The 55,561-nt window shown below is 29.0% G+C and carries 67 protein-coding genes (2 of these 67 running past the window's edge); 32 read left to right on the top strand and 35 right to left on the bottom strand.

The window, feature by feature from the left end:
- On the top strand, positions 1–823 hold the 3' portion of the coding sequence (amaB, locus tag ACFQ5N_RS03785; RefSeq protein ID WP_386807869.1) for an L-piperidine-6-carboxylate dehydrogenase. 719 nt of this gene lie to the left of the window's left edge; only the last 823 of its 1,542 coding nucleotides appear in the window; the start codon falls outside the window, past its left edge; the stop codon is at positions 821–823.
- 92 nt (positions 824–915) lie between these two features.
- Here amaB and ACFQ5N_RS03780 read toward each other — a convergent pair whose 3' ends face one another.
- The 21 genes from ACFQ5N_RS03780 to ACFQ5N_RS03680 form a co-directional block, all read right to left on the bottom strand.
- On the bottom strand, positions 916–1,647 hold the full coding sequence (locus ACFQ5N_RS03780; protein ID WP_386807868.1) for a metallophosphoesterase: 732 nt from the start codon (positions 1,645–1,647) through the stop codon (positions 916–918).
- A gap of 39 nt (positions 1,648–1,686) precedes the next feature.
- Positions 1,687–2,826: an ATP-binding protein gene (locus ACFQ5N_RS03775; RefSeq protein WP_386807867.1), complete on the bottom strand. Its 1,140-nt coding sequence runs from the start codon at positions 2,824–2,826 to the stop codon at positions 1,687–1,689.
- A 7-nt stretch (positions 2,827–2,833) separates the two neighbouring features.
- Positions 2,834–3,589 (bottom strand): SDR family NAD(P)-dependent oxidoreductase, encoded by a 756-nt coding sequence (locus tag ACFQ5N_RS03770; protein ID WP_386807865.1) that lies wholly within the window; start codon positions 3,587–3,589, stop codon positions 2,834–2,836.
- A 104-nt stretch (positions 3,590–3,693) separates the two neighbouring features.
- Positions 3,694–4,614, bottom strand: coding sequence for a hypothetical protein (locus tag ACFQ5N_RS03765; protein ID WP_386807864.1), 921 nt, complete (start codon positions 4,612–4,614; stop codon positions 3,694–3,696).
- A gap of 101 nt (positions 4,615–4,715) precedes the next feature.
- On the bottom strand, positions 4,716–5,186 hold the full coding sequence (locus ACFQ5N_RS03760) for a hypothetical protein (protein ID WP_386807863.1): 471 nt from the start codon (positions 5,184–5,186) through the stop codon (positions 4,716–4,718).
- Positions 5,187–5,285: 99 nt separating this feature from the next.
- Positions 5,286–6,146, bottom strand: coding sequence for an ATP synthase F1 subunit gamma (gene atpG, locus ACFQ5N_RS03755; protein WP_386807861.1), 861 nt, complete (start codon positions 6,144–6,146; stop codon positions 5,286–5,288).
- 72 nt (positions 6,147–6,218) lie between these two features.
- Positions 6,219–7,796: a F0F1 ATP synthase subunit alpha gene (atpA, locus tag ACFQ5N_RS03750; protein ID WP_386807860.1), complete on the bottom strand. Its 1,578-nt coding sequence runs from the start codon at positions 7,794–7,796 to the stop codon at positions 6,219–6,221.
- Between the two features lie 44 nt (positions 7,797–7,840).
- Positions 7,841–8,383: an ATP synthase F1 subunit delta gene (atpH, locus tag ACFQ5N_RS03745; RefSeq protein ID WP_386807859.1), complete on the bottom strand. Its 543-nt coding sequence runs from the start codon at positions 8,381–8,383 to the stop codon at positions 7,841–7,843.
- A 9-nt stretch (positions 8,384–8,392) separates the two neighbouring features.
- A complete protein-coding gene (locus ACFQ5N_RS03740; RefSeq protein WP_386807858.1) occupies positions 8,393–8,893 on the bottom strand; it encodes a F0F1 ATP synthase subunit B in 501 nt (166 codons plus the stop codon).
- Between the two features lie 87 nt (positions 8,894–8,980).
- Positions 8,981–9,172 (bottom strand): ATP synthase F0 subunit C, encoded by a 192-nt coding sequence (gene atpE, locus ACFQ5N_RS03735; RefSeq protein ID WP_100613727.1) that lies wholly within the window; start codon positions 9,170–9,172, stop codon positions 8,981–8,983.
- A 34-nt stretch (positions 9,173–9,206) separates the two neighbouring features.
- On the bottom strand, positions 9,207–10,292 hold the full coding sequence (gene atpB, locus ACFQ5N_RS03730; RefSeq protein ID WP_386807857.1) for a F0F1 ATP synthase subunit A: 1,086 nt from the start codon (positions 10,290–10,292) through the stop codon (positions 9,207–9,209).
- 123 nt (positions 10,293–10,415) lie between these two features.
- Positions 10,416–10,808 carry a hypothetical protein gene (locus ACFQ5N_RS03725; RefSeq protein ID WP_386807856.1) on the bottom strand — a complete coding sequence of 131 codons (393 nt, stop codon included), beginning with the start codon at positions 10,806–10,808 and terminating at the stop codon, positions 10,416–10,418.
- Complete coding sequence (locus tag ACFQ5N_RS03720) at positions 10,780–11,019, bottom strand: AtpZ/AtpI family protein (protein ID WP_386807855.1); 240 nt, start codon at positions 11,017–11,019, stop codon at positions 10,780–10,782. Before ACFQ5N_RS03720 ends, ACFQ5N_RS03725 begins: the two co-directional genes overlap by 29 nt.
- A complete protein-coding gene (locus tag ACFQ5N_RS03715) occupies positions 10,985–11,386 on the bottom strand; it encodes a bactofilin family protein (RefSeq protein ID WP_386807853.1) in 402 nt (133 codons plus the stop codon). Before ACFQ5N_RS03715 ends, ACFQ5N_RS03720 begins: the two co-directional genes overlap by 35 nt.
- Before the next feature lie 22 nt (positions 11,387–11,408).
- Positions 11,409–13,592, bottom strand: a complete 2,184-nt coding sequence (gene porW, locus ACFQ5N_RS03710; protein WP_386807851.1) for a type IX secretion system periplasmic lipoprotein PorW/SprE — start codon at positions 13,590–13,592, stop codon at positions 11,409–11,411.
- Between the two features lie 94 nt (positions 13,593–13,686).
- Positions 13,687–14,382 (bottom strand): ABC transporter ATP-binding protein, encoded by a 696-nt coding sequence (locus ACFQ5N_RS03705; protein WP_386807849.1) that lies wholly within the window; start codon positions 14,380–14,382, stop codon positions 13,687–13,689.
- A 41-nt stretch (positions 14,383–14,423) separates the two neighbouring features.
- Entirely contained in the window at positions 14,424–15,902 is a 1,479-nt protein-coding gene (locus ACFQ5N_RS03700) for a DUF5687 family protein (protein ID WP_386807847.1), read from the bottom strand.
- A 53-nt stretch (positions 15,903–15,955) separates the two neighbouring features.
- Positions 15,956–16,648, bottom strand: coding sequence for a hypothetical protein (locus tag ACFQ5N_RS03695; protein ID WP_386807845.1), 693 nt, complete (start codon positions 16,646–16,648; stop codon positions 15,956–15,958).
- Positions 16,645–17,376, bottom strand: coding sequence for a hypothetical protein (locus tag ACFQ5N_RS03690; protein WP_386807843.1), 732 nt, complete (start codon positions 17,374–17,376; stop codon positions 16,645–16,647). The genes ACFQ5N_RS03695 and ACFQ5N_RS03690 overlap by 4 nt, the downstream gene beginning before the upstream one ends.
- 1 nt (position 17,377) lies before the next feature.
- Positions 17,378–18,055, bottom strand: coding sequence for a hypothetical protein (locus ACFQ5N_RS03685; RefSeq protein ID WP_386807841.1), 678 nt, complete (start codon positions 18,053–18,055; stop codon positions 17,378–17,380).
- Between the two features lie 24 nt (positions 18,056–18,079).
- The gene (locus tag ACFQ5N_RS03680) at positions 18,080–18,412 is read right to left on the bottom strand and encodes a PadR family transcriptional regulator (RefSeq protein ID WP_386807839.1); all 333 of its coding nucleotides are present in this window, start codon (positions 18,410–18,412) and stop codon (positions 18,080–18,082) included.
- A 135-nt stretch (positions 18,413–18,547) separates the two neighbouring features.
- Between ACFQ5N_RS03680 and ACFQ5N_RS03675 the strand changes: the two genes are divergently transcribed.
- The 7 genes from ACFQ5N_RS03675 (at position 18,548) to ACFQ5N_RS03645 (ending at position 25,048) form a co-directional block, all read left to right on the top strand.
- Entirely contained in the window at positions 18,548–19,597 is a 1,050-nt protein-coding gene (locus ACFQ5N_RS03675; RefSeq protein ID WP_386807838.1) for a 2Fe-2S iron-sulfur cluster-binding protein, read from the top strand.
- Positions 19,598–19,622: 25 nt separating this feature from the next.
- On the top strand, positions 19,623–20,306 hold the full coding sequence (locus ACFQ5N_RS03670; RefSeq protein ID WP_386807836.1) for a LysE family translocator: 684 nt from the start codon (positions 19,623–19,625) through the stop codon (positions 20,304–20,306).
- A 15-nt stretch (positions 20,307–20,321) separates the two neighbouring features.
- Positions 20,322–20,900 carry a PepSY domain-containing protein gene (locus ACFQ5N_RS03665; protein ID WP_386807834.1) on the top strand — a complete coding sequence of 193 codons (579 nt, stop codon included), beginning with the start codon at positions 20,322–20,324 and terminating at the stop codon, positions 20,898–20,900.
- Positions 20,897–21,673, top strand: coding sequence for an NAD(P)-binding domain-containing protein (locus ACFQ5N_RS03660; RefSeq protein WP_386807833.1), 777 nt, complete (start codon positions 20,897–20,899; stop codon positions 21,671–21,673). The genes ACFQ5N_RS03665 and ACFQ5N_RS03660 overlap by 4 nt, the downstream gene beginning before the upstream one ends.
- 71 nt (positions 21,674–21,744) lie before the next feature.
- Entirely contained in the window at positions 21,745–22,128 is a 384-nt protein-coding gene (locus tag ACFQ5N_RS03655; protein WP_386807832.1) for a hypothetical protein, read from the top strand.
- A gap of 94 nt (positions 22,129–22,222) precedes the next feature.
- Complete coding sequence (locus tag ACFQ5N_RS03650; protein WP_386807831.1) at positions 22,223–22,792, top strand: heme-binding beta-barrel domain-containing protein; 570 nt, start codon at positions 22,223–22,225, stop codon at positions 22,790–22,792.
- A 114-nt stretch (positions 22,793–22,906) separates the two neighbouring features.
- Positions 22,907–25,048, top strand: coding sequence for a prolyl oligopeptidase family serine peptidase (locus ACFQ5N_RS03645; protein WP_386807829.1), 2,142 nt, complete (start codon positions 22,907–22,909; stop codon positions 25,046–25,048).
- Positions 25,049–25,196: 148 nt separating this feature from the next.
- On the opposite strand, the gene ACFQ5N_RS03640 is transcribed toward ACFQ5N_RS03645, so the two are convergent.
- Complete coding sequence (locus ACFQ5N_RS03640; protein ID WP_386807828.1) at positions 25,197–25,652, bottom strand: 3-oxoacyl-ACP synthase; 456 nt, start codon at positions 25,650–25,652, stop codon at positions 25,197–25,199.
- A gap of 51 nt (positions 25,653–25,703) precedes the next feature.
- Here ACFQ5N_RS03640 and ACFQ5N_RS03635 point away from each other — a divergent pair, with 51 nt between their 5' ends.
- Positions 25,704–26,645: a TIGR01212 family radical SAM protein gene (locus tag ACFQ5N_RS03635; RefSeq protein WP_386807826.1), complete on the top strand. Its 942-nt coding sequence runs from the start codon at positions 25,704–25,706 to the stop codon at positions 26,643–26,645.
- On the opposite strand, the gene ACFQ5N_RS03630 is transcribed toward ACFQ5N_RS03635, so the two are convergent.
- Positions 26,646–27,191, bottom strand: a complete 546-nt coding sequence (locus tag ACFQ5N_RS03630) for an acyl-CoA thioesterase (protein WP_386807824.1) — start codon at positions 27,189–27,191, stop codon at positions 26,646–26,648.
- Entirely contained in the window at positions 27,181–27,549 is a 369-nt protein-coding gene (locus ACFQ5N_RS03625; RefSeq protein ID WP_386807822.1) for a 6-phosphogluconate dehydrogenase, read from the bottom strand. Before ACFQ5N_RS03625 ends, ACFQ5N_RS03630 begins: the two co-directional genes overlap by 11 nt.
- 230 nt (positions 27,550–27,779) lie before the next feature.
- On the opposite strand from ACFQ5N_RS03625, the gene ACFQ5N_RS03620 reads away from it, so the two are divergent.
- The gene (locus ACFQ5N_RS03620) at positions 27,780–28,703 is read left to right on the top strand and encodes an SPFH domain-containing protein (protein ID WP_386807821.1); all 924 of its coding nucleotides are present in this window, start codon (positions 27,780–27,782) and stop codon (positions 28,701–28,703) included.
- Between the two features lies 1 nt (position 28,704).
- On the top strand, positions 28,705–29,022 hold the full coding sequence (locus ACFQ5N_RS03615; RefSeq protein ID WP_386809020.1) for a heavy metal-binding domain-containing protein: 318 nt from the start codon (positions 28,705–28,707) through the stop codon (positions 29,020–29,022).
- A 74-nt stretch (positions 29,023–29,096) separates the two neighbouring features.
- Here the strand turns inward: ACFQ5N_RS03615 and tatA are convergent, their stop codons facing one another.
- From tatA to rnr, 3 genes are all read right to left on the bottom strand, one after another.
- Positions 29,097–29,294, bottom strand: a complete 198-nt coding sequence (gene tatA / locus ACFQ5N_RS03610; RefSeq protein WP_386807820.1) for a twin-arginine translocase TatA/TatE family subunit — start codon at positions 29,292–29,294, stop codon at positions 29,097–29,099.
- A gap of 89 nt (positions 29,295–29,383) precedes the next feature.
- The gene (locus ACFQ5N_RS03605; RefSeq protein WP_386807819.1) at positions 29,384–30,052 is read right to left on the bottom strand and encodes a head GIN domain-containing protein; all 669 of its coding nucleotides are present in this window, start codon (positions 30,050–30,052) and stop codon (positions 29,384–29,386) included.
- 64 nt (positions 30,053–30,116) lie between these two features.
- Complete coding sequence (gene rnr / locus ACFQ5N_RS03600; RefSeq protein ID WP_386807818.1) at positions 30,117–32,321, bottom strand: ribonuclease R; 2,205 nt, start codon at positions 32,319–32,321, stop codon at positions 30,117–30,119.
- 111 nt (positions 32,322–32,432) lie between these two features.
- On the opposite strand from rnr, the gene ACFQ5N_RS03595 reads away from it, so the two are divergent.
- The 4 genes from ACFQ5N_RS03595 (at position 32,433) to ACFQ5N_RS03580 (ending at position 35,518) form a co-directional block, all read left to right on the top strand.
- On the top strand, positions 32,433–33,353 hold the full coding sequence (locus tag ACFQ5N_RS03595; protein WP_386807816.1) for a diacylglycerol/lipid kinase family protein: 921 nt from the start codon (positions 32,433–32,435) through the stop codon (positions 33,351–33,353).
- A 75-nt stretch (positions 33,354–33,428) separates the two neighbouring features.
- A complete protein-coding gene (locus tag ACFQ5N_RS03590) occupies positions 33,429–33,587 on the top strand; it encodes a hypothetical protein (RefSeq protein ID WP_386807815.1) in 159 nt (52 codons plus the stop codon).
- Between the two features lie 566 nt (positions 33,588–34,153).
- Complete coding sequence (locus ACFQ5N_RS03585) at positions 34,154–34,594, top strand: RpiB/LacA/LacB family sugar-phosphate isomerase (protein ID WP_386807814.1); 441 nt, start codon at positions 34,154–34,156, stop codon at positions 34,592–34,594.
- Between the two features lie 15 nt (positions 34,595–34,609).
- Positions 34,610–35,518, top strand: coding sequence for a cation diffusion facilitator family transporter (locus tag ACFQ5N_RS03580; protein WP_386807813.1), 909 nt, complete (start codon positions 34,610–34,612; stop codon positions 35,516–35,518).
- A 54-nt stretch (positions 35,519–35,572) separates the two neighbouring features.
- On the opposite strand, the gene ACFQ5N_RS03575 is transcribed toward ACFQ5N_RS03580, so the two are convergent.
- Positions 35,573–35,959 (bottom strand): TM2 domain-containing protein, encoded by a 387-nt coding sequence (locus tag ACFQ5N_RS03575; RefSeq protein WP_386807812.1) that lies wholly within the window; start codon positions 35,957–35,959, stop codon positions 35,573–35,575.
- 42 nt (positions 35,960–36,001) lie between these two features.
- On the opposite strand from ACFQ5N_RS03575, the gene ACFQ5N_RS03570 reads away from it, so the two are divergent.
- From ACFQ5N_RS03570 to ACFQ5N_RS03540, 7 genes are all read left to right on the top strand, one after another.
- The gene (locus tag ACFQ5N_RS03570; RefSeq protein ID WP_386807810.1) at positions 36,002–36,886 is read left to right on the top strand and encodes a hypothetical protein; all 885 of its coding nucleotides are present in this window, start codon (positions 36,002–36,004) and stop codon (positions 36,884–36,886) included.
- A 1-nt stretch (position 36,887) separates the two neighbouring features.
- Positions 36,888–37,331, top strand: a complete 444-nt coding sequence (locus ACFQ5N_RS03565; RefSeq protein ID WP_386807808.1) for a GNAT family N-acetyltransferase — start codon at positions 36,888–36,890, stop codon at positions 37,329–37,331.
- A 3-nt stretch (positions 37,332–37,334) separates the two neighbouring features.
- Entirely contained in the window at positions 37,335–37,916 is a 582-nt protein-coding gene (locus tag ACFQ5N_RS03560) for an NUDIX domain-containing protein (protein WP_386807807.1), read from the top strand.
- Positions 37,916–38,344 carry a DUF1801 domain-containing protein gene (locus tag ACFQ5N_RS03555; protein WP_386807805.1) on the top strand — a complete coding sequence of 143 codons (429 nt, stop codon included), beginning with the start codon at positions 37,916–37,918 and terminating at the stop codon, positions 38,342–38,344. Before ACFQ5N_RS03560 ends, ACFQ5N_RS03555 begins: the two co-directional genes overlap by 1 nt.
- A gap of 127 nt (positions 38,345–38,471) precedes the next feature.
- Positions 38,472–39,032, top strand: a complete 561-nt coding sequence (locus ACFQ5N_RS03550; protein WP_386807803.1) for a TetR/AcrR family transcriptional regulator — start codon at positions 38,472–38,474, stop codon at positions 39,030–39,032.
- 63 nt (positions 39,033–39,095) lie between these two features.
- Positions 39,096–39,869, top strand: coding sequence for a peroxiredoxin-like family protein (locus ACFQ5N_RS03545; RefSeq protein ID WP_386807801.1), 774 nt, complete (start codon positions 39,096–39,098; stop codon positions 39,867–39,869).
- A 177-nt stretch (positions 39,870–40,046) separates the two neighbouring features.
- Entirely contained in the window at positions 40,047–40,763 is a 717-nt protein-coding gene (locus ACFQ5N_RS03540; RefSeq protein ID WP_386807799.1) for a 3-ketoacyl-ACP reductase, read from the top strand.
- Between the two features lie 81 nt (positions 40,764–40,844).
- Here ACFQ5N_RS03540 and ACFQ5N_RS03535 read toward each other — a convergent pair whose 3' ends face one another.
- Genes ACFQ5N_RS03535 through ACFQ5N_RS03525 form a run of 3 tightly spaced genes read right to left on the bottom strand, consistent with a single transcriptional unit; the run spans position 40,845 to position 42,063 of the window.
- Positions 40,845–41,240, bottom strand: coding sequence for an ACT domain-containing protein (locus ACFQ5N_RS03535; protein ID WP_386807798.1), 396 nt, complete (start codon positions 41,238–41,240; stop codon positions 40,845–40,847).
- Between the two features lie 9 nt (positions 41,241–41,249).
- Positions 41,250–41,591, bottom strand: coding sequence for a cupin (locus tag ACFQ5N_RS03530; RefSeq protein ID WP_386807796.1), 342 nt, complete (start codon positions 41,589–41,591; stop codon positions 41,250–41,252).
- Between the two features lie 10 nt (positions 41,592–41,601).
- Positions 41,602–42,063 (bottom strand): DinB family protein, encoded by a 462-nt coding sequence (locus tag ACFQ5N_RS03525; protein ID WP_386807794.1) that lies wholly within the window; start codon positions 42,061–42,063, stop codon positions 41,602–41,604.
- Between the two features lie 150 nt (positions 42,064–42,213).
- On the opposite strand from ACFQ5N_RS03525, the gene recA reads away from it, so the two are divergent.
- From recA to ACFQ5N_RS03490, 7 genes are all read left to right on the top strand, one after another.
- On the top strand, positions 42,214–43,224 hold the full coding sequence (recA, locus tag ACFQ5N_RS03520) for a recombinase RecA (protein WP_386807793.1): 1,011 nt from the start codon (positions 42,214–42,216) through the stop codon (positions 43,222–43,224).
- A 3-nt stretch (positions 43,225–43,227) separates the two neighbouring features.
- Positions 43,228–43,647, top strand: a complete 420-nt coding sequence (locus ACFQ5N_RS03515; RefSeq protein WP_386807791.1) for a hypothetical protein — start codon at positions 43,228–43,230, stop codon at positions 43,645–43,647.
- Between the two features lie 62 nt (positions 43,648–43,709).
- Positions 43,710–44,648, top strand: coding sequence for an ABC transporter ATP-binding protein (locus ACFQ5N_RS03510; protein WP_386807789.1), 939 nt, complete (start codon positions 43,710–43,712; stop codon positions 44,646–44,648).
- Between the two features lie 66 nt (positions 44,649–44,714).
- Positions 44,715–45,278: a TetR/AcrR family transcriptional regulator gene (locus ACFQ5N_RS03505; protein ID WP_386807787.1), complete on the top strand. Its 564-nt coding sequence runs from the start codon at positions 44,715–44,717 to the stop codon at positions 45,276–45,278.
- Between the two features lie 57 nt (positions 45,279–45,335).
- Positions 45,336–46,127, top strand: a complete 792-nt coding sequence (locus tag ACFQ5N_RS03500; protein WP_386807785.1) for an SDR family NAD(P)-dependent oxidoreductase — start codon at positions 45,336–45,338, stop codon at positions 46,125–46,127.
- Entirely contained in the window at positions 46,120–47,250 is a 1,131-nt protein-coding gene (locus tag ACFQ5N_RS03495) for an MBL fold metallo-hydrolase (protein ID WP_386807784.1), read from the top strand. The genes ACFQ5N_RS03500 and ACFQ5N_RS03495 overlap by 8 nt, the downstream gene beginning before the upstream one ends.
- Positions 47,251–47,259: 9 nt before the next feature.
- Positions 47,260–47,466 carry a hypothetical protein gene (locus ACFQ5N_RS03490; RefSeq protein WP_386807782.1) on the top strand — a complete coding sequence of 69 codons (207 nt, stop codon included), beginning with the start codon at positions 47,260–47,262 and terminating at the stop codon, positions 47,464–47,466.
- A gap of 41 nt (positions 47,467–47,507) precedes the next feature.
- Here the strand turns inward: ACFQ5N_RS03490 and ACFQ5N_RS03485 are convergent, their stop codons facing one another.
- Positions 47,508–48,440 (bottom strand): sensor histidine kinase, encoded by a 933-nt coding sequence (locus ACFQ5N_RS03485; protein ID WP_386807780.1) that lies wholly within the window; start codon positions 48,438–48,440, stop codon positions 47,508–47,510.
- Between the two features lie 623 nt (positions 48,441–49,063).
- Complete coding sequence (gene dinB, locus ACFQ5N_RS03480; RefSeq protein WP_386807778.1) at positions 49,064–50,158, bottom strand: DNA polymerase IV; 1,095 nt, start codon at positions 50,156–50,158, stop codon at positions 49,064–49,066.
- Between the two features lie 150 nt (positions 50,159–50,308).
- Here dinB and ACFQ5N_RS03475 point away from each other — a divergent pair, with 150 nt between their 5' ends.
- Positions 50,309–50,710, top strand: a complete 402-nt coding sequence (locus tag ACFQ5N_RS03475) for a hypothetical protein (RefSeq protein WP_386807776.1) — start codon at positions 50,309–50,311, stop codon at positions 50,708–50,710.
- 172 nt (positions 50,711–50,882) lie between these two features.
- Here the strand turns inward: ACFQ5N_RS03475 and gdhA are convergent, their stop codons facing one another.
- The gene (gdhA, locus tag ACFQ5N_RS03470) at positions 50,883–52,226 is read right to left on the bottom strand and encodes an NADP-specific glutamate dehydrogenase (RefSeq protein ID WP_386807774.1); all 1,344 of its coding nucleotides are present in this window, start codon (positions 52,224–52,226) and stop codon (positions 50,883–50,885) included.
- 249 nt (positions 52,227–52,475) lie between these two features.
- On the opposite strand from gdhA, the gene pheS reads away from it, so the two are divergent.
- Together pheS and ACFQ5N_RS03460 are read left to right on the top strand one after the other, a co-directional pair.
- Positions 52,476–53,495 (top strand): phenylalanine--tRNA ligase subunit alpha, encoded by a 1,020-nt coding sequence (pheS, locus tag ACFQ5N_RS03465; protein ID WP_386807773.1) that lies wholly within the window; start codon positions 52,476–52,478, stop codon positions 53,493–53,495.
- Between the two features lie 47 nt (positions 53,496–53,542).
- Positions 53,543–53,944 carry a hypothetical protein gene (locus tag ACFQ5N_RS03460; RefSeq protein WP_386807772.1) on the top strand — a complete coding sequence of 134 codons (402 nt, stop codon included), beginning with the start codon at positions 53,543–53,545 and terminating at the stop codon, positions 53,942–53,944.
- A 16-nt stretch (positions 53,945–53,960) separates the two neighbouring features.
- On the opposite strand, the gene ACFQ5N_RS03455 is transcribed toward ACFQ5N_RS03460, so the two are convergent.
- Positions 53,961–55,561 carry the final stretch of a PAS domain-containing hybrid sensor histidine kinase/response regulator gene (locus ACFQ5N_RS03455; RefSeq protein WP_386807771.1) on the bottom strand. It continues 2,488 nt past the right edge of the window, so the window shows 1,601 of its 4,089 coding nt (coding positions 2,489–4,089); its start codon lies off the right edge, out of view; it ends in the stop codon at positions 53,961–53,963.

Below are 55,561 nucleotides of genomic sequence, written 5' to 3'. Positions count from 1 at the left end.
AGCAACTGGTTCAACTAGAATGGGAAAAATTGTAGGGAAAACAGTTGGTGAACGTTTAGGAAAATCGTTACTAGAATTAGGAGGAAACAATGCTATAATTGTAACACCTGATGCCGATTTAAAAATGACTATAATTGGTGCTGTTTTTGGTGCTGTTGGTACCGCAGGGCAGCGTTGTACTTCAACACGTAGATTAATAATTCACGAATCTATGTACCATAAAGTTAAAGACGCTTTGGTTAGAGCTTATAAACAATTACGCATTGGAAACCCGTTAGACGAAACCAATCACGTTGGACCATTAATTGATACCGATGCTGTTAAAATGTATGAGAATGCTTTAGAAAAAGCAGTTAAAGAAGGTGGAAACAAAATTGTTGAAGGCGGCGTTTTAAATGGTGAAGGTTATGAAAGCGGTTGCTATGTAAAACCAGCCATTGTGGAGGCTGAAAATCATTATGAAATTGTACAACACGAAACATTTGCGCCTATTTTATATTTATTAAAATATGCTGGAAATGTTGAAAATGCCATTGAAATACAGAATAATGTTGCGCAAGGTTTATCTTCAGCAATTATGACTAATAATTTACGTGAAGCCGAAGCATTTTTATCGCACGCAGGTTCAGATTGTGGAATTGCCAATGTAAACATTGGAACTTCAGGTGCTGAAATTGGTGGCGCTTTTGGTGGTGAAAAAGAAACCGGTGGCGGTAGAGAATCTGGTTCTGATGCTTGGAAAGTTTATATGCGTAGACAAACCAACACTATTAATTACACAACCGAATTACCTTTAGCACAAGGTATAAAATTTGATTTGTAAATATCCTTTGTCATTCTGAATGTAGTGCTAACTGGATGAAAAATCTACTCTTTTTTAGTTAGATTCTTCACTTTCGTTCAGAATGACAATTGCTAATTTCTTCCTTTTTCATTAGCATATAATTTATAAGCAGGTTCACTTTGCCAATATTCTTTGGTGTCTACATCTAATATGGTTAAAGGACCTTTAAAAGCTGCTGCCGTATCAATATTCCAAACATTTGCACGTTGTTGTGGTGTAGTTTCATTAATTCTAGATAAAACAGTATGACCAATATAAATTTCGGCATAATGCTTTAATCTTTTAGGATAATAAATACTCTCTAATGTTAAGTTTTTATCCATTGCTAAAACCATTTCCCACAATGTTCTATCCCAATAAAAACTTTTTGAAAACGCCTCTTTTTCTACTCCGTGTTCATTGGTAAAACCCGCGTGTAAAAACAGTCTGTTTTCAGTGTCTAAATAATAATTTTCTAATTCGCTTAAAAACTGAATATGAACATCAATTTCTCCTTCAGTCAGTTTCTTATAGGAATCTATAGTTGCTTGACCTCCGTGCAATAACCATTGCGGATTGTGTTTTTCTTTCTGAAGCCAATCTAAAAATAGCTCGTCATGATTTCCTTTTATAAATACACAATTATGTGTAGTTTTTAGTGTAATTAAATAATTTACTAAGTTGGCAGCATCACTCCAACCATCAACATAATCACCTAAAAAAATAAGGGTATCGTTTTCAGTTACATTTGCTCTCTCCATTGCTTGTTCAAGTGCTTTTAAAGCTCCGTGCAAATCTCCAATAACTAACGTTCTACTTTTCATATTAAAAAATTTAGCCGTAAAAATAACAATTTATATTTACTAATTGTATTTTACTTTTCTTAGTACTCGAACGGCTTCTTTGTATTTTACGTAGGTTGAAATATTAGGTAAATTTTTTAAATAAGGTTTTGCTTCTATTAATTTTTGGTGCGCATTAGGAATATTATTTAACACACAAAGCATATAAATAGTAGGTAATTCTTTTAAATCAATTTCCTCTAATTGTGTAAGTGGCGACTCATTTTTTAACTTTTCTAATATTACATTACAATTGTTAAAAACGTGATGTAAAATATATAAATCAAATTTTGGTGGTTGAAATAAATATTCTGTAACAATATCGTGCTTTCCATTATCTTTAAAATGAATAACAGTTTTCTCTAACGGGTAATAATCAAATTCTTCTTTTATACCTAAATACACATACTCTGTAATTCTGAAAGAAGTAGTATTAAACTCAATTTTAACTTCATCTAAAGCTGAATAAAACAAACGTACTTGCTCTGTAATTAATTCAATATCAACACGTGAATAAAATATTTTTTCTCCTACTTGTTTCTTTTTTCCTGCCCAACACAGTACAAACTGCTCATTAAAAACCTTATACGTTGGGTGGTATTTATTTTTATGACGCTCCATAAAATCAAACACGCCATCTAAGGTTAATTTAATATTATTACTTGCGCTTTTTTCTATAGACTCAACAATAGATTTATTGGTGCTTTTTAGTTCAAATTCCCCAAAAGTTGACATTGAGTTACTGCCTCTTCTATAAAAAATACAACCCATTTCATATTTCCAAATTCCTTTTTTTAAAGACGTTACTTTATTATTTGGACCAATGGTTACTAAGCCAACAACTTTATGCCTTGGTAAACTAGGAAAGGCAATATTTTGGTATTGAATTTTTGGCGGGTTTTTTAAATATGAATTAACTAAATTTTGAATTTTACTATCGTCATAAAAATCAACACCTTTAATAATATTTAGCTGGTCTTCAACCCCAATTACAATATAAGAATTGTTTTCAGGGTTTGAATTTGAAAGCGCGCAAATATGTTTTAAAAACTTTGCTTTTCCTTCTTTGGTATTTAGCGTTATTTTTTGCTTTTTATCATAAAAACTATTTTCGTCAATATGAGCTAATAAATTTTTTACAAGAAGACGCCTGTTTATCATTTGAAAATTATTCTTTATTTAAAATAGTAGCACTTGCTTGTGCTGTAGGATACACTACTAAATCTTCAATATTTACATGCCCTGGTCTAGTTACTACAAAATGAATAATTTCAGCAATATCTTTGGCTTGTAAAGCATTATAGCCTGCATATACATTTTTAGCTTTTTTTGTATCGCCTTTAAACCTAACTTCAGAAAACTCTGTTTCAACTGCACCTGGATGAATTGCAGAAACCCTAATATTATGTTTGTTTAAGTCTATACGCATTCCTTTATTTAAGGCGTTTACAGCGTGTTTAGAAGCGCAATACACATTTCCGTTAGGATATACTTCTTTTCCTGCTATAGAGCCTATATTTACTATAAAACCATCGTTTCTTGCAACCATTTGAGGAATAATAGCTTTTGACACATACAACAATCCTTTTACGTTAATATCAAGCATAGCATCCCAATCATCTATACTTCCATCTTGAATGGTACTAAGGCCATGTGCATTCCCAGCATTGTTAATTAAAATATCAATTTTTTGATATTTTGTTGGTAGTGATTCAATTGCCTTAAATACTTCCTCTTTGTTACGAACATCAAATTGCAAGGTGGTAACATTGGTGAATTTTTCTAATGTTTCTTTCAATTCATTTAAGCGTTCAATTCGTCTTCCACAAAGAATTAGATTGAAATTATTTTTTGCAAACATTTCGGCGGTTGCTTTTCCTATTCCTGAAGTTGCTCCAGTTATAAATGCTGTTTTATGATTCATTTTCATTTTATTTTTGAAATATAAAGATACAAAAAAACCACTCCGACCAAGGAGTGGTTTTTGTTAGTTGGCAAAAAGCCAACTAATAATCAACTAACCAAACTTTATTTTCTATTTTGTCTATCTTTTGTTTTTCTAACTACTTTTGTTCTTTTTCTACCATCAATACTAACATCTTCAGTTTTATTTGTTTTACCATCAGATTTTAAATACTGAAGAAAATTGTTTCCTGCGAACTCATATGTTGTTCCTGATGCATTGTGATACAAACTAATTTGTTCATCATTTATAACGCTTAGTTCAAACTCTTCAGTACCATTTAAATCATAAGCTAATGTTAATATTTTTAGGTTATCATACCCAGTAACATCGTACACTTCATAGTCTCCTTCAAAATCCCAAATCAGGTTTGCAATATCTGTGCCAACTTCATCTTGAGAAGAATAAAAAGTTGTTATATTTTCAGGTGTAAAAGCTAAAAAATTCTCATAATCAAACTCATTTACCTCACCTCCAATAACTGCCGTTTTTTCCCAAGCTTCATATTCTTGTAAAAAATATTCTATATTGTCATAAAATACCTTGTCAAAATCAAAGCTACTTTTTTGATAACCTTCTAAATAATATGCAACATTATTAAAAGTATCTACAATTTTTATACTATTTGAGGACAGTTCAACCACATCTAAATCGTAATAACCATCAATAGTATGGTTAATTTCTAAATAACCGTTATAAGTATCATAACGTCCAACTTGAATTCCGTAACCATCACCCGTAAATCCTATTCCAACAATATTGTTATTGGCATATAATTTTCCATTTAAAAATGAAATTGTAAATGCATTTGATAAAAAAGGAATGTCACCTGTACCTTCGGTTCTATTATAATCTACATACCATATGTCATAATTTGTAACAACATCTTCAAGTGTTGGTGGGTAATAAATGTCATTATTTACACTACAAGATATGGTAGCGCTTGTAATAAATAGAATTGCTATAAGTAATTTTATGGTTTTCATACGCGTTTGGTTTTAGTTACAGTAAGTAAATTTCAAATTCTATGCCAAAAATAAATTATCGAAAAAGTAATATTTAAATAACTTATTTTCAGTTAATTAATTTAATTTAAACTTACTTTTATAACGTTTGAAATTTTATGAAAATAATTTTTCCCTTTATAAAGGTAACTTACAACTGCTTCATTCTCTTTTAAATCAAAAGGAATTTTTGTTGAAGTATGAGGAACTTGATTTCCAAATTCATTTTTTGAATTTATATCTAACTGCAAATCTAGTTTAGAGTTTGGCACAACTATAGTGGCTGAATAGGTTTCAGGTTCTTTATTAAATATTAACGGTGTAATTGTATTTCTAAAGAATACGGTGTCTAAAACTACAGCTGAATTATTGGTTTTTATTGTTATTAAAAAACCATTTTCACTTGGCTTACTACCTTTCCAATTTGAATACGTTGCCTTTAAAACTTTAAAAGGTGGATTATTCTCCGAAATTTTTGCTGTTGAACTGCAACTAAAAAATAATAATAAACCAATTACTGCAATTCCAATATGTGCTGTTTTTAATGTTTTCATAAATATATATTAACAAAGTACGTACCAAATTACAAAAAAAGAGCCTATCAATGTTTTGATAGGCTCTTTTTAATATAAAAATTTTGTCTTGAAGTTAGCTTAATTGTTTAAAGCCTCAGCTCCACCAACAATTTCTAAAATTTCATTGGTAATTGCAGCTTGACGTGCTTTGTTGTACGTTAACAATAAATCGTTACGTAAATCTGTAGCATTATCAGTTGCTTTGTGCATTGCTGTCATACGTGCACCGTGTTCCGAAGCAAAAGAATCTCTAATTGCTTTGTACAATTGTGTTTTTAATGATTTTGGAATCAATTCTAACACAATTTCTGATTTAGATGGCTCAAAAATATAATCAGCATTTACATTAGTTTCACCTTCAACAGGTTCAATTGGTAAAAACTGCTCAACTTTTACAATTTGAGTTGCTGCATTTTTAAATTGATTGTAAACCAATTCAACTTTATCATAAGTTCCTTCAGCAAATAAAGTCATTAACTTATCAGCAATTACGGCTACATTATCAAAGGTTAAATCATCATAAACATCATTATTGTTTTCAACAATTGTTTGTGTTTTTGATAAAATATCGTTTCCTTTTTTACCTATGGTAAGTAAGTCAACTTGTTTACCTTTATAAGTTCCTTCAATACTTTTAATAGTTTCTTTAATTATAGATGAATTAAAACCACCGCACAAACCTCTATTTGAAGTAATTGCTACTAATAATACTTTTGAAACTTCTCTTTGTTCAGAATAAACTCCACCAACATCACCGTCTAAAGTAGCACTTAAACTTTGTAAAAGTTCTGTTAACTTATTGGCATACGGACGCATTTGTGTAATTGCATCTTGTGCTTTTTTCAACTTTGCTGCCGATACCATTTTCATGGCACTGGTAATTTGCATTGTTGAACCAATGGATGTAATTCTGTTACGTATTTCTTTTAAGTTTGCCATTTATTTATGGTATTGAGTATTAAAAATCAAGTATTGAAATTATAGGTTTCAATACTTGATATTAAAATATTTTTAAGCGTATTTAGCTGAAACTTCTTTAGCTGCACTTGTTAAGGTATCAATAACCTCATCAGTTAATTTACCAGCTTTTAACGTATCTAAAGTATCTTTATGCTTTGCGTTTAAGTAATCAATATAGTCGCGTTCAAATTCTTTTACTTTTTCAACAGGAACACTACTTAATAAGTTTTTAGAACCTGCATAAATAATAGCAACTTGATCTTCAACTTTAAAAGGATCACTTTGATTTTGTTTTAAAATCTCAACGTTACGTTTTCCTTTTTCAATTACATTTAAGGTAGCTGCATCTAAATCAGATCCAAACTTCGCGAAAGCTTCTAACTCACGGAATTGTGCTTGATCTAATTTTAAAGTACCTGCTACTTTTTTCATTGATTTAATTTGTGCATTACCACCAACACGAGATACAGAAATACCTACGTTAATTGCTGGACGAACTCCTGAGTTGAATAAATCACCATCTAAGAATATTTGTCCGTCAGTAATTGAAATTACGTTTGTTGGGATATATGCAGAAACATCACCCGCTTGTGTTTCAATAATTGGCAATGCCGTTAAAGAACCACCACCTTTTACCATTCCTTTTAAAGAATCTGGTACATCATTCATTTGCGCAGCAATCGCATCATTATTAATCACTTTTGCAGCACGTTCTAATAAACGAGAGTGTAAGTAAAATACATCTCCAGGATACGCCTCACGTCCTGGTGGACGACGTAAAATTAAAGAGATCTCACGGTATGCAACTGCTTGTTTAGATAAATCATCATACACAATTAAAGCTGGACGACCAGTATCTCTAAAATACTCACCAATTGCAGCACCTCCCATTGGAGCATATACTTGCATAGATGCAGGATCAGATGCATTGGCAGCAACAATAGTTGTATAAGCCATAGCTCCTTTTTCTTCTAATAAGTTTGCAATTCCAGCAACCGTAGATGCTTTTTGACCAATTGCAACATATATACAATATACTGGTTCCCCAGCATCGTAAAATTCTTTTTGATTGATAATAGTATCAATAGCAACTGTAGATTTACCAGTTTGACGGTCACCAATAATAAGTTCACGTTGACCTCTACCTACAGGAATCATAGCATCAACTGCTTTTACACCTGTTTGTAATGGCTCTGTTACTGGCTCACGGAATAAAACTCCTGGAGCTTTACGCTCTAAAGGCATTTCAAAAGTTTCCCCTTGAATAGGACCTTTACCATCAATAGGAAGACCTAGCGTGTTTACAACACGTCCAATAATACCTTCACCAACTTTTAATGAAGCAATTCTTTCAGTACGTTTTACAGTAGTTCCTTCTTTGATGTTTTTGGAAGCTCCTAATAAAACAACACCAACGTTGTCTTCTTCTAAGTTAAGTACCAGACCTTCTAGTCCATCTTCAAACTCAACAAGTTCACCGTATTGTGCATTTGCTAAACCGTAAACACGGGCAATACCATCACCTACTTGCAAAACTGTTCCTACCTCATCCAATGAAGCAGCACCGTCGAATCCTGCTAATTGTTGTTTTAAAATTGCTGATACTTCAGCTGGTTTTATTGATGCCATTTTTTATTTTTTTTAAAACTATTTATTGTTCGTCAAATTTGAAATTAACTTTCGTTTTCAAATTGTCTTTTTAATACTTGTAATTTGTTTGCAACACTTGCATCGTATTGAACATCGCCAATACGTAAAATAAATCCTCCAATAATATCAGGATTTACAATATTTTCAATGGTTGCTTCTTTTCCTGTAATTTCCTTCACTTTAAGTAAAACTTGTTTATTTAAAGCGTCAGTTAAAGGAACTGCTGAAGTTACTTTGGCTACTTCAATTCCTTTTAATGCGTCAAAAAGAAGTGTATATTTTTTTGCTACATCTTCTAAAATAGGCAATCTTTTATTTTCAATTAAAAGATCAATTAACCCAAAAGATAAGCTAGAAATTTTGTTTGAGAAAACTTCTTTTAAAGCTGATTTTTTAATATCTGATTTTAAAATTGGGCTGTTTAGCAACAATTGTAAATCTGTATTTTCTTCAATTGTGTTTGCTACTAACAACATATCATTATTCACTTCAACTTCTTTAGTTTGTTCAAGTGAAAAGCTTAATATGGCTTTTGCATAACGTACTGCTGCTCTAGATCCGCTCATTTCAATAATTTAGCTAATAGTAACTTCTTTTAACATATCTTCAACAAGTTGAACTTGTTTCTTTTGGTCAGTTAATTCTGCTCTCACTACTTTTTCAGCAATGCTAATAGACAATTCAGCTACTTGATTTTTTAAATCGGAAATTGCTGCTTGTTTTTCTGCTTGAATTGTTGCTTGAGCTTGTTCAACTACTTTATTTGCTTGTACTTGCGCTTCTTCTTTTGCTTCAGTAATAATGCTATCTTTCATTTCACGTGCTTCTTTTAAAAGAGTATCACGTTCAGCACGTGCTTCTTTTAAAATACGCTCATTATCAGCATTAAGGTTTTGCATTTCTTTACGTGCATTTTCAGCTTCGTCTAATGCACTTTTAATACCTTCTTCTCTTTCACTTACCGCGTTTAAAATTGGCTTCCACGCAAATTTCTTTAATAAAAGTACTAGTAATATAAATAGTACTGTTTGCCAAACAAACAAACCTAAAGAAAACTGTTCTATTAACTTATCCATTTTTTAAGAGTTGTAGTTATAATTAATGTAATTAAAAATTTAAACAATAGCTACAACCAATCGTTGTAGCTATTTGTTTGTTTTTTCTTAAGCTGCAAATAAAGCAGCAAATCCAATACCTTCAATCAAAGCTGCTGCAATAAGCATAGCTGTTTGAATTTTTCCTGAAGCTTCTGGTTGACGTGCAATAGCGTCCATTGCTGATCCACCAATTCTACCAATACCTAATCCAGCACCGATAACGATTAAACCTGCTCCTACAATAGTTGGAATTTCCATAATGTATATATATTAATTAATTAAACATTCAATTTTAATGATCATCATGTTCTTCTACCGCCATACCAAAGTACAATGCAGATAACATAGTGAAAATATAAGCTTGTAGCGCTGCTACTAATAATTCTAATAACGAAAGGGCAAATGCCAATCCAAATGATAAAGGACTACCAATCCAGTTTTTGAAAATAAACATTAATCCAATAATACTCATTAATACAATATGACCTGCTGTAATGTTTGCATACAAACGAATCATTAATGAAAATGGCTTAATAATAGTTCCTAATAACTCAATAGGTGCTAAAATTATTTTCATTGGCCACGGCACACCTGGCATCCAAAATATGTGTTTCCAGTAATTTCCATTTGCTGTAAACGTTGTTAAAAAATATGTGATTAACGCCAATGACAATGTTACTGCAATATTGTTAGTTACATTTACACCTAGTGGTGTTAAACCTAATAAATTGATAATCCAAACAAAGAAAAATACTGTTAATAAATAACTCATGTATTTTTTATACTTTTTCTCTCCAATATTTGGAATGGCAATATCATCACGAATATATAAAACTAGTGGCTCTAATAAACGGCCAATTCCTGTAGGCATTAAATTATTTTTTTGGTATGATTTAGCCATTCTGCTAAACATAAATAACATTAAAAGTCCTACTAAAAATATAACAGTAATATTTTTTGTGAATGAAAAATCTAATGGTTTTGCATTTGTTGGGTGATGGTGATCGTCTAAAGTTATAGTACCTTCAGCATCTGTTTTGTAAATTTTATTATGAAAAACTTTGTAGTAATTTCCATCAACTTCAGCTACAGTTTCACCGTGATGAAATTTAGATGATGAAAATATTTTTAACCCGCCATCCCATAAAATTACAGGTAATGGAGCTCCAATATACACGTGCTCTCCTGCATCGTTTGTGTATGAAAACAAACTAAAATCGTACGAGTCTAATAAATGGTGGTTAATGTATTCTTTAATTTCAACTTTAATACTTTTTTCTTCTGGTTTATGCTCTTCAGAGGATTCTTGTGAGTGAACCGTTGATGTTACTACAAATAGTAATAAAACAAGTATTTTAATAAATTTATTTTTATACATAAAAGCTGTAATTAGCAGTGTTACCTAAAAAATTTCTTGCAAAGGTACATTTTTAAATTAGAAAATTAAATATATTTTATTTACTTTTTTAAAGGTAATAAAACTCTCTATATTAAAGACTTATCAGTCCTTATTTAATAGTTTAATAAGGTAGTATATTTCTACCAATAAACAAGCTAAATAAGGGATTAAAAATGAAATAGCCTCTAATTTACTTACCGTACCATTTGCTTTAAAAGTTGGTTGAAAAAAAATAAAATACACACCAAACTTTAAAAAACTACCTCCCATAAAAATAAACCCTAAAAGATCTAAATACTTTTTTCTAAAAAAGTATAATAAACCATAAATTACAATGGCCAAAATCACATTTACTATATATGATTGGACAATTAGGTTGCTAAATATGGGAACTTGTAAATATTGTAAAATTGCAATATGAATTCCAAAAATTAATACTAAAAAAACTGTTAATTTAATTAAAAAATTAATTGCCGGATTTATCATATTTATCATTGATTTTTTTTAACTGAGCCAAAATACTCCACATAGCTATTACCAATGAAAGCAATGTTAATATTAACGTAAATGTTTTGTTAGTTTCAAAATGAGCATCTAATTTTTTTCCAAAATAGGCTCCTAAGTAAATAGTAATTCCCATTTGAAAAGCAACACCTGTAAGTGCAATATATTTATGAAGCTGTTTTTTCTTTTGAGGCTTGTCCATTATTCAATTCTTTCACTGAGCCTTTCATTGCGCAACTTGCGTTAAACTCAGCTCCTGGCTCAACAGATAATTTACTAATAACCACATCACCTGAAATATTAGCTGTTGCCTTTAAGGTTAATAAATTTTCAACAAATAATTCGCCCGAAAATTTTCCTTCAATATCTGCATTGGCACATACTACTTTTCCTATGGCTGTTCCTGATTTTCCAATAATAACACGCCCTTTAGTTGTAACAGTACCTTCAACTTTACCATCAATTCTAAAATCTCCTTCTGAAACAATATCACCAACAATTGTTGTGTTGGTTCCAATTATATTTCGTTCTAAAATTTGAGGTGATTTATCTTTTTTTTCTGAAAACATGACTTTTAATTTTTTTGGGGGTTTAAATTTTTGAATTAATTGATTGCAATACTTCTTCAGCTTTTTTTCCTTCTTCTGTATTTGGGTAATTTGTTAACACAAATTCAAGGGCATTTTTAAACGCATCAACACCTTCTTTTTTACCAATAGCATAAGCTTTTAACAATTCAAACTTTGCAACTATTGCTTGCCCTTCATACGCAATTATTGCTTTGTTAGATTTTTCTATTACACTATTAAAATCTTCGTTTTTATATTCATGAAATGCATTTGCGTACATACTTTCTGGGGAATTGCTAGTATCGGCATTTGATATTTCTGTAGGGTTTAAAATAATTTTTGCATACTTTGAATCTGGATAATTTGATGTAATATCATTTTTATACACTGCTGCTTTTTCACTATTTAACGTTGTATACATTTTATATAAATGATATTTTAATGGAATTAAAATGTCATTTTTTGGGTTAAAAGTAAGCAGTTTTTCAAGTTTTGAAATAGCTAAATCTATTTCTTTAAATTGTGACTTGTAAATAATTCCTAAGTTATAATAAGCGTTGTTACGTTCGCGCACAACTACGTCAATCTCATCTTGCGTTGAAGGAAGCTGGGCAATATAAGTAGCAACATCATACTTTTGAGAGGCATCAATTTGTGGAGTTGTTGTTTCTACGGTTGTAATTGTAGTGTTATTTAACTGCATTTTATTACTTAAACGCCAATTATCTTCTAACGGTCTATTTCCCCAAATTTTTAAAAACTCTTGTTGTCCAAATCCGGCAGACTGCGTGTTATAAAAATACCACTTTCCGCTATTACTTGATCCTCCAATATCGTTTGCATTGTAAAAAGATGAACCTGTGTTTCCTTGCAACTCTTGGGCTAACAATTTACGTTCTTCTTCAGCTTGTAACTTTTTAATATAGCTATTAAAATAGTTATTTTGTTCTTCTGGAGACATTGCAACTATTTCTAAAATACTGTCATTTTTTTTAGCAATATCTTCATACGCAATAACCTCATCTAAATTATTTCGTTTTCTTTTTATACTTCTAATACGTTTACTATTTTCATTTGTTGAAATTTGTAAAATACTGTCGTAATAGGCTCCGGCTGTACTAAATTCTGCTTTATCAAAATAAATATTTCCAATAGCTTCGTAACTTAATTCTTTTTGAAACGAGTTATTAGTACTAGTTTCAACAGCATTTTTATAATAATATAAAGCTGTTTCTACATCATCTTGAGCGGTAATTTCTCCTAACCTAAAATACAATTCGTCTAAATATTCACGGTTGTAACGATCTTTTATTAAACGCTCAAGCTCTTCAATCATTACCAAAGCTTCTTCTTTATTTGAAACATTTTTAGCCTGTTCAATTTCAGCGTGAATTTTATATTTATACGGTGATTTTTTTAAGTCTATCACTTTTTGAAAAGCAATATTTGCTGAATCTCGTTCATTTTTATTTTGATACAATTGTCCCAAAACAAACAAATTTCTAGCTGTTTGCTCTTTATTATAATCAGTTACAACAGCTTGATTTAAATGATAAATTACCTGCGGAATACTATCTAAACTTTGGTATGCCATTGCTAAAGTTGTGTGAGCACTTTCCAAATCAATTTTTGAAATAGATTCTTTGGTTAGCAATGTTTTTAAACGGTCAATTGCAATTTCTTCATTTCGCAAACGAACGTGTGTTTTTGAGCGCCAAATCCAAGCTTCATCTATTAAATCTGCCGTTGGATAATTAATAATAATATAGTTAAAGGCTTCTAATGAAGGCACAAATCTTTTTGAATAATAACGTGCTTTTCCTAATAATAAGTAAGCAGCATCAATTTGGCTATTGCGCTCTTGACGTGCAATTAGCATAGAGTGCTTTTGAATTGCTTTTACAGCCTTTTCTTCAGCTCTTTCAAACTCTTGAGGGGAACTATCAGTATCGCCCATCATTCCGGGCATTGCTAATTCATCAACTTTTAAAGGTTCAATAGGTAAAACGTCCCAATAATTATCTTCATAATTAGCATTTAAAGCTTCTAAACCTTGCAAAAATGCCTGCTCACCATTAAATAAAACATTGTATTTTGTTGAAATAGCGTGGTATTGCCTATTTACAAAAGCATCTTTTTTGGTGGAACAACTATAGGCTACAATAAAGGTTAAAAAAACCGCAGCTATTTTATATATATTTTTCAATAGAATCTAATTTACATTCCTTTTAAACTAAACACACACACTATTTATTGTTAAAAGGGATGTAAAAATACAAAATATTGTGTACTTAAATCAGTTACACTGAAAAATAGGCTTCTAACTCTTTTAATGTTGCTTCTGATGTTTCAATATCTTTAACAATCTCACCTTTATCTAACACAACAATTCGCTCGCAAACTTCAGTAACATGACCTAAATCATGGCTTGAAACTAAAATTGTTGCATTGCTATTCTTCGTTAAATTTTTTAATAATTGTTTTAATCTAATTTGTGTTGTTGGGTCTAAGTTTGCAAAAGGCTCATCTAAAATAATTACTTCAGGGTTTCCAATTAAAGCGGCAACAATTCCTGCTTTTTTCTGATTTCCTTTTGATAAATCACGCAAGTATTTTTTCTTTCCTAAAATTTCTTCATTAAAAATTTCTTCAAACTGCTTTAAAAAAGTATCAATATCAGCTTTATTCATACCACGTAATTCGCCAACAAAATAAAAATATTCTTCAGGTGTTAAATAGCCAATTAAAAAGCTTTCATCAATAAAAGCAGCTGTAAATGGTTTCCAAGCTTCGCTTGTATTTACTTGTATTTGGTTGTTTGTTATGTTTCCTGTTGTAGGCTTTATTAAATCTAACAGTAAATTGAAAAAAGTAGTTTTTCCGGCACCATTATTTCCAACTAAACCAAATGCTTGCCCTTTTGGAATTTCTAAAGATGCTATATTTAAAACGGTATTTCCACTATATTTTTTTGAAATATCTGTTGCTTGTATCATTGTTGTTTTTATTTAATTGTGAGTTGTAAAAATGTGTACTGTTAATTGCTTTGGTCAAAAGCACTAATCATTTTATGTTTTGAAGTTGTATATTTTTTGGTAATTACTTTCATTATTTTTTGATGCAAAACAATTCCTATAACGCCTAAAATAATTAAGGTGGCAATACCTGCTTCAAATCCAATAAATTTATATGGAAGATAAAATATTAAAATAGGTACTAAAAGTAGCGGAAAACCAATAATCCATTGCACTGCGCCTGTACCTTGGTAATTAAATGCAGCGCGTTGTGTTAAGTCTATTTTTTTTCTATTAAAAGAACCACCGTATAATAAAACATACGAGTTTACGCCAATATTGTATACCATTGCTGCAAAATGAATGACTAAAATTTTCCATCCAAAATACACGTACGGAATGCTTAAAACAAACATAATAATTGCGCTCATCATCATTAATGTATATTTTGAATTTAAGTATTCTTTGTACTTTATATTTTGACTCATTAACAATTTGTAATAACCGCTATCCCAAGCCGGAATAAACTGACCAAAATTGATCATAAAAATTCCTGTTACAAAAATTCCAACAAATATGAACATAGGCATCATATTTTGGTAAGTTGGGTTTGGGTAAAAAATAAGTCCGTAAAACAATCCAATAGCTACCATAAATACTGAAGAACGAGGTCTTTTATTTCGCCAAAGTAATTTTAAATCTAATTGTAAAAAAGGTGCAATATCTCCAAATCTACGTGTCCAAGCTAAATCTGTAGTTGTAGCGGTTTCAGCTTCTACTTTTAAAGATGCATCAATGTATAATTTTTGTTTTAGCATAGCATAATTTATACTATACAATGCGGCTAAAATTAACAAAGGTACTAGTAGTAAAAACGGTGTTTCAATAATGCTATTAATTGCACTTGAAAGTAAACTTGACAAGGAAACAATTTCAAAATGATTGATTGCAAATAAACTTGCAGCAATAATTATAATTGGTAAAAATGACAATTCAGTATCAGCAGATTTTGCTTCAATAATAAAATTTAAAAAATTAATAATTAACGTAAACGTATACATTAAAAGCATCCAAACAATTGCGGTTGTTACGCTATAATCTTCTAAAATTAAAATAATTCCAAATGGTATAACAGCAAAAAGTGGTAAAAAATTAAAAAATGAAGTAATGGTTTTTCCCAAAACATAGTTTATAATTTTACTTCGTTTTAAAGGTAAAATTAGAAATGGTTTAACATTCATTACAGGTAATTTCTGTAAAAAAAAGCGTAGCATTAAATCTCCTAAAAACCAATAAAATAAAAATCCGTTTAAAATAATTAGCGGGTCAGATTCTGGAAATTGTTTCTTTAAAATTGGATATAACCCAATTCCTAAACCTAAAAAAATTAAAATAAAATAGAGCGCTACAAACCCTAATAAAATGTTTATGGCAATACTTTTTTGCCAATACGATGAACGAAAGAATTGTTTCCATTCAAAATTAAAAAAATGTTGAATCATTTGGGAAGTTGTTTTTATATGCTTTACAATTTTATAAAATGTTACAGGTAAAATTAAACCAATTTATATTCTGGGTACTGATTTTCTAAAATTTCTTCGGCTTTTTGAGGTAAAACAAACGTAATTATATAAATTAATAGTAAATAACTGGTGAAAAATAACGACATAAGTGCAATTTGATAAGAGGCCGTTAATTGAACTTTTAAGTTTAAAGGCACCGAAAATATTACGTATGCAAAGGATGCAATATTTCCTGAATTTAAAATATATTCTTCTAACAACCATTTTTTATTGGTTTGTTTAAAACGTTGTTTTTTTAATTGTTGCAATTGAAATAATCTAACTATTAAAACTGCGCAAATACTAAAACCTATAGACACATAAACCCAAGTATGATTTGGTACAAGTATAAAACTGAAATAAATTACCATAAAAATTACGGCTGTAGAAATTACCTGAGGAATTTTAAAAAACTCTTTAAAAAATCCCCAAACCAATTTCCAATATTTTTTATTTAAGGCTTTGGTTCTGGCTTCAACCACATCCATAAAACCAAAAACACCAAATTTTTTGAATGAAATAGTTCTGGTATCTTCAAAAGTTAAATGAGGTTGCTCTTGCCAAATTTGTTCAATGTCATTGGCTAAATGATCAACCAATTCAGTTTGTACATCGTAATATTCAACAAAATGCGCACGTGTAAATGTATAAAGTTGCTGTATTTGGTATGAATTTAGTTTTTTCATAACTGTTGCAGTTTATCATATAAATTAGAGTAATGGTTGTACGCTTTTTTATAAACTTGTGCACCGCAATAATTTGTAATAAAATATAACATTATCATGCTTACAACAAACCAAAGATATTGTTCTTGTGTAAAAAAAGATGAAGCATCTTTAGGTCTAAAAAGACTTAAGCAATTAAGAAATAACACCGCCAAAAGCATATAGTTTAACGCGTTTTGAAGATTTATTGATTTTTCTCTTTTATTTTGAAACCACAACTTAATTGGAAAATAATAAATACTCATTGAATAACTTACTATACTGGTAATAGCAATTATTTTTAAAATATTATTTTTAAAAACTATAAAAGTGAAATATAACATAGCAAATACTACAATTGAAAGCAGTATTGTTTTAGTAGTTGTAAAAAAGTTTTTAATTTCTTTAAAAAGTAAGCGATTGTATTTTTTATGAATTTCCTTTCTTTTAGAATCTATTAGTTTCTCATAGCCAATACCATTTTCCATAACTCCGTATGCTATTCCAGAATTCCAAAAACGTTTTAAAGAATTTCCAAAACTAATATGAACTTCTTCCAAAGCCTTGTCAAAAGAAATTCCTTTTTCCATTAAAGCTTCTACATTGGTTACAATATGATCTAATAATTCTATACGAATATCCCAATATTTTACTTTGTGATGTTTTAAATAATCATCTATATACGTTATTTGTTCTTTGGTAAGTTTCATATTAAATAGCAATTTCAGGATAATTAGTTTTTACATATTTTTTATTCATAAAAAACACATACTCTGCGCACCAATAAAATAATATGATTAAAACAAAAATTCCTATTTGTACATAATTATAAGTTGAATTGTAAAAACTTTCTTCAGTTCTAAAAGAAGTAATGTTTGAAAAAATAATCATTATTCCATTAAAGAGCTGTAAAAAAATATTTGTTCTATTTAAAATTAAAAAAGGTGTTTTGTTATTCTTTTTATATGAAGTTATTCTAAGTAACAATTGCACAACTAATGTTAAAAGAATAGCAGTTAAAAAAATAAAAAAGTTTTCTTTATTCTCAAATATATTCATCAACAATACCAATCCGTAAAAAATACTTGCTGAAATAAATATTTTGGGAAGTGTAAAAAACAATTTTAAATGTTTAAACACTTGTTTGTAAAATTGTTTTTCAACTGCTTTTGTTTTTGTGTTTAATAGTTTTTTAAATCCTTGGTCGCTAAAACTTTTATGCTCATCTATAATTGCTTGTTTAAAATCTACAATTGGGTTTTCCTCCAATTTACCTTCTAAACTTGTTGCAAAATGATCTACCAATTCCATTTTAACATCGTACCATTTAATATCACAAGCAGTTATGTAATCATCAATTTCTTGTATTTGTTCTTTGGTAAGTTTCATTTTTACAGCAATTTAAAAAATGTTTTAAGCTAATTTAGGATTTACAATAGTTTGCATAGTTTTTATAAATTCTTCCAATTCAGCCAATCTATTTACAGTTTCTTTAGTACCTGTTTCTGTGAGTTTGTAATATTTTCGCAAACGGTTATCAACTTTTGCAACCTCTACATCTAACAAACCTTCAGCTTCTAATTTATGCAATGCTGGGTACAAGGCGCCTTCGGTAATATTTAATTCACCCTTAGTTATTTCTTTTACTTTTTGGGTAATTTCATAACCATACATTTTGTCTTTTTCTTCCAATAATTTTAAAATTATGGTTTGTAAAGAGCCTTTAAATAATTTCTGATTTCCCATGAATAGTTTTGTTCTTCTGCTTAAATTCAATGTAAATATATACATAATTTTCTTATGTATAACTATCTTAGGTATATTTTTTAACAAAAAGTTGTGGTTAGATTAATTACTTTTGTAGCCTTAAAACTATTACTAATGGCAAAATTTCACACACTAACTATCAAAGAAATTAAAAAAGAAACGCAAAATGCCGTTTCAATTGTATTTGATATTCCAACAAGTTTAAAACCTGAATTTGAATTTTCAGCCGGACAATATATTACTATTAAAAAAGAACTTTCTGGTGAAGAATTACGTAGAGCGTATTCAATTTGTTCTGCACCAAATAGCAACGAATTACGCATTGCTATAAAAGCTGTTGATAACGGAACTTTCTCTGTTTTTGCAACAACTATTTTAAAAGAAGGCGATACTTTAGAAGTTTCTAAACCTGAAGGTAAATTTGTATTAGAAACTGCTGAAACCAATAAAAACAATTATTTAGGAATTGCAGCCGGAAGTGGAATTACACCTGTAATGGCAATGATTAAAGCTACTTTAACAAACGAACCAAATAGTACATTTACATTACTTTACGGAAATAAATCAACAGCCAACACTATTTTTAAAGCTGAAATTGATGCCTTATTAAATACGTATCCAAACCAATTTAATGTGCAATATGTTGTAAGCCGCGAAGAACAAGAAAATGCATTATTTGGAAGAATTGATAAAAGCAATATCAATTTTGTTATCAAAAATAAATTCAAGCAAATTGTATTTGATAAAGCTTTTATTTGTGGCCCAGAAGCAATGATTGATACCGCAAAAGAAACCCTTGCTGAAAACGGTATAACTAATATTTATTTTGAATTATTTTCTGCTCCAATTGCAACCGAAAACGAATCAAATGAAGTATTTGAAGGAACTTGTGAAATTAAAGTAATTGTTGATGATGAAGAAGCTACTTTTGAAATGGATTCACAAACCAATATTTTAACAGCTGCTTTAAAAGAAGGTTTAGATGCTCCTTATTCTTGCCAAGGCGGAATTTGTAGCAGTTGTTTAGCAAAAGTTACTGAAGGAAAAGCTGTAATGGAAAAAAATGCCATTTTATCTGAAGATGAAATTAATGAAGGTTTAATTTTAACCTGTCAGGCACATCCGGTTACAAAAAAACTAACAGTTGATTTTGACGAGGTTTAAAAAGTAACAATTTTTAGCACTATTTATGACGTTTAGCGAACTTAAAGATGCAGTACTTATTGGATTTTTTCTAGCATTTATGATTGGTCCTGTATTTTTTATGCTCTTACAAACCAGTATTATAAAAGGTGCAAGAGCCGCAATTGCATTTGATTTAGGCGTACTTTTAGGTGATATTGCCTTTATTTTAATTGCTTACTACGGAAGTAAAAGTTTGTTAGAACAAATTAAAGATGATCCTCGTTTATTTTTTATTGGAGGTATTATTTTATTGGTGTACGGCATAATTACCTACATAGACAAAAGTCAGAAACGAGTGGTACAGGATGAAACTTTAGTTTTACCTGAAAAAACAAATTATGTAAAGTTATTACTAAAAGGTTTTTTACTAAACTTTATAAATATTGGTGTTTTAGCTTTTTGGTTAGGAATGATTGTAGTTGTAGGTTCAAATTTACAAATGGATCCGCATAAAATATTCAATTATTTTACCGTTATTTTAATAAGCTATTTTATTACAGACCTTGGAAAAATTTTACTTGCAAAACAATTAAAAAAGAAATTAACACCCAGCGTTATTTACAAAGTAAAACGTGGAATGGGTATTTTATTAATGGTTTTTGGAATTGCTTTAATGCTCAAAGGATTTTTACCTAAAGAACAACTAAATATAAATTCAGTAATTGAACATTCTGAGAAACAACCCTAAATTTTTGCATTCTTAATGACTTACCATCCCTCAAAAAAACGCCAAGCAAAAATTATAAGATTGTTCCGTAAAGTTCATAGAAAAACTGGCGCACTATTATTTGTTTTTTTCTTTTTTATTTCAGTTTCAGGCTTATTATTAGGTTGGAAAAATAATAGCAATGGTACAATTATACCCAAAACACAAAATGGTACTTCAACAAACTTAAAAGAATGGTTGCCTATAAATCAATTACATCAAAAAGCATTGGTAATTTTACACGATTCTATTTCAACTAATTTAGACAATACTATTGACCGAATTGACATTCGAAAAAATAAAGGAATTGTAAAGTTTGTTTTTGAAAATCATTATTGGGAAATTCAATTAGATGGTGCTACGGGTAACCTATTAAGTATAGGAAAACGAAACTCTGATTTGATTGAAAATATTCACGATGGCTCAATTTTAGATAAATGGTTTAACACTTCTAAAAAACCATTTAAATTAATATACACAACCATTATGGGCGGCTCATTATTGCTCTTCACAATTTCGGGGTTTTGGTTATGGTTTGGTCCAAAAATAATGAAACGTACCCGTAAAAAATTATGAACACTACAATAAGTATTTTTGGCTGTGGTTGGTTAGGAAAACCCTTAGCAATTAACTTGGTAAACAAAGGTTTTTTGGTAAAAGGTTCTACAACTTCCAAAGAAAAACTAAAAGAACTTCAATCAAATAAAATTCAACCATTTTTATGTACGTTAAAAGAGCTTCCAACTAATATTTTAGAGTTTTTAAATGCTGAAATTTTAATTGTAAATATTCCTTCAAAAAATGTAGCAGGTTTTAAAAATCTAATTTCATTTATTGAAAAATCAAACATTCAAAAAGTACTTTTTATAAGTTCAACTTCAGTATTTGCAAGTGCTAAAGAAATTATAACTGAAACAACTACTTTAAAAAATTGCCCATTAAAAGAAATTGAAGAATTATTTCAAAATAACACACATTTTAAAACTACAATTCTTCGCTTTGCTGGTTTATTAGGTTACCAAAGAAAACCTGGTAATTGGTTTAAAAATGGAAAAATTATTCCAAACCCTGAAGGTGTGGTAAATATGATTCATCAAGATGATTGTATTGAAATTATAAAACAAGTAATTGTTCAAAATTGTTGGAATAATACCTTTAACGCCTGCGCAGATACACATCCAAAACGACGTGATTTTTACACAAAATCGTTTCTTGAAGTTGGTAGAGAAAAGCCAATTTTTAATGAAAATGATGAAAAATCAATGAAAATTATTGGAAATGAAAAAATAAAAACAACTTTAAAATTTAAATTTAAGTATCCCAACTTAATGCAATTACCAAACCAATAACCAAGTATAATTATTGGTTTTAAAAGTTTTAAAACGTACCTTTAAAGTACTTAATATTCAATTCTTTTAAAATGGAAACTTCGCAATTAATAGCAAAAATAATTGGCTGTGTTTACATTGCTTTTGGAGTAGGAATTTTACTAAATGGCAATTATTATAAAAAGGAAATTCCAAAATTATTAGAAAATACAAGTTACTTAATTTTTGGCGGGTTTTTAGCTATTATTTTTGGTGCTATAATTATTGAAAACCATCCTTTTTGGGTTAAAAATTGGACTGTTTTAATTACAATAATTGGTTGGATAGCGCTTATAAAAGGTATGTTATTATTGGCATTTCCTACAACAATTTCTAGTTTTAAGTCGCTTTTTAGTATTCCTAAAATTTATCCTGTTTTAGGGGTTTTTATACTAATTTTTGGGTTATTCTTTACTTATTTCGGGTTTTTCAGCTAAAAAAATAGCTAAATTTTAATTAAATTAAAATTATTTGACAAATGTCAGTATCTTACTACTGTTACTTAATTACATTTGATAAAATTTTAAAAAAATGAGCGAAGTTACAGAAATAAATTACGGCCCTTTAAAAGAATTTATTGGAGTTTGGAAAGGAGATAAAGGAATGGATATTGCACCAGAATCTGATGGTACTGAAGAAAATCCATATTACGAAACCATAACTTTTGAAGAAGGTGGCGATTTAACCAATGGTGAAGAACAAGTACTAGCAGTATTACATTACAGACGAATTGTAAAACGTAAATCTAACGATGGTATTTTTCATGATGAAACTGGTTATTGGATGTGGGATGCTAAAGAAAATGTGATTATGCACTCCTTAAATATTCCAAGAGCTGTAAGTTTATTAGCAGGTGTAAAATTAACTGATGCCAATTACAAAAATGGAAAACTTTCTATTGATATTTCTGCAGGAATTGAAAATAACGATTGGGGAATTGTACAATCACCATTTATGAAAGAAAAAGCATTAACTAAAAACTATCGCCAGGTAATTGAAATTGAAAATGGTAAAATGACGTATGCTGAAACTACAATGTTAGATATTTACGGAAGAGAATTTGAACATACTGATAAAAATGAATTGATACTTCAGTCGTAAAAAAATAGTCTCAAATTACCTTAAATGGTAATATTTACGCTGTATTCACTAATTTAAAACCAAAAAATCAGTGCTTTTTTAAGTATTTTTGTTACAATCAAAAATACAACTACCATGAAAAAATATCTTTTATTAATGATCATTGGAATTTTTATATTCTCTTGTAAAAATTCTAATGCTCCAAAAACTGCTGATTTGAATTACCCAAAAACAAAAAAAGTTGATACAATTACCAACTATTTTGGAACTGATGTAAATGATCCTTACCGTTGGTTAGAAGACGATATGTCTGATGAAACTGCGGCTTGGGTAAGTGCTGAAAATGAAACAACTTTTGGTTACTTATCTCAAATACCATATCGCGAAGAATTAAAAAGTCGATTAGAAGAATTATGGAATTATGAAAAAGTAGGTTCGCCTTTTATTGAAGGAGATTACACCTATTTTTATAAAAATAATGGTTTACAAAATCAATACGTTTTGTACCGTTTTAAAGAAGGTGAAGATCCTGAAGTATTTTTAGATCCAAATACATTTTCTGAAGACGGCACAACCTCATTATCTGGAATTTCTTTTTCAAAAAATGGAAAATTAGTTTCTTATGCAATCTCTGAAGGAGGATCAGACTGGCGTAAAATTATTATTATGGACGCCGTTACAAAAGAAATTAAAGAAGATACGCTAATTGATGTGAAATTTAGCGGAATGGCTTGGAAAGGAAATAAAGGTATTTTTTATTCAAGTTATGAAAAACCTAAAGGAAGTGAATTGTCTGCTAAAACAGATCAACATCGTTTATTTTACCACGAATTAGGAACGGCTCAAAAAGATGACGAAATTATATTTGGAGACAAAGAAAAAAGAAGATATGTAAATGGTTATGTAACTGAAGATGGTAAGTTTTTAATTATTCGTGCTTCAGTTTCTACTTCAGGAAATGAACTGTATTACAAAAGATTATCACCAATACCTGGCGAAATAAAACCAATTATCAAAGGTTTTGACTACGATACTTCAGTACTAGATCATAAAGGAAATAAGTTTTTATTGGTTACCAATGTAAACGCACCAAACAAGCGTATTGTTGAAGCTCCTGTACATAATCCTTCTGTTGAAAATTGGGTTGATATTATTCCTGAAACAAAAAACGTATTATCACCTTCAAAAGCAAGCGGTTTTATTTTTGCTAAATATATGGTTGACGCTGTTTCACAAATAAAACAATACGATTATAAAGGTAAATTAGTGCGTGAAATTGAATTGCCTGGTGTAGGAACTGCAGGTGGTTTTGGTGGAAAAAAAGATGCTAAAACACTGTATTATTCATTTTCAAACTACATAACTCCAGGTTCTATTTACTCTTTTGAACCTAAAGAAGGAATTTCAAAATTATATAAAAAACCTGCAATCGATTTTAATTCTGATAATTTTGAGTCTAAACAAGTATTTTTTACTTCAAAAGACGGTACAAAAGTTCCTATGATTATTTCTTATAAAAAAGGAACAGAATTAAATGGTAAAAACCCAACAATTTTATATGGTTACGGTGGTTTCAATATTAGCTTAACACCTTCATTTAGCATTACCAATGCCGTTTGGATGGAACAAGGCGGAATTTATGCTGTACCTAACTTACGTGGTGGTGGTGAATACGGAAAAGAATGGCATAAAGCCGGTACTAAATTGCAAAAGCAAAATGTATTTGATGATTTTATTGCTGCTGCAGAATATTTAATTGAAAATAATTACACCTCATCAGACTTTTTAGCTATTAGAGGGGGTTCTAACGGTGGTTTATTAGTTGGTGCAACAATGACTCAAAGACCTGAATTAATGAAAGTAGCATTGCCTGCTGTTGGTGTAATGGACATGTTGCGTTACCACACATTTACTGCAGGTGCTGGTTGGGCATATGATTACGGAACTTCAGAAGATTCTAAAGAAATGTTCAACTATTTAAAAGGATATTCTCCGGTGCATAATGTAAAAGAAGGTGTTGCTTACCCTGCAACTTTGGTAACAACTGGTGATCACGATGATAGAGTTGTACCTGCGCATTCATTTAAATTTGCTGCAGAATTACAAGCCAAACAAGCTGGTGATAATCCAACGTTAATTCGTATTGAAACCAATGCAGGTCACGGAGCAGGAACACCTGTTTCTAAAACTATTGAGCAATACGCTGATATTTTTGGATTTACATTGTACAATATGGGCTTTAAAGAATTGCCAAGTAAAACAAAGGTTAAAGGATAGATTCTTAAATTTATAAAGGCTGTTTAAAAAGTATTGAAACCGTCATTCTGAACTTGATTCAGAATTTCATCATACTGATAATCAATTAGTATGCGAACCTGAAACAAGTTCAGGTTGACCAAAATTTTACTTTTTAGACAGCTTTTTTTTAAACTACTTCTAAAACTTCAGCTTTATTAAATTCAATAATTGCTCCAACTTTTTTACCTAACAATTGTTTTCCAATTGGTGATTGTGCAGAAACTGCAAAATAAGTATGGTTTTCAACCTTAATTTGCCCAACACTCACCGCTAAAAAATAATTTCCTTTTGTGGTTTTTACTAAACTTCCTAAACAAACAATGTTTGAAACTTTAGTTACCACAATTTTACTTAAAACAGTTTGCATAAAACTAACCTCAGCCAATTGTTGGCCTGCTTTTTCCATTTCTAACTGAATCATAGCTCTACCAGTTTCATGTTTGTCGCCTGCTGAACTTTTGGTTTCAGAAAATAAATCGTTTTTATTAGAAGCAATACTTTTTGAAATGGTTGTATGCTTGTTTTCAACAAAAAGTATACACGCTTTTAATAATTGTTTTTTTATGTTTAAATAGTTACTCATATAGGTTGCCGTAAAAATAACAATTCATAATTTTGCAAAACAAACAAATCCATGAAAATTACAGGAAAACGATATTTAGATTATAGCTCATTCATCAAATTAAATTTTGGTGAGCGTGTTCAAAAAATATCATTAGATATTGGTTTTTCGTGCCCAAATCGAGATGGTTCTAAAGGATTTGGTGGTTGTACGTATTGCAATAATAACACTTTTAATCCTGATTATTGCGAGCCACAAAAAAGTGTAAAACAACAGTTAGAACAAGGTATTGAGTTCTTTTCAAGAAAAGGAAAAAATAACAAATACTTGGCTTATTTTCAAGCATACACAAATACTTATTCAGATTTTGAATCGCTTAAAAAATTGTACGATGAGGCTTTAAGTGTTCCTAAAGTTGTTGGTTTGGTTATTGGTACACGTCCTGATTGTATTTCTGAAGAAATTATTAATTATTTAGATGAATTGTCTAAAAACTATTTTATTTCATTAGAATTTGGAGTTGAAAGTACCAACGAAAAAACTTTGTTAGAAGTAAACCGTTGCCATACGTTTGAAGATACCAAAGCAACTTACAAATTATGTAAAAACAAAGGTTTTCACTTAGGAGCACATATTATTTTAGGATTGCCAGGTGAAACAAAACAAGATTTATTACAACACGCTTTTGAACTTTCAAAACTACCAATTGCAACCTTAAAATTACATCATTTACAAATTGTAAAAAACTCTGTAATGGCGGTTGAATACAACAGAAATCCTGAAAAATTTAAGTTATTTACCGCTCAAGAATATATAGATTTTATTACTGAATTTATTTCAATTATTCGCCCAGATATTATTATAGAGCGTTTTATTAGTGAAGCTCCTCCAAATTTATTGATTGCACCAAAATGGGGCCGACTTAAAAATTTTGAAATTGTAGCTAAAATTGATAAAAAGTTAATTGAAAAAAATACGTGGCAAGGAAAAAAGTATGTAAATCAACCTTGTTAATTACATCGTAATTTTAACGTTGTAATTTTTTAAAATATCATGGTAATCTTTAGCAACAAAATTTTCTCGGCTAAATTCAATTTTACGTGCATTTCTCATATTAATATGTTTTATAGAACGTAAAAATCTTCGTAAACCACTTTCATCTTCTATAATTAACCCAGGAACTTGTACAGGTTTTCCATCTAAATCTTTAGCAACCATTGAAAAATAAGAAGAGTTACAATGTTTTACAATTCCAGTTCTAATATTTTGCGATTCAACACGAATACCTACAACCATAGAAGATCTTCCAACGTAATTTACTCTTGCTCTTAAGGTAACCAACTCACCAACTTCAATAGCATTTAAAAAATCTACTCTATTTACAGAAGCTGTTACACAATATTGACCAGAAAATTTAGAAGCAGAAGCAAAGGCAGCTTTATCCATTAATGATAAAATAAAACCTCCGTGAATTTTTCCACTAAAATTTGAATGCGATGGTAACATTAATTCAGTTAATATTACTTCTGAATCAACTGCTCTTCTAAAATTATTGCTCATAAATTTTGTTTCTTTCTGTTTTTTCAACCTTAGTTACATAGTACTTTGTATCTCCTAACCAAAAAAATGTTTTAAAGCGCTCTTTGTAAGTTAATCTCACATAAGCTCCTTGATATTCACCTAGTTTTTGTATCAATTCTTTTTCGTTATCTTCAACAGAAAATTTAAAAATTTGTCCTTCAGAAACACCTTGGCTTATTTCACCTTCCCACGTTTTAAAAACAACACCTTTATGGCTAAATTTCACCAATTCACCAGCTCTGTAACCATTACTATAGGTTACATAATAAACAAATAAAAAATATAAAAGGGAACCAATTAATACAACACCAAGAGTACTTAAAAGAATTTTTTTCATAATAATATTAAATTTTTTAACGTAGGATTTAACACAAAGTTAAATGGTTTTTAATAAAACTGAGTAAAAAATCACAGATTTTACAAAATATAAAAGCCTGTTAATTAATTTTAAGTGAAAAATGCTGTAACAATTAATAAAAGTTTACAACATATTATAGTAAACAAGTTAATAAAGATTTTAAAATATTGTATCTTTAATAATTAATTTAACCTTTAATATTTTATAAAATGATTGGAACCTATATTTTTATTTTTTTTCTTGTAGTAATTATTGCTACAGGTTTATTTACCGTAAAACAACAAACTGCGGCTATAGTTGAACGTTTTGGAAAATTTGATAGTATAAGAAGTGCAGGTTTAAAACTTAAAATTCCACTTGTTGATAAAATTGCAGGACGTGTAAGTTTACGTGTACAACAATTAGATGTAATTGTAGAAACAAAAACAAAAGATGACGTATTTGTACATTTAAAAATATCAGTTCAATTTTTAATTAGACCTGATCACGTGTATGATGCTTTTTACAAACTTCAAAATCCTGATGAACAAATTACCGCCTTTATTTTTGATGTTGTTAGAGCTGAAGTTCCTAAAATGATTTTAGATGATGTTTTTGAAAAGAAAGAAGAAATTGCATTAGCTATTCAACGTGATTTAAAACAAGCAATGCTTGAGTATGGATATGATATTATTAAAGCATTGGTAACAGATATTGATCCTGATGAAAAAGTGAAAATTGCCATGAACCGAATTAACGCAGCTGATCGTGAAAAAATTGCTGCTCAACACGAAGGTGATGCACAACGTATTTTAATTGTTGAACGTGCCAAAGCAGAAGCTGAAAGTAAACGTCTACAAGGTAAAGGTATTGCAGACCAACGTAGAGAAATTGCACGTGGTTTAGAAGAAAGTGTTGATGTACTAAACGGTGCCGGAATTAACAGCCAAGAAGCTTCAGCTTTAATTGTTATTACCCAACATTATGATACTTTACAAAGTATTGGACAAGACACCAATTCTAACTTAATTTTATTACCTAACAATCCAAACGCTGCAAGTTCTATGTTAAATGATATGGTTACAAGTTTGGTTGCTGCAAATAAAATTAACGAATCGTCTAAAATTGATAAAAAAAAATTAGAAAATGAATAATATGATACTTTCAACTACAAATACTATTGAAACACACCAAGTAAAAGAATATTTAGGAATTGTAACTGGTGAAACCATTATTGGTGCCAATATTTTTAAAGATTTTTTTGCAGGAATTAGAGATATTGTTGGTGGAAGATCTGGTTCTTATGAACGTGTATTAAGAGAAGCAAAAGACACCGCTTTAAGAGAAATGAAAGAAGAAGCATCTAAACTTGGCGCAAGCGCCGTAATTGGTGTTGATTTGGATTATGAAACCGTTGGTCCAAATGGCGGAATGTTAATGGTTACCGCTTCAGGTACTGCTATTAAATTTTAAGAATCTTTAATATTTTAAATAAAAAAACCTGTACAATTTGTACAGGTTTTTTTATTTAAAATATAGTTGTAATACTATTTTTTTTCTTCAACTTTTTTATTTTCATCATCTTCATCATCTTGCGTTGCTTTTTTAAATTCTTTAATTCCGCCACCAAGACCTTTCATTAACTCTGGTAATTTTTTACCTCCAAACAATAATAAAATGGCTAAGCCAATAATTATCCATTGCCAAGGACCAACCATTCCAATAAATATAGTAAGTGCATTCATTTTTTAAAATTTTGTGTTACAAAGATAGTAATTAATTCAAAACTAAGATGATATTTTATACAACCCTATTTTTGCTGGTTGAATAAAACTTACTTGCTTTCTATTTTTCCTCCAATTACTTTCTTTGTTTTTAATTCTTCAGGATTTCCTTTGTAATAAATAGTTCCGCCAAAATTAACTTTTGCATCTAACATTTCAGAAACATTTACTTCAACAACTGAACCAGCTGATGATACCGCAGTTGTATGTGTACTTTCAACTTCAAAACCTTCATAAATTCCGCCAGTATTACCTTCAATAGTTTGATTATCAACAGTACCACTAACTTCTATAATTCCGCCAGAAACTGTTTTCACTGTTAAATACTTTACATCTAAAGCAGCATTAATAGTTGCACCTTCTTGTGTTTTTAATTCTAAGTGTTGTTGTTTTATAACTTCATTAGAAAAAATATGTGAACCTTCATTAGCATCTAAGGTAGGAATATTAGTATAGTATAATTTAATAGCTACATCATCATATTTAAACCCTTCAATAAATTTTATACTAAATTTTAAAATTCCATTTTTATTTTTAATGGAAACTTGACTGGCTTTAGAGCCAGTAATTACCACTTTTGAAACATCCGATTTTATCAATTCAACCTTTAAACCACTAAATATTTTTAAGGTGTTAAAATCTCCTAAGTTAGTTTCAATAGTTTCTTGACCAAAAGCAAGAGCGCTTGTAAATAATAGTAATAATGCTAATTTTTTCATGATTGCTGTTTGTTTTATAACTTTTATAAAAAGAAATAATTGTGTTTTATAGTTTAATTATTTGTTACTTATTTTCAATTAATGTAAAATCTAAATGTTTACGTTCTAAGTCTGTATTTTTTACTTTGATAAATACGTGATCACCAAGTTGATATAAATTTTTAGTAGATTGACCAACTAAGGCATATTGTTTTTCATCAAAAATATAATAATCGTCTTTAATTTCACGAATACGCACCATTCCTTCGCATTTATTTTCAATAATTTCAACATAAATTCCCCATTCTGTAACTCCTGAAATTACGCCTTCAAATTCTTGATCTTTATGATCTTCCATATATTTAATTTGCATATACTTAATAGAAGATCTTTCGGCTTTTGAAGCTAAATATTCTTGGTTTGAAGCGTGTTTACATTTTTCTTCGTACGCTTCAGCTTTTGGAGATTTTCCGCCATCTAAATAATGCTGTAATAAACGATGTGTCATTACATCAGGATAACGACGAATAGGCGATGTAAAATGACTGTAATAATCAAATGCCAATCCGTAATGTCCAATATTTTCAGTTGTGTAAACCGCCTTACTCATTGAACGAACCGCTAAGGTTTCAATCATATTTGCTTCACCTTTACCGTGTACATCTTTCAATAACTGATTTAAAGTTGAAGAGGTTGTTTTTTTATCTTTTGTATCAATAATATTTTTATATCCAAATTTACTAACAATAGTTTGTAATGATGCTAATTTGTCTAAATCTGGCTCGTCATGAACTCTATACACAAATGTATTTTTAGATGGAACACCTTTTTTTCTTCCAATAAATTCAGCCACTTTTCTATTGGCTAACAACATAAATTCTTCAATTAATTTATTGGCATCTTTAGATTCTTTAAAAAATACACCTACAGGCTCTGCATTTTCATTCAAATTAAATTTAACTTCAACTCTATCAAAAGTAATAGCGCCTTGCTGTAAACGCTTTTTTCGAAGTTTTTTAGCAAGTTCATCTAATTTTAAAATTGCTGTTACAATTTCAGGTTGCACTGTATATGCTTCTCCAGTTATTGAAATTTCTTGTGAAACTTTATTTTCTTTGGTTTCAATAATTTCTTGCGCTTCTTCATAAGCAAAACGTTTATCAGAATACGTAACTGTTCTTCCAAACCATTCTTTTACTACGTGTCCTTTTTCATTCATTTCAAAAACGGCTGAAAAAGTTAATTTTTCTTCATTTGGACGTAAAGAACATACCCCATTTGATAATACTTCTGGAAGCATTGGTACTACTCTATCAACCAAATAAACAGATGTTGCTCTTTCATAAGCTTCATCTTCAATAATAGTTTTTTCTTGCACATAATGCGAAACATCTGCAATATGAATTCCTATTTCATAATTTCCATTTTCTAACACTTCAAAAGACAAAGCATCATCAAAATCTTTCGCATCTTTAGGGTCAATGGTAAAGGTTAAATCTTTACGCATATCTCTACGCTTTGCAATTTCTTCTTCAGTTATTTCGAAAGATATTTTTGAAGCTTCTTCTTCTACATTTTTTGGAAATTCATAAGGCAATCCGTATTCTAATAAAATTGAATGAATTTCAGTTTCATGGTCACCAGGCATTCCTAAAACAGTGACAACTTCACCAAAAGGATTTTTTGAATTTGCTGGCCAATCAGTCATTTTAGCTAATATTTTTACACCATCTTCAGCACCTTTTAATTTATCTTTTGGAATAAAAATATCTGCATACATTTTAGCATCATCAGGTACTAAAAAACCAAAGTTTTTATTTAGTTGTAAAACACCTACAAACTCTGTTTTTGCACGTTTAATTATTTCAACAACATCACCTTCTTGTTTGCTGCTATTTCTACGATTGTATAAGTAAATTTTAACGGTATCTTTATCTAAACCATGGTTTAAATTACGCGCAGGAATGTAAATATCTTTTTCTAATTCATCACAAACAAAATAAGCATTTCCGTTAGAAGTAGCATCTAAAACTCCAATATAATATTTATCTAACGGTACTATTTTAAACTTACCTCGTGCTTCTTCTTTTACCTTTTTTTGCCCTTTTAATTCTTCTAATTTTTGAATAATTTGATTTCTTCCGTTTGCATCAGTCACATCTAATTTGGCAGCAATTTGCTTATAATTAAAACTATTTGAAGCATTTTGATTTAATAATTTTAATATTTTTCGTGTTAAATCCTTAATTACGTTGCCTTTCTTTTTATATAATTTTTTCTTCTTCGACATTAAATTCATTTTATAATTACTTCAAAAGTACAACTATTTAACTTTTACTGTGTTAATAAAACCTTATATAAGTAATGATTTGTATTTTGCATAAAATTTGAACTGAATTATATGCAGCAAAATTGGTTTGTAATTGTAAATCCTACTTCAGGAAATGGCGCTTCAAAAAAGAAATGGCCACTTATTTTTAATGAATTAAAAGCACAACAGTTTCAGTTTGAATTTTCAGTTACAAAACACAAAGATCACGCCATTATATTGGTTAAAAATGCCATTGAAAAAGGATTTCAAAATTTTATTTGTGTGGGCGGAGATGGTACTTTACATAGTATTGTAAATGGTATTTTTATATTAAATACACCTAATATTTCTAAAATAAAAATTGGTGTAATTCCTATTGGAACTGGAAACGATTGGATAAAAACCTATGGTATTTCAACTAATTTTAAAACTGCAATTAACACCTTAAAAAACGCACATACTATACAACAAGATATTGGGAAAATTAATATAACTAACACAAATACAAGTATTTACTTTAATAATTTAGCCGGAATTGGTTTTGACGGTTATGTTGTTAATAAAGTGCATAAATTTAAAAATTTAGGTTCTTTAGCTTATTTAACTGGTGCTTTGGTTAGTTTAATTAGTTATAAAAAACCATTGCTTGAAATTAATTTTAACAATAACACTTTAAAAAGCAATACCTTACTTTTATTTATTGGAATTGGTACCTATTGTGGCGGTGGCATGCAATTAACTCAAAATCCAAATCCTTTTAATGGTTTGTTTGACATTTCATTTGTTAAAAATATTTCATTACTACAATTATTAACTAATATTAAAGGCTTATTTAACGGGAACATTACAAAACATAAAATTGTTGAAAACTATAAAACTTCTACAATAGAAGTGAAAGTATTAGATAAACAAGAAACCTATATACAAGCCGATGGAGAATTAATAGGTTCAGGAGATTTTAAAGTAACTATACTTCCAAAAGCGTTAACTTTTATTGTTCCTAAAACGTAAAACGTTAAAAAAATCTTAATAAATTTGTAACATCCTTATAATTATTTCGTCTTTAACATATAGAAGACATTAATTATGAAGCGATTATATAAAATAATTATCTTTTTTATGCTTATTTTCTTAGTTGGCATACTTGTAACTATAGAAAGTATCAATACTACTTTTTCTACTGAAGATCCAATAGAAACAGTTACGCTTCCATCTACTGCTTTAAAATTATCAATTAAACTATAATTTAAAATTCATAATTCAATTTACTTTCAATTTTTTAAAATTAACTTTAGTTATAAACATATATATATATTATAAAAAAGAATTTAAAAAATTTAAAAAATATTTTTTGTTATTATAGTGTGTTAATATGTGGCATAAATACTTCCTTTTAAATTTTGATTTATGACTTATAGAATACTATTAACAATTATTAAAACTTTAAAGACTTTAAAATCAATAAAATTATGGTAGTTGTTAACAGTATGTTAATAGTGTTAATTAACAGATTTATTGAATAAAATTTCACCTTTTGAATGTTAACAACCGTTCTAAAAATGGTTCACAACTTTAAATTAAAAATCAATAAAAAAATTTGGAAAAGTCATGTCAATTTTTGCATTAAACTATTCTTAGTAATTATCAAAAAATAGTTTTCTTTTTTGACTGTAAACTTTTCCACAATGTTTATAAAATGTAAAGTTATTGTAAATCAGTTTTTTAAAAAATGCTATTAACAATTAGATTTTTTACTGTTAATAAGCCTGAATTTGTATTTTTGTACTTTAACTTATTAACAATACATATTTATGGTAATTGCAATTGGTAATGATCACGCTGGTACTGAGTACAAATTTGAAATTATAAAACTATTAGAAAGTAAAGGTATAAAAGTTTTAAACTTTGGAACCAATACAAATGATAGTATGGATTATTCTGACGCAATTCATCCGGTTGCTGATGCTGTTGAATCTGGAAAAGCTACTTATGGTATTATTTTATGCGGAAGCGGTAATGGTGCTCAAATGACAGCTAATAAACATCAAGGTATTAGAGCTGGTTTGGTTTGGAACAATGAAATTGTAGAATTAATTAGATTGCATAATGATGCAAATGTGTTAACTATTCCTGCGCGTTTTGTATCATTACAACAAGCTTTAGGATTTGTAGAAATATTTTTAAATACTGAGTTTGAAGGTGGCCGTCACCAAACAAGAATTGATAAAATTCCAACAAAAAGCTGTTGCTAATTATTGTTAACAAACATGAGTCACAATCACTCACACCATCATCCCACTTTATCAGGTAAAAATTTATTACTATCTATAGTACTAAATATTATTATTACTGTTGCCCAAATTATTGGCGGATTTCTTTCAGGAAGTTTGGCATTAATTTCAGATGCTGTTCATAATTTTTCTGATGTTATTTCATTAGTAATTAGTTATATAGCAAATATTTTAACTAAAAAAAAGAAACAAACAAAACAGTATACTTTTGGTTATAAACGTGCTGAAATTATTGCAGCTTTTATCAATTCAGCATCTTTAATTGTTGTTGCAATTTTTTTAGCAAAAGAAGCTATTGAACGTTTTAACAATCCGCAAGAAATTGAAAGTAATTTGGTTATTTGGTTGGCAATTTTAGGAATTGCTGTTAACGGGTTTAGCGTATTATTACTTAAAAAAGATGCTGATCATAATTTAAATATGAAATCGGCATATCTTCATTTATTAACTGATATGTTAACTTCAGTTGCTGTTTTAGCAGGAGGTTTATTAATGAAATACTATCAAATTTATTGGATAGATGCGTTGTTAACTCTTATAATTTCGTTGTATTTAATTTATATGAGCTGGAGTATTTTAATAGATTCAACCAAAATATTAATGTTATTTGCTCCAAAACATATTAATATTGATGAAGTAGTTTTAGAAGTTTTAAAAGTTGAAGAAATTAAAAATATACATCACGTTCATATTTGGCAATTAAATGACCACGATTGCCATTTTGAAGCGCATATACAGTTTAATAACGATATTAGTTTATCACAATTTGATGTAGTGTGTGAAAAAGTAGAAAAAATATTATTAGATAATTTTCATATAAATCATTCTAATTTACAACCCGAGTTGAATAGAGATGATGTAAAAGAATTGATAAAACAAGATTAAAAAAAAGGCGATGTTTAACACATCGCCTTTTTTTTAAATGGGAAAATAAAAAAACTATAGAGTTTTTGAATATGGACCATTTTTAGGTTGTAAGTCACCAGTAATAATTCTAATAAGGTCAATTAAAGCCCAAATACCAAATCCACCTAGTGTTAATAATTGAACAACACCTTGCCAAATATAACCTAAGTAAAATCTATGAACACCTAACCAACCTAAAAATATTACTAAAAGTAATGCTGTTAGTTGACTTTTACCACTTCCTACTACTGCAATATCCGCACTATCTGCATTTGTATCCGCATCCATTACTACTGAAGTTTCAGTATTAGTTGATTTTTTAACCGGAAATGATGCAAATGCATTGGTTGAAAACAATAAAAAAGAAAGGGCAACCATTGAGAAAATGAATGATTTTCTCATTACAAGTAAATTTTTCATAATAATTTAATAATTTAATTAATTTAGCTTAAAAATAGGTATATGAATATAAAAAACAAAGTATTAAGCTTTTTAATTTTTATTAATTTTTCTTTAGTCGCGCAAACAGTAGAGAATTATGATTTTATTGGAACTTTAATTTTAGAAAATAATGCATTAATTACTTATAGAATTCAATTTGATATAAAAGATTCTAAAATTTCTGGATTCTCTTATACTGATATTAATGGTAAAGATGAAACAAAATCAGAACTTACAGGTACTTACAATAGCAAAGAAAAAAATATAGTATTAAAAGAAAGTTCAATACTATATACAAAATCTAAAGAAATTGAAGATATTTTTTGTTTTATAAATGTTGATGCAAAACTTAAAATTGAAAAAGATAAACCTTCAATTCAAGGTGATTTTGTTGGTTTATATCATAATAAAGATACCTGCGCTACTGGTAAATTATTGTTGGTTAGTTTAAAAGATGCCTTTGATAAAATTGAAAAAGTTTCTAAAAAAATAAGTAAAACTAAAAAGATTGATAGTGTTACTAAAACAAAATTTACAAAAGAACATTTTTTAAATGAAATAAAACCTAACACACTTAAAAGTGACGATGTGTTAACGGTTTTCTCTAAAGGAAATAAATTTATTTTAGAAATTTGGGATAATGGAAAAGAAGATGGAGATTTAATTTCTTTAACGTTTAATAAAAAAACCGTTTTTAGAAAATATGCTGTAAAAAAAGAAAAACGAATTGTTGAATTAGATTTAATTGAAGGTGAAAATTTAGTTGAAATATTAGCTAATAATAACGGAACTATTCCTCCAAATACAGCCAAAGTAATTTTAAAAGATGGAGAGGTTCAACATACTATTTCTACAAGTTTAGAATCTGGAAAATCTTCAAAAATTAATATTATTTATAAACCATAGTATGCTTCAAATAACAACCAAAACTTTTGCTGAACTTACTAAAGAAGAACTTTATGAAGCTTTACAACTTAGAAGTGAAGTTTTTGTAGTTGAACAAGATTGCGTGTATCAAGATATTGATTATAAAGATCAAAAAGCGGTACACGTTTTAGGTTATAAACATAAAAAATTAATTGCTTATACCCGTATTTTTAAACCTGGTGATTATTTTGAAAAAGCCAGTATTGGAAGAGTTGTAGTTGCAAAAAATGAACGAAAATATGGTTACGGACACATAATTATGATATATTCTATTAAAGCTATACAATCTTATTTTAATGAAACTGAAATAAAAATATCTGCTCAAAAATATTTAAAAAAATTTTACGAATCTTTTGATTTTAAAATGATTGGAAACGAATATTTAGAAGATGGAATTCCGCATATAGGAATGCTAAAAAAATAAAGTATGGAAAACCCAAGAGTAAAAATAAACAGCGTTAAAAATTTATCTGATAATTGGTACAAATTAGATAAGGTAGATTTTGACTATCAAACAAAAAACGGTAATTGGCAAAACCAACAACGTGAATGTTATGATCGTGGTAACGGAGCCGCAATTTTATTATACAATCCATTAAAAAAAACAGTTATTCTTACCAAACAATTTAGAATGCCAAGTTATTTAAATGAACACGCTAATGGTATGATGATTGAAGTTTGCGCTGGTTTATTAGATGCTGATGATCCTTTAACTTGTATTATAAAAGAAGCCGAAGAAGAAACAGGCTATAAAATTTCAAATCCTAAAAAAATACTTGAAATCTATTCTACACCTGGAGCAGTGACTGAAAAATTATTCTATTTTATTGCTGAATATGCTGACAATATGAAAATTAGTGAAGGCGGTGGATTAGAAGAAGAAAGCGAAGAAATTGAAGTAATAGAAATAGCTTTTAATAAAGCTTTAGAAATGGTTTATACAGGTGAAATTTGCGATGCAAAAACCATTATTTTATTGCAATATGCCAAAATTCATAATTTAGTTTAATGGTTCCCTTAAAAATTAAGACCAACCCAAAAGTTTCCTTAGTTTTTAATAAGTATCCTGAAACTGTAAAACCTAAAATTGAACAGCTACGAAAATTAATTATTGAAACCGCTTCTGAAATTGATGAAATAGTTGTTATTGAAGAAACTTTAAAGTGGGGAGAACCCAGTTATTTGGTAAAAAAAGGAAGTACCTTACGTATAGATTGGAAACCAAAACAACCAACACAATATGCTATGTATTTTAAATGTACCAGTCAACTAATACCTACTTTTAAAACAGTTTTTAAAAACAAATTTAAGTTTCAAGGAAACAGAGCTATCATTTTTAATTTAGAGGATAAAATTCCAGAAGAAGAATTGAAAAAATGTATTGCAACCGCTTTAACTTATCATAAAGTGAAGCATTTACCTTTATTAGGATTATAACATAGTTTAGTTTTTCATAAAAATAAACACTTATATTCTGACTTTAAATTATTTATCAATTATAAAAAAATATTTGATTTTTTTATTTCTAAACGATTGCTTAGTTTTGTAAAGTATTTTAGAAACAATGGCACGAAAAAAGCAATATAACGAAGCAGAAGTAATTGAAAAAGCAATGTATTTGTTTTGGAGAAATGGTTACGAAAATACTTCGGTTCGTATGTTAGAAAAGGAAATGGGAATCAACCAATTTTCCATTTACGCCAGTTTTGGAAATAAACACGGAGTTTTTGTAGCGAGTCTTAAAGAATATAGAAAAAGAAATGCTGTAATTTTTAATAAGTTAAAAGCATCAAACAAAGGTTTAGAAGACATAAAACAGTTCTTTTATGATTCTATTCAAAAAACAAATGATTTAGATTACAAAGGCTGTTTAGTTACAAATACATATAATGAATTTATTGAGAGTGAAGATGAAGAAATTAAAAATCAAATGATTGATTTTATGGCTAGTTTAAAGGCTATTTTTATTGAAAAATTAAAAATAGATTCAACAAAAAATGAAGAAACTGTTTTGAAGCAAGCAAACTATTTGTTATTGGCAAAACACGGTTTAGCGGCAGCAGCAAGAGTAAATACTAAGCAAGAAATAGAAGATTATATTGAAATGACATTTAAAAATATATAAGCTTTTTTTTAAAATAAAACTAAGCATTTGCTTAGTTAAAATAAATAATTTAAACTAAAAACAATGTTACAAAAAACAACAGCAATCATTATTATGGTATTGGCACTAACTGTTAGTTGCCAAACAAAAGAAAGTAAAAAAGAATCTACAATTAAAGCAGAAACAAGTAAAATGGAAACCACAAATAAACAAGGAGAATTAGAAGCGTTGCTTTCTAAAAAAGCAGCAGCTTCAGCTGCAAAATCTTCTGAAGAAAAAAAGAAAGCTTATGCTAAAGGTATTGAAGATGTAAAAAATTCTGGAGTATTAGAAAGTGCATTAAAAGTTGGCGATAAAGCGCCAAATTTCACCCTAAATAATGCAACTAATACACCTGTTTCTTTATATGATGAATTAAAAAATGGACCAGTTATTTTAACTTGGTACCGTGGTGGTTGGTGTCCGTATTGTAATATTACTTTACATGCTTTACAAGACAATTTACCTGAGTTTACTAAAGCAGGTGCAACACTTATGGCTTTAACACCAGAATTACCAGACAAATCGTTAAGTACTTCAGAAAAAAATGAATTAGAATTTACTGTTTTAAGTGATATTAACAATAAAGTAGGAAAAGAATATGGTGTTGTATATCAATTAAATTCAACGATAGCATCTATGTACGAAAAAGGTTTTGGTTTGTCAACATATAATGGAAATTCTAGTAGCGAACTTCCTTTAGCTGCAACATATGTTATTGATAAAAACGGAATAATTCAATACGCATTTTTAGATGAAGATTATAAAAAAAGAGCTGAACCTAGTGAAATTATTACTGCGCTTCATCAATTAAAATAAAACGTTTTTTATAGAAAGTAATTCTAAGTTTAATTATGAGTGGTTTAAATAAATTTGTAGTTAAACTTAGAATTAAGTTAATAAAATCGCAACTTTGTCTTTATAAAATAATTCGTAATTATTTAAGAAACGTATAACATAAAGTGAACATTTCACTTCAACATAAAATAAATATAAATGGAATTAAAGAACAAAAAAGCCATCATTACTGGTGGAAGTCGTGGACTTGGAAAAGCTACTGCAATTGCGTTTGCAAAAGAAGGAATTGATGTTGCAATTACAGGTAGAAACGAAGAAAAACTGAAAGAAACAGTTGCAGAATTACAAGGATTGGGTGTAAACGCTTTTTACGAAATTTTTGATGTTGGTACTTATGAAGAAGTACAAATTGGAATTAAAAATATAATTTCAAATTTAGGCGGCGTAGATATTTTAGTAAACAATGCAGGTATTGCAGCGTTTGGTTCTTTAAATGACATGGATGTAAAACTTTGGGAAAATATTATCCAAACAAACGTAATGGGAATGTATTATGTTACTAAAGAAGTGTTACCGTATTTAATTGAAAAAAATGAAGGAGATATTATTAATGTGGCTTCAACAGCTGGTTTAAATGGTAATGCTACTACTTCTGCATATTCAGCATCAAAATTTGCGGTTATTGGTTTGTCACAATCATTAATGAAAGAAGTGCGTAAAAACAATATTAGAGTTACTACGTTAACACCAAGTACCATTGTTTCTGATATGTCTATAGAATTAGGTATTGCTAATAAAGATTCTGAAGACAAAGTATTACAGCCTGAAGATTTTGCTGAATTAATTGTTGCTGGTTTAAATTTACCAAGAAGAGCTATGATGGCAGGTGCTTCTTTATGGTCTACAAATCCATAAAAATAGTTTTTAAATAGTAAATATTTTTGTCAACCTTAGCCTTTGTTTTAAACAAAAGTTAAGGTTGATTTATTTTAATAGCTATTTTTTAGAAAGATTTTTTAATACATTCAGTGCTTTGTTTGCATCATTTTTATCAACAAAAATATGATCGTGATAGTAGCCAGCAATTACATTACAACTAATATTATTTTTAGCTAATTCAGTTGAAAATAGCGCTGTTAAGCCTACCGCATTTAATGAAGAGTGTATGGTTAACGTAATCCAAGAAGCAATATACTCATAGTTTAGGTTTAAAAAATCTGCTTTGTTTTGTTCAAGTACAATGGTTGTACCTTCAGCTTCTGTAAACTCACAAATGGTATCATTTCGGTTGATTTGTTCTAAATTTTGTACGGTACAAAATACATAATCTCCGTTGTTTAATTTGGGTGTCATACCCTTTATAAGAGTATTTAAGTTTGTTTCTCCTGCCATAGAAACTGTTTACGATTCTGATACTTTTATAACACTATCAACCGTATCAAGTTTTGATAAGGTTAACCTTACAATACTATCTTTTGCAGCTACTAAATCGTGTGGAACACTTGCTTCTAACGCTACCAAATCTCCTTTCACTAAATTGTAAACATTACCATTTACACCAAAATTTATAGCGCCTTCAAAAATTTCAACAGTAATAGGAAAAGAAGTTTTATGTTCTTTCATAACCTGATCTTTCTTCATAACTATTCTAATTTCTTTAGTAGTTTCAGTTTCAAATAAAACTGAGATGGCTGCTTTATTTTCGTTATAAGTAATATGTTCTGTAAGTGATGATTTTTTCATAATTTGTTTGTTACCAACCTCTATATTTTGGAGGTGTAATATTGTTTAAATTTAAATAAATAATTAATTGTCCGCGGTGATGTGTTACGTGATCTTGTAGTAAATTTAGAATTTGTAATTTACTTTTTGGACCTGCAAAAAAGTCAACTTGAGTGGTTAAATCTTCTTCAGAAATTGATGTTATAATTTCAGTTACTTTATCAAATGAATTTGTTAATTCAAGTATCAATTCTTCTTTTGTTTTTGGAGCTATTTTTTCTGATTTTATGTAAGTGTCATCCACAAAATTAGTTTCACTTAGCCAAACCATATTACTTCTAATATGAAGTAATTGTTCTTGAAAACTCATTTGTCTTTCTGTAGGCTTGTAATTATAATGTTCTTCAGGCATTAATTCAGCCATCTCAATTAAATAGTTTTTAGAGTTTTCCCATTTCAATAAAAATGCTGAAATTACAGTGTTTTGTGCCATAGTTTGGTTAAAAATTGTGATTAAAAAAAAGAGAAATAAAGCTTGTTTTTTCATGTTGAAAACAGTTAATAGAATTATAAATAAAGGCTAAATATAGTCAATACTTTTTTATATTTTAGCGACTAATAAATTAACAGATATAATTGGATTATGGCAGAAGACAAAGTAAAAGGGGCAAAATTAAAAGCGTTACAACTTACCTTAGATAAATTAGATAAAGCATACGGAAAAGGAACTGTAATGAAAATGAGTGATGTTGCAGTAGATGATATTGATGCAATTTCAACAGGATCATTAGGATTAGATTTGGCTTTAGGTGTTGGTGGATATCCTCGCGGAAGAGTAATTGAAATTTATGGACCAGAATCATCGGGTAAAACTACATTAACATTACACGCTATTGCCGAGGCTCAAAAAGCTGGTGGTATTGCTGCTTTTATTGATGCTGAACACGCTTTTGATCGTTTTTATGCTGAAAATTTGGGTGTTGATATTGATAATTTAATTATTTCTCAACCTGATTACGGAGAACAAGCTCTTGAAATTGCAGACAATTTAATTAGCTCTGGTGCTATTGACATTGTTGTGGTAGATTCAGTTGCGGCGTTAACACCAAAAAGTGAAATTGAAGGTGAAATGGGTGATTCTAAAATGGGATTACACGCACGTTTAATGTCACAAGCTTTACGTAAATTAACTGGTACAATTCATAAAACAAATTGTACAGTAATATTTATTAACCAATTACGTGAAAAAATTGGTGTAATGTTTGGTAACCCTGAAACTACAACGGGTGGTAATGCCTTAAAGTTTTATGCTTCAGTACGTATAGATATTCGTAGAAGAACTCAAATAAAAGATGGAGATAGAGTTATTGGAAACAGTACTAAAGTAAAAGTGGTAAAAAACAAAGTTGCGCCACCTTTCCAAATTGCTGAATTTGATATTATGTACGGAAAAGGAATTTCAAAAACAGGTGAAATTTTAGATTTAGCTGTTGAATTTGGAATTGTGAAGAAAAGCGGATCTTGGTTTAGTTATGGTGATACTAAATTAGGTCAAGGACGTGACGCTGTGAAAGGATTAATTTTAGACAATCCTGAATTGGCTGAAGAGTTAGAAACAAAAATTAAATATGTTATTAATAATCAGGAAGATTAAAAAATGATTATTAAGTACCAAGTTTTTGAAGAAAACCAACTTTTAGTTTTAAGATACGAAGGAGTTTGGTGTTTTGAAACTTATAAGCAACAAGTACTTGCTTTTGTGCAAACACCTGAATGGAAATCTATAAACAAATTTTTGGTAGATTTAAGATATGTTGAATATGTATTTAATAATGAGGATATTGCTTTATTATTAGATGTTAAAAAAAATATAATTCAAAAAAATCATGTTTCTGTTCAATTAGTTGATAAGCCTATGATTACTGCTTTAACGCATCTTATGCAAGAGGAGTTTGGTATACTTGATATTACAACTGAATATTGTTGCACTGTTGAAAGAGCTATTGAATTATTAGATATTAGTTTTAACGAAAACCAATTAACTAATGCACTTGATAATTTAGAATTATCATTTTAATTAGTTTTTATAAAAGTAAATTAAAACGCCTTATTTATTAAGGCGTTTTGTATTTTGAAGCCATGTTAAAAGTTGAAAATGTAGGGTTTGGTTATACTTCAAAAGAAGTATTAAATAATATTAGTTTTACGGCTAATAAAGGAAATTATATTGCTATTGTTGGTGAAAGTGGTTGTGGTAAAAGTACGCTATTAGAAATAATTTATGGATTACTTCACATTGAAAAAGGAAGCGTTTATTGGAATAATATTAAATTACGCGGTCCTAAGTTTCAATTAATTCCAGGTGAACCTTTCATGAAATATTTACCTCAGGATTTTGATTTAATGCCCTACATTACTGTTGAAGAAAATATAGGGAAACATTTGTCTTATTTAGACGAAAATAGAAGCCGTAGAATTTCTGAATTACTTGAAGTGGTAGATATGACTGAGTTTTTAAAAACAAAGGTTGTAAACCTAAGTGGTGGTCAAAAGCAACGTGTTGCAATTGCTAAAGTATTGGCAAAAGAACCCGAAGTTTTATTACTTGATGAACCTTTTAGTCATATTGATAATTTTAGAAAAAATAAATTACGTAGAAGTTTATTTAAATATTTAAAATCTAAAAATATTTTATGTGTAGTTGCCACACATGACACTACAGATGCTCTTTCTTTTGCTGATGAAATTATTGTGTTAAAAAATGCTGAAATTGTTGCTAAAGGAACACCACAAGAAATTTATAACAATCCAGTATCTGGTTATGTGGCTTCTTTTTTTAATGAAATAAATGAAATTTCTTCAACTATTTTAAACCCAAATACTTCCGAAGAAATTTTACTTCGTTATCCCAATCAAATTAAAATTGCAAAAAAATCCGAGTTTAAAGCTACTGTTGTAAAATCTTATTTTAAAGGGGTTTGTTATTTAATTGAAGCTGATTTACAAGGAAAATCTATTTATTTTGAACATTCAAAAAGCCTTTCAGAAAACGAAAAAGTATACCTCAATATTAAATAACTGAAAGTTTTGTTTGTGATTTCTATTTTTTAAATTACTTTTGTTGAGTAATTAGTCAATTCACACATGGATAAAAGAGAATTATTATTAGCAGCGGCAACTAAACTTTTTGTTGAAAGAGGTTTACACGCTACACCTACTTCAGCTATTTCAAAAGAAGCTGGTGTAAGTGCTGGTATTTTATTCCATTATTTTAAAACAAAGGATGATTTAATTAGCGAGTTATATGTTGCTATAAAAAAGGAATTGACCGAAAGTATTTTAACTGATATTGATAAAATTAATTCTGATATAGGAAAAATACGATTAATATGGTCTAATTCTTGGAATTGGGGATTAGATAATCCTTTAAAATATAGGTTTTTACTTCAAATTGATCATACAAGTTGTTCGGTTTCTGTAAATCAATATCCAGAATTAATTAAAAATATAGACTTTTTTATGCAGTTAATTCAAGAGTTTATAAACGCTAAAATTATTAAAGATATTGATACGCATTTTTTAATGAATTCTATGTTTAGTTTAATTACTTCAATGGTAAAACATATCACACAATTTCCTGCTTTACGTCACGATCAAGTATTTATTGAACAAGCTTGGGAAATGTATTATAATTATTTAAAACCTTAAAAAAATTTGAATCATATATTGATTGAATACTCAATCATAAACTGCTAAATCTAAAAAATGAATACAAACACAGCATTAATTACTGGAGCATCTAGCGGAATTGGAAAACAGTTTGCTATCATTCACGCTAAAAATGGTGGAGATTTAATCTTAGTTGCTCGTAGAGAAGATAAATTGAATGAATTAAAGAAAGAATTAGAGCAATTATATAAAGTTACTGTTTTAATTATTGTCAAAGATTTATCAAATTTAAGTGCACCAAAAGAAATTTATAATGAAGTAAAACAACAAGGAGTTCAAATTAATTATTTAATTAACAATGCTGGGTTTGGAGCTTTAGGTAAATTTCATGAAATGGATTTGGACAGACAAATTTCAATGATTAATTTAAATGTAACAGCATTAACCACTTTAACACATTTATTTTTACCTGATTTTATTAAAAATAATAGTGGTAAAATTTTAAATACGTCATCTACTGCTAGTTTTATGCCTGGACCATTACAAGCTGTTTATTTTGCTACAAAAGCTTATGTTACTTTTTTTAGCAATGCTTTAAGTGAAGAATTAGCTAATACAAATGTTACGGTTACTAATTTAATGCCTGGTGCTACTGAAAGTGAATTTGGTGCTACTTCAGGAATGGAAAAAACGGAAATATTTAAAAATACTGTGACTTCTTATGCTGTTGCTTTAGATGGTTATAATGGAATGCTTAAAGGTAAAATTGATGTAATTTCAGGATTAACTGTAGGGCAAAAAGTTATGATGGCTGCCATACCATTTATACCTAAAAAAATGATGTTAAAGCAAGTTAGAAAAATGCAAGAAGTTAAAAACAATGATTAAAAAACTAATAAAATTTATAAAAGTAATGTTAATAGGAATCTTAAGTTTTATACTTATTATAGCAATAGTAGGAGCTATATTTGTAAATACAAGTCCGCAATTTGGTGGAAAAACTACCGGTGAAGATTTAGTGAGAATGGAGAATTCTCCAAATTATAATGGAGACGGAAGTTTCAAAAATTTAGAATTAACCTTGGCAAGTACCGGATTAAAATTAAGTACTTTTCCAAAGTTTTTTACCAACGGTGATAACAAAGTACCTCAAGGTAACATACCACAAATAAATCTTCCTAAAAGTTATTTTGATAGTGAACCGCAACAACCAAGAATTACTTGGTTTGGACATTCAACGTTATTTGTTGAATTAGAAGGAATGAATGTTTTTATTGATCCAATGTTAGGCGATGTTCCTGCTCCTCACCCACTTTTAGGAAATGCAAGGTTCAATAAAGAATTACCAATTTCTATAAATAATTTACCAGAAATTGATGTGGTACTTATTTCTCACGATCATTATGATCATTTAGATTATGGATCTATTCAACAATTAAAAGATAAAGTAAAATTGTTTTATGTTCCTTTAGGTGTTAAAGCACATTTAACAGAATGGGGCGTTTCAAAAGATAAAATTAAGGAGTTTGATTGGTGGGAAAAAGCAAACCTTCAAGGTGTTGAATTTGTATCAACACCAGCACGTCATTTTTCTGGAAGAGGTTTTTCAAGAAACAATACGTTGTGGACATCCTGGGTAATAAAATCTAAAAATAACGCTATCTTTTTTAGTGGCGATAGTGGTTATGGTAAGCACTTTAAAGAAATTGGTGAAAAATATGGTCCGTTTGATTTTGCAATGATGGAGTGCGGGCAGTATAATGAACAATGGGCGCATATTCATATGTCTCCTGAACAAACTATTCAAGCATCTGTTGATGTAAAAGCCAAAACTATGATGCCAATTCATTGGGGAGCATTTAAACTTGCTTTACACCAATGGACAGATCCAATTGAAAGAGCAAGTAAAAAAGCACAAGAGCTTCATGTAAAAATGGCAACACCAATTATTGGTGAAGCAATAGTTGTTGACACTAATTATCCGTCATCTAAATGGTGGCTTAAAAACTAAATTTAAGTAATGGTTATTGTATTAAAAACAAATATATTTTCGCAACTAGAAACACACGTTAGAAGTCTTTTAAATACCTTTAAACAAATTTCTAGTATAGATTTTGATTTTGAAGATGTGGATCGTGTTTTACGTATAGAAGCTTCGCAAAATATAACTTTTGAAGTTACCTATTTACTTAATAAAAATGGTTTTATATGTGAAGAATTACGTTAATATAAAATAAAAGAACAACGGTTATTACTTGTAATTTCAAACTAACAGTTTGGTATGGATAAAAAAACAGTTGTTCCTTTATTTTTTTCACTTTCAATTTCAATTTTTCCTTTATTTATTCTAATAAATTCTTGACATAATTTTAACCCAAAACCTGTACCAACTTCATTTTCGGTTCCAAGGGTTGTAACAGTAGAATCTAATTGTAAAATTTTAGAAATAGCTGCTTTTTCAATTCCAACGCCTGTATCTTTAATGGCAATACTACTACAATTAGGGTGTTTTTGCTGGTTTATACTTGAAATTTCAATTTTACCATCTTTAGGTGTAAATTTAATGGCATTTGAAATTAAGTTTCTAATTATAGTATGTATCATATTATAATCTGCTAGTACCAAAATATCATTGTTTAATTGGTGCTCTATGGTAATGTTTTTTACCATTGTATTGGTTTTATAAAAACTTATAATTTCTTCAATAATATTTTTTAAATTTATTTTTGTGGCATTTACTTCAATATTACCTGAATTTGTTGAAGCCCATTTAAGTAAATTGTCTAGTAAATTAAATGTTTTTTTAGATGTTTTATAAATGTTTTCGGTGAGTATTTTCTTAGTTTTATTGTCTATTTTATGCGCTTCTTCATCTTTCCAAAGAAGTTCTCCTATTTGCTGTAAATTGCCTAACGGACCTTTTAAATCATGCGCTATAATTGAAAATAATTTGTTTTTACTTTCATTTAATTTTTGAAGCTCTAAATTGTTATTTTCAATTCTTTTAGAATCTTTTTCTTTAAATATAAATAATATAAATATTGGTGTAGAAAAACTTAAAAACATTAAATATAAATACGATACTATTTGTATATAATCATTAGAAAATAACAAGCTAGTACCGTTTAAAAATGCTTTTACCAATCTAATACCATAAATTATAGCTGCAATAATTAACAACAATCCTGCTAGTTTTTGCATTATGGTTTTTGATTTGTTAATGAAAAACAAAAAGGCTCCTATTAAATAAATTAGCGCTAAACATATAGAAGAAACCACAATTCTTAAGTTTTCATTTGACGAAATAAAGAGTGTAAAAATAAAGCTAGCGGTAATTGGTATAATATTTATACGAATAAAAAATTTTTTATCGAAAGTTGTGTTTATGTTGTAAAGTGAAAATATTTCGTACGAAATACTAAAAAACAGTAAATAATTAGCAAGTGTAATACTAAAAAAATCTGGAATATAATCTCTTGAAACCATCCATAAAACTGAGGATATTCCAAAGAACCTTGCTATGATATAAATTTTAAAAATGGGTGTTTTAACCTTATAATATATTGCATATAAAATAAATAAGGGAAAGATAATTATGTTGATAAAACAATAAGTAAAAAATAAGGTTTTAACGTCTATGGGGACCATACTTTTTTATTTCCTATAAAAGTAATCTTTTTTAAAATTTTATGTAATGTTTTTAGCAATTATTTTTATTATAAAACTTTGTTTTTTAATGAATTAGTTTAAAATACGAGGAAAATTATTTTTTATTAAAAATACTTGTTCAAAAACGTGCTATTCACGTACTTTTTGTAAAAAATTTAAAACTCAAATTTTAGTTGAAAGTCAATAAGTTTTTCAGGTTTATTTTTAGAATTAATATTTAAATTAGTCACTGAAATACCTAATAAACGTACCGAGTTTTGTACTTTTTCTTGAAACAATAAATCTTTTACCGTTTCTAATAAAACTTCTTTATTTTTTATAAAATAGGGCAATGTTTTACTTCTAGTTTGCGTAGTAAAATCACTATATTTTATTTTAAGCGTAATGGTTTTACCTGAAACCTTAGTGCTTGCTAAGCGTTGTTCTAATTCTTCTGAAATTTTTTCTAATTTTTCAAGCATAAAAATTTCCGAAGTTAAATTGGTTATAAATGTATGTTCAGCAGCAACAGATTTTCGTTCTCTGTTAGGTTTTACTTTGCTGTGGTAGTTTCCGCGTACTAAATTGTAATAATGTGTTCCAGAACTTTTAAAATGTTCAGTTAAAAACGCTTCGCTTTTTAGTTTTAAATCTTTACCGGTGAATATTCCTAAATTAAACATTTTGGCCGCTGTAACTCTTCCAATTCCAAAGAATTTTTCAATAGGTAAATCTTCTAGAAATGAAATAACTTCTTCTGGCGGAATTGTTTTTTGTCCGTTTGGTTTGTTAATATCTGAAGCTATTTTGGCTATAAATTTGCTATTTGAAATTCCTGCGGAAGCATTTAAATGCAATTCATTAGCAATACGTTGCCTTATTTCTTTTGCAATTAAACTTGCCGAAGGGTTTCCTTTTTTATTTTCAGTTACATCTAAATATGCCTCATCTAAAGATAGTGGTTCTACTAAATTGGTGTACTCTTTAAAAATGTTTCTAATTTTTTTTGAAATTTCTTTATAGCGTTCAAATCTTGGAGGGACAAATATTAAATGCGGGCACTTTTTACGTGCCAATACACCACTCATTGCAGATCTAACTCCAAATTTACGAGCTTCGTAGCTTGCAGCTGAAACAACACCTCGTTCGCCTCCACCGCCTACAGCTAAAGGTTTACCTCTTAATTCAGGATTGTCTAATTGTTCAACTGAAGCATAAAATGCATCCATATCAATATGAATTATTTTACGATGTATTTGTTCTTCATACATAAGTCAAATATAATTTAAAAGACATTACTTTAAGGTTTTTTGATATTGAAAAGTATAGTTATAACACTTTGTTAACTGTTTGTATAATTTTCAAATTAAATTTTATTGTACATTTGGCTGCACATATTATTAACTGAAAAAATATAAATTATGAAAAAAGTACTATTATTATTGGCCGTTGTTTGTTTTATTGGAGTGTCTAACACTGCTTTTGCTCAAACTATGCCAAGTGTAAGTGGTCTTAAAGTTCCTAGTACAACAGATGTTTCAAGCTCTGCTATGAAATCATTATTTGAATCACCAGAAGCACAAGCAAAAGTAAAAGAACAATTATTAGCAAATCCTGAATTACGTGATACTGCTATTAATTATTTAAAGGACAATCCTGATACTGCTATGGAAGTTGCTAAAGTAATTAGCAAAAACCCAACTGCTAAAAGTAAAGTAATGAAGTATATTTTGGAAAACCCAGAATTAACTCAAAAAGTAATGGATTACGTTAAAAATAACCCAGAGCTACTTCAAAAAGCAATGAAATTAATTGGAATGTAATTTAATTCAATTAAAAAAATAGAAAAGGATACAGTTTACTGTATCCTTTTTTTTGCATTATAACTAAAAAAAACAGCAACAAATTTTACATTGTTACTGTTTTAAAAATAAATAAATGTTTGGCTATTAACTTATTGTATTTATTTTTGAACACATAATAAATAAAGTTTATTTATACCACACCTTGTGCTAACATAGCATCTGCTACTTTTACAAAGCCGGCAATATTTGCACCAGTTACATAATCTACATAACCGTCTTCTTTTGTTCCATATTTTATACAAGATTTATGAATGTTGCTCATTATTTTTTGCAAACGTTCATCTACTTCTTCTCTTGTCCAAACAATACGTAATGAGTTTTGAGACATTTCTAATCCTGAAGTGGCTACACCACCTGCATTAGAGGCTTTTCCTGGTGCATATAATATTTTTGCTGCTTGAAAAGCATGAACAGCTTCAGGTGTTGCGGGCATATTGGCACCTTCGCTAACCACAAAGCAACCATTTGCTAATAAATTTTTTGCATCTTCAAAATGTACTTCATTTTGTGTGGCACAAGGCATTGCAATATCACATTTTACACTCCAAGGTTTTGCACTTTTAAAGAATTTTGCTGTTGGGTATTTCGTAATATATTCATGAATTCTTGCTCTTTTATTGTTTTTTAAGTGCATTACAAATGCTAATTTTTCGGCATCAATACCATCTTCATCATAAATATAACCTGAAGAATCGGATAGTGTTACTACTTTAGCACCTAATTGTGTGGCTTTTTCACATGCATATTGCGCTACGTTTCCAGAGCCTGAAATGGTGACTACTTTACCTTCAAGTGTTTCATTTTTTGTTTCTAACATACTTTGAGCAAAATATACGGTTCCGTAACCTGTAGCTTCAGGTCTAATTAAACTTCCGCCCCAAGACATTCCTTTTCCTGTTAAAACACCTGTAAATTCATTTCTAAGTTTTTTATACATGCCAAATAAATATCCAATTTCTCTACCTCCTACTCCAATATCTCCTGCTGGAATATCAGTATTTGGACCAATATGACGAAATAATTCTCCCATAAAACTTTGGCAAAAGCGCATAATTTCAACATCAGATTTTCCTTTAGGGTCAAAATCTGATCCTCCTTTACCTCCGCCCATTGGTAGTGTTGTTAAGGCATTTTTAAAAACTTGTTCAAAAGCTAAAAATTTTAAAATACTTAAGTTTACCGTTGGATGAAATCGTAAGCCTCCTTTGTAAGGTCCAATTGCAGAGTTCATTTCAATTCTAAAACCTCTGTTTACTACAATTTCTCCGGTATCATCAATCCAAGGTACTCTAAACATTAATACCCTTTCTGGTTCACACATTCTTAGTAAAATGTTTTTACCATTGTAAATTTCTTGACTTGCAATATATGGAATAACGGTTTCTGCAACTTCTTCAACTGCTTGTAAAAATTCTGGTTCAAATTGGTTACGTTGTTTCACCAAATCCATAAATCCTTTTATTTTTGATTCCATAATTTATGATGTATTATTTTAAACTTTACGTAATTTACTAAACAAATATAGTTAAAAAATAAAAAATTATCAATTTCAGCAATTGTTTTAACGAAATTTGGTACGAAAACTAAAACGTTTTCGTACGGTGTGTATTGTACATATTTATTTTTTAAATTTTATTTCAATTTGTTATTTATATGTTGAATCATTTTCCTTTGGTATAATTCCCATAAAAATGTGTAAATTTGTCGCTTAATTTTACACAAAATGTTAGATAAAGTAAAAGAACTGATTGGTGAAGTATCGGCATTTAATGCAGGGACGAAAGAAGAAATTGAAGCCTTCAGAATTAAATATTTGGGAAGTAAAGGTTTATTAAAAGATTTATTTGCTGAATTTAAAAATGTGGATGCTGAATTGCGTAAGGATTTTGGACAAGCATTAAATAATTTAAAGAAAACTGCTGAAGAAAAGGTAACTACTTTAAATGAAGTTATTGATAATTCAGTTGAAGATAAAGGTTTTTATGGTGATTTAACTCGACCTTCAGAGCCAATTGAATTAGGTTCGCGTCATCCAATATCAATTGTTAGAAATAAAATTATTGATGTATTTTCAAGAATTGGTTTTACAGTTTCTGAAGGACCAGAAATTGAAGATGACTGGCATAACTTTACTGCATTAAATTTACCAGAATATCATCCTGCACGTGATATGCAAGACACGTTTTTTATTGAAACAGATCCTGATATTTTATTAAGAACGCACACGTCGTCTGTACAAGTTCGTTATATGGAAAATCACAAACCACCTATTAGAACTATTTCTCCAGGTCGTGTATTTAGAAATGAAGATATTTCAGCACGTGCACATTGTATTTTTCATCAAGTTGAAGGTTTGTATATTGATACTGATGTATCTTTTGCCGATTTAAAGCAAACGCTTTTATATTTTACTAAAGAAATGTTTGGGAAATCTAAAATACGTTTACGCCCTTCTTATTTTCCATTTACAGAGCCAAGTGCTGAGGTAGATATTTATTGGGGATTGGAAACAGAGACTGATTATAAAATTACAAAAGGAACTGGTTGGCTTGAAATTATGGGCTGTGGTATGGTAGACCCAAATGTACTTAAAAATGCAAATATAGACCCTGAAGTTTACTCAGGATATGCGTTTGGTATGGGAATTGAGCGTATTGCAATGTTACTGTATCAAATCCCTGATATTAGAATGTTTTATGAAAACGATGTACGTTTTTTAGAGCAATTTAAATCAGTAATATAACCTAGTAAATTCCGCTCTTTAGCGGAATTTTTTATTTCAAATAACAGATGAAAAAAGATATTGAATTACCAGAAGTTACTAACGTTTATATGGCCATTGTAAAAGAATACAATGATGAATTTAAATGTGAAGATTGGAATGCATATATTATAAACAATAAAGAGGTTGATTTAGAAATGGTTTTAATTGTTTCTAAAGGTTATGATGAAGATACGCTTACTGAAACAGCTGTTTTACGTCATAAAATAGAAAAACTACCTGCGCAATCTTTTGCAAAAGTTGAGCTGCTACAAGAAGATGTTTTAAAACTTTCCAATTTTTTTAATGTTACTTTTTTTGAAGGTTCAAAAATGTTTGATAAAAAGTATTTATTTGAAAAAGGAACTATTAAAGAAGGTAATTTACGTACCGTTGCTATGTTAAATAAACGTGGAATTTTAGTAAAATAAACTTTTAAAACACCGTTTATTTTTTAAGTAAAAAACTTTCCATAATAGGTTTTAACTTATTTAATTGTATTGGTTTTGTTATAAAATCATTACAACCTACCGCCATAGCTTTTTCTTTATCTTCAATTGTTGAATAGGCTGTTTGTGCTACAATTGGTAAATTTGGGAAGTCTGCTCTAATCAATTCAGTAGCATCATAACCATTCATAATTGGCATATTTATGTCCATTAAAACAAAATCAATTGCATTATTTTTACATTGCTCTACGGCTTCTTTTCCGTTCTTAGCGTGTAAAATTTTACAGTCTAAATCAATTTTTTCTAAAAGTAAAATTTCAATAAAAATAAAGTTCACTTCTTCATCTTCAACAATTAAAATGGTGTGCTTTTTTTTCTCCTTAACTGCAGTATTGTTAGTAGTATCTTTTGTTTTATGAACAGGTTTATACGGAATTGAAACTTTAAATGTAGAACCTTTCCATTTTTCAGAAACCACTGAAATTTTACCACCAAGTAACTCTGTATTTTCTTTGGCAATTGATAAACCTAAACCTAAACCACCAACATTTTTTGAAAGGTCTTTTTCTTCTTGTGAAAATCTATCAAAAATTATTTCTTGTTTTTCAGGAGCTATTCCAATTCCTGTATCTTTTACAAAAATTTCAATTTTATTATTTACTAGTACATAGCCAAAGGTTATGGAACCTTTATTTGTAAATTTAAGAGCGTTTGTTAATAAATTACTTACAATTTTATCAAGTTTAGATTTGTCTGAATAAATGGTACTTTCCAAATTTGAGAGCCCGTTGTAAATGTATAATGGTATTTGATTTTCTTTGGTTTTAATGTCAAAAATAGAGAATAGTTGCAGTAATAAATCGTTTAAACAAACTGGTTTTTCAATTACTTTAATATGTTTGGTACCAAGTCTTGAAATTTCTAAAATATCATCAATAACACGTAATAATTGATTTCCACTATTTTGAATAATATTTACATAATAATTTCTTTTTTCAGGAGGAAGATTCTCTGTATTTAATAGGTCTGAAAATCCTAGAATTCCATTCATTGGAGTTCTAATTTCGTGAGACATATTATTTAAGAATTCTGTTTTTAACCTATTGCTTTCTTCGGCTTTTTCTTTTGCTTGAATTAGTTCAACAGTTTGTTCTTCTAGTTTTAAAATGGCTTTTTTTCTAATAGTAATGTCTCTGTGTGATCCAAACATTCGTACAACTTCACCTTTTTCATTTAGTAAAACTTCGGCTCTTGAAAGAATCCAAATATAAGAGCCATTTTTATGTCGAAACCTAAACTCAGAAAGATATTGCCCTACTGGATTTTTTTGGTAATTTTTTATTTTTAGTAATTCTTTTTCTAAATCATCTGGGTGAACGTGCTCTTCCCAGGTTTCAAATTTATTTTCAAGTTCGTAATTTTGATAGCCAATTTGTTGTTTAAAGTATCTAGAAAGGTATAATTTGTTAGTTGAAACATCCCAATCCCAAATTCCTAAACCGGTAGCTCTTACGGCTAATCTGTAGCGTTCATCACTTTTTTCAGCTTTTTCTTTTGCATTATTTAATTCATTTTCAGCTTTTTTTAAGGCTGTAATGT

The sequence above is a fragment of the Lutibacter holmesii genome (assembly GCF_042679665.1).
Classification (GTDB): domain Bacteria; phylum Bacteroidota; class Bacteroidia; order Flavobacteriales; family Flavobacteriaceae; genus Lutibacter; species Lutibacter holmesii.
This window is presented reverse-complemented; position numbering and strand designations above follow the sequence as displayed.

What these genes read in the sequence shown, in the direction of transcription:
- ACFQ5N_RS03780 (WP_386807868.1), bottom strand. Translation starts at nt 1,647, where the DNA reads ATGAAAAGTAGAACGTTAGTTATTGGAGATTTGCACGGAGCTTTAAAA.
- ACFQ5N_RS03775 (WP_386807867.1), bottom strand. Translation starts at nt 2,826, where the DNA reads ATGATAAACAGGCGTCTTCTTGTAAAAAATTTATTAGCTCATATTGAC.
- ACFQ5N_RS03770 (WP_386807865.1), bottom strand. Translation starts at nt 3,589, where the DNA reads ATGAATCATAAAACAGCATTTATAACTGGAGCAACTTCAGGAATAGGA.
- ACFQ5N_RS03765 (WP_386807864.1), bottom strand. Translation starts at nt 4,614, where the DNA reads ATGAAAACCATAAAATTACTTATAGCAATTCTATTTATTACAAGCGCT.
- ACFQ5N_RS03760 (WP_386807863.1), bottom strand. Translation starts at nt 5,186, where the DNA reads ATGAAAACATTAAAAACAGCACATATTGGAATTGCAGTAATTGGTTTA.
- atpG (WP_386807861.1), bottom strand. Translation starts at nt 6,146, where the DNA reads ATGGCAAACTTAAAAGAAATACGTAACAGAATTACATCCATTGGTTCA.
- atpA (WP_386807860.1), bottom strand. Translation starts at nt 7,796, where the DNA reads ATGGCATCAATAAAACCAGCTGAAGTATCAGCAATTTTAAAACAACAA.
- atpH (WP_386807859.1), bottom strand. Translation starts at nt 8,383, where the DNA reads ATGAGCGGATCTAGAGCAGCAGTACGTTATGCAAAAGCCATATTAAGC.
- ACFQ5N_RS03740 (WP_386807858.1), bottom strand. Translation starts at nt 8,893, where the DNA reads ATGGATAAGTTAATAGAACAGTTTTCTTTAGGTTTGTTTGTTTGGCAA.
- atpE (WP_100613727.1), bottom strand. Translation starts at nt 9,172, where the DNA reads ATGGAAATTCCAACTATTGTAGGAGCAGGTTTAATCGTTATCGGTGCT.
- atpB (WP_386807857.1), bottom strand. Translation starts at nt 10,292, where the DNA reads ATGTATAAAAATAAATTTATTAAAATACTTGTTTTATTACTATTTGTA.
- ACFQ5N_RS03725 (WP_386807856.1), bottom strand. Translation starts at nt 10,808, where the DNA reads ATGATAAATATGATAAATCCGGCAATTAATTTTTTAATTAAATTAACA.
- ACFQ5N_RS03720 (WP_386807855.1), bottom strand. Translation starts at nt 11,019, where the DNA reads ATGGACAAGCCTCAAAAGAAAAAACAGCTTCATAAATATATTGCACTT.
- ACFQ5N_RS03715 (WP_386807853.1), bottom strand. Translation starts at nt 11,386, where the DNA reads ATGTTTTCAGAAAAAAAAGATAAATCACCTCAAATTTTAGAACGAAAT.
- ACFQ5N_RS03705 (WP_386807849.1), bottom strand. Translation starts at nt 14,382, where the DNA reads ATGATACAAGCAACAGATATTTCAAAAAAATATAGTGGAAATACCGTT.
- ACFQ5N_RS03700 (WP_386807847.1), bottom strand. Translation starts at nt 15,902, where the DNA reads ATGATTCAACATTTTTTTAATTTTGAATGGAAACAATTCTTTCGTTCA.
- ACFQ5N_RS03695 (WP_386807845.1), bottom strand. Translation starts at nt 16,648, where the DNA reads ATGAAAAAACTAAATTCATACCAAATACAGCAACTTTATACATTTACA.
- ACFQ5N_RS03690 (WP_386807843.1), bottom strand. Translation starts at nt 17,376, where the DNA reads ATGAAACTTACCAAAGAACAAATAACGTATATAGATGATTATTTAAAA.
- ACFQ5N_RS03685 (WP_386807841.1), bottom strand. Translation starts at nt 18,055, where the DNA reads ATGAAACTTACCAAAGAACAAATACAAGAAATTGATGATTACATAACT.
- ACFQ5N_RS03680 (WP_386807839.1), bottom strand. Translation starts at nt 18,412, where the DNA reads ATGGGAAATCAGAAATTATTTAAAGGCTCTTTACAAACCATAATTTTA.
- ACFQ5N_RS03675 (WP_386807838.1), top strand. Translation starts at nt 18,548, where the DNA reads ATGGCAAAATTTCACACACTAACTATCAAAGAAATTAAAAAAGAAACG.
- ACFQ5N_RS03670 (WP_386807836.1), top strand. Translation starts at nt 19,623, where the DNA reads ATGACGTTTAGCGAACTTAAAGATGCAGTACTTATTGGATTTTTTCTA.
- ACFQ5N_RS03665 (WP_386807834.1), top strand. Translation starts at nt 20,322, where the DNA reads ATGACTTACCATCCCTCAAAAAAACGCCAAGCAAAAATTATAAGATTG.
- ACFQ5N_RS03660 (WP_386807833.1), top strand. Translation starts at nt 20,897, where the DNA reads ATGAACACTACAATAAGTATTTTTGGCTGTGGTTGGTTAGGAAAACCC.
- ACFQ5N_RS03655 (WP_386807832.1), top strand. Translation starts at nt 21,745, where the DNA reads ATGGAAACTTCGCAATTAATAGCAAAAATAATTGGCTGTGTTTACATT.
- ACFQ5N_RS03650 (WP_386807831.1), top strand. Translation starts at nt 22,223, where the DNA reads ATGAGCGAAGTTACAGAAATAAATTACGGCCCTTTAAAAGAATTTATT.
- ACFQ5N_RS03645 (WP_386807829.1), top strand. Translation starts at nt 22,907, where the DNA reads ATGAAAAAATATCTTTTATTAATGATCATTGGAATTTTTATATTCTCT.
- ACFQ5N_RS03640 (WP_386807828.1), bottom strand. Translation starts at nt 25,652, where the DNA reads ATGAGTAACTATTTAAACATAAAAAAACAATTATTAAAAGCGTGTATA.
- ACFQ5N_RS03635 (WP_386807826.1), top strand. Translation starts at nt 25,704, where the DNA reads ATGAAAATTACAGGAAAACGATATTTAGATTATAGCTCATTCATCAAA.
- ACFQ5N_RS03630 (WP_386807824.1), bottom strand. Translation starts at nt 27,191, where the DNA reads ATGAGCAATAATTTTAGAAGAGCAGTTGATTCAGAAGTAATATTAACT.
- ACFQ5N_RS03625 (WP_386807822.1), bottom strand. Translation starts at nt 27,549, where the DNA reads ATGAAAAAAATTCTTTTAAGTACTCTTGGTGTTGTATTAATTGGTTCC.
- ACFQ5N_RS03620 (WP_386807821.1), top strand. Translation starts at nt 27,780, where the DNA reads ATGATTGGAACCTATATTTTTATTTTTTTTCTTGTAGTAATTATTGCT.
- ACFQ5N_RS03615 (WP_386809020.1), top strand. Translation starts at nt 28,705, where the DNA reads ATGATACTTTCAACTACAAATACTATTGAAACACACCAAGTAAAAGAA.
- tatA (WP_386807820.1), bottom strand. Translation starts at nt 29,294, where the DNA reads ATGAATGCACTTACTATATTTATTGGAATGGTTGGTCCTTGGCAATGG.
- ACFQ5N_RS03605 (WP_386807819.1), bottom strand. Translation starts at nt 30,052, where the DNA reads ATGAAAAAATTAGCATTATTACTATTATTTACAAGCGCTCTTGCTTTT.
- rnr (WP_386807818.1), bottom strand. Translation starts at nt 32,321, where the DNA reads ATGTCGAAGAAGAAAAAATTATATAAAAAGAAAGGCAACGTAATTAAG.
- ACFQ5N_RS03595 (WP_386807816.1), top strand. Translation starts at nt 32,433, where the DNA reads ATGCAGCAAAATTGGTTTGTAATTGTAAATCCTACTTCAGGAAATGGC.
- ACFQ5N_RS03590 (WP_386807815.1), top strand. Translation starts at nt 33,429, where the DNA reads ATGAAGCGATTATATAAAATAATTATCTTTTTTATGCTTATTTTCTTA.
- ACFQ5N_RS03585 (WP_386807814.1), top strand. Translation starts at nt 34,154, where the DNA reads ATGGTAATTGCAATTGGTAATGATCACGCTGGTACTGAGTACAAATTT.
- ACFQ5N_RS03580 (WP_386807813.1), top strand. Translation starts at nt 34,610, where the DNA reads ATGAGTCACAATCACTCACACCATCATCCCACTTTATCAGGTAAAAAT.
- ACFQ5N_RS03575 (WP_386807812.1), bottom strand. Translation starts at nt 35,959, where the DNA reads ATGAAAAATTTACTTGTAATGAGAAAATCATTCATTTTCTCAATGGTT.
- ACFQ5N_RS03570 (WP_386807810.1), top strand. Translation starts at nt 36,002, where the DNA reads ATGAATATAAAAAACAAAGTATTAAGCTTTTTAATTTTTATTAATTTT.
- ACFQ5N_RS03565 (WP_386807808.1), top strand. Translation starts at nt 36,888, where the DNA reads ATGCTTCAAATAACAACCAAAACTTTTGCTGAACTTACTAAAGAAGAA.
- ACFQ5N_RS03560 (WP_386807807.1), top strand. Translation starts at nt 37,335, where the DNA reads ATGGAAAACCCAAGAGTAAAAATAAACAGCGTTAAAAATTTATCTGAT.
- ACFQ5N_RS03555 (WP_386807805.1), top strand. Translation starts at nt 37,916, where the DNA reads ATGGTTCCCTTAAAAATTAAGACCAACCCAAAAGTTTCCTTAGTTTTT.
- ACFQ5N_RS03550 (WP_386807803.1), top strand. Translation starts at nt 38,472, where the DNA reads ATGGCACGAAAAAAGCAATATAACGAAGCAGAAGTAATTGAAAAAGCA.
- ACFQ5N_RS03545 (WP_386807801.1), top strand. Translation starts at nt 39,096, where the DNA reads ATGTTACAAAAAACAACAGCAATCATTATTATGGTATTGGCACTAACT.
- ACFQ5N_RS03540 (WP_386807799.1), top strand. Translation starts at nt 40,047, where the DNA reads ATGGAATTAAAGAACAAAAAAGCCATCATTACTGGTGGAAGTCGTGGA.
- ACFQ5N_RS03535 (WP_386807798.1), bottom strand. Translation starts at nt 41,240, where the DNA reads ATGGCAGGAGAAACAAACTTAAATACTCTTATAAAGGGTATGACACCC.
- ACFQ5N_RS03530 (WP_386807796.1), bottom strand. Translation starts at nt 41,591, where the DNA reads ATGAAAAAATCATCACTTACAGAACATATTACTTATAACGAAAATAAA.
- ACFQ5N_RS03525 (WP_386807794.1), bottom strand. Translation starts at nt 42,063, where the DNA reads ATGGCACAAAACACTGTAATTTCAGCATTTTTATTGAAATGGGAAAAC.
- recA (WP_386807793.1), top strand. Translation starts at nt 42,214, where the DNA reads ATGGCAGAAGACAAAGTAAAAGGGGCAAAATTAAAAGCGTTACAACTT.
- ACFQ5N_RS03515 (WP_386807791.1), top strand. Translation starts at nt 43,228, where the DNA reads ATGATTATTAAGTACCAAGTTTTTGAAGAAAACCAACTTTTAGTTTTA.
- ACFQ5N_RS03510 (WP_386807789.1), top strand. Translation starts at nt 43,710, where the DNA reads ATGTTAAAAGTTGAAAATGTAGGGTTTGGTTATACTTCAAAAGAAGTA.
- ACFQ5N_RS03505 (WP_386807787.1), top strand. Translation starts at nt 44,715, where the DNA reads ATGGATAAAAGAGAATTATTATTAGCAGCGGCAACTAAACTTTTTGTT.
- ACFQ5N_RS03500 (WP_386807785.1), top strand. Translation starts at nt 45,336, where the DNA reads ATGAATACAAACACAGCATTAATTACTGGAGCATCTAGCGGAATTGGA.
- ACFQ5N_RS03495 (WP_386807784.1), top strand. Translation starts at nt 46,120, where the DNA reads ATGATTAAAAAACTAATAAAATTTATAAAAGTAATGTTAATAGGAATC.
- ACFQ5N_RS03490 (WP_386807782.1), top strand. Translation starts at nt 47,260, where the DNA reads ATGGTTATTGTATTAAAAACAAATATATTTTCGCAACTAGAAACACAC.
- ACFQ5N_RS03485 (WP_386807780.1), bottom strand. Translation starts at nt 48,440, where the DNA reads ATGCAAAAACTAGCAGGATTGTTGTTAATTATTGCAGCTATAATTTAT.
- dinB (WP_386807778.1), bottom strand. Translation starts at nt 50,158, where the DNA reads ATGTATGAAGAACAAATACATCGTAAAATAATTCATATTGATATGGAT.
- ACFQ5N_RS03475 (WP_386807776.1), top strand. Translation starts at nt 50,309, where the DNA reads ATGAAAAAAGTACTATTATTATTGGCCGTTGTTTGTTTTATTGGAGTG.
- gdhA (WP_386807774.1), bottom strand. Translation starts at nt 52,226, where the DNA reads ATGGAATCAAAAATAAAAGGATTTATGGATTTGGTGAAACAACGTAAC.
- pheS (WP_386807773.1), top strand. Translation starts at nt 52,476, where the DNA reads ATGTTAGATAAAGTAAAAGAACTGATTGGTGAAGTATCGGCATTTAAT.
- ACFQ5N_RS03460 (WP_386807772.1), top strand. Translation starts at nt 53,543, where the DNA reads ATGAAAAAAGATATTGAATTACCAGAAGTTACTAACGTTTATATGGCC.